This window comes from Herbaspirillum sp. NPDC101396, from assembly GCF_044767365.1.
Classification (GTDB): domain Bacteria; phylum Pseudomonadota; class Gammaproteobacteria; order Burkholderiales; family Burkholderiaceae_D; genus Herbaspirillum.
Window position 1 is genome coordinate 227,594 of sequence record NZ_JBIWNT010000006.1, and the last position, 56,117, is coordinate 283,710.

General features: G+C 62.1%; 55 protein-coding genes and 1 other RNA gene (2 of these 56 running past the window's edge). 19 read left to right on the plus strand and 37 right to left on the minus strand.

Annotated elements, in window-relative coordinates; translation table 11 throughout:
* The 3 genes in view from ACIROY_RS21060 to ACIROY_RS21070 are tightly spaced (at most 11 nt apart) and all read right to left on the minus strand, a layout consistent with a single transcriptional unit that may run on beyond the window.
* Positions 1-357: the beginning of a molybdopterin-dependent oxidoreductase gene (locus tag ACIROY_RS21060; protein WP_402277850.1), read on the minus strand. The gene continues 432 nt to the left of window position 1, outside the view; 357 of the gene's 789 nt are visible here — the first part of the coding sequence; the start codon lies at positions 355-357; its stop codon lies off the left edge, out of view.
* Positions 354-977: a cytochrome b/b6 domain-containing protein gene (locus ACIROY_RS21065; RefSeq protein WP_402343992.1), complete on the minus strand. Its 624-nt coding sequence runs from the start codon at positions 975-977 to the stop codon at positions 354-356. Before ACIROY_RS21065 ends, ACIROY_RS21060 begins: the two co-directional genes overlap by 4 nt.
* Before the next feature lie 11 nt (positions 978-988).
* Positions 989-1,618 (minus strand): DUF5666 domain-containing protein, encoded by a 630-nt coding sequence (locus ACIROY_RS21070; RefSeq protein ID WP_402343995.1) that lies wholly within the window; start codon positions 1,616-1,618, stop codon positions 989-991.
* Between the two features lie 223 nt (positions 1,619-1,841).
* Between ACIROY_RS21070 and ACIROY_RS21075 the strand changes: the two genes are divergently transcribed.
* Positions 1,842-3,461 carry an NAD(P)/FAD-dependent oxidoreductase gene (locus ACIROY_RS21075; RefSeq protein WP_402277847.1) on the plus strand — a complete coding sequence of 540 codons (1,620 nt, stop codon included), beginning with the start codon at positions 1,842-1,844 and terminating at the stop codon, positions 3,459-3,461.
* A 35-nt stretch (positions 3,462-3,496) separates the two neighbouring features.
* Here the strand turns inward: ACIROY_RS21075 and ACIROY_RS21080 are convergent, their stop codons facing one another.
* The 6 genes from ACIROY_RS21080 to ACIROY_RS21105 form a co-directional block, all read right to left on the minus strand.
* Positions 3,497-4,141, minus strand: a complete 645-nt coding sequence (locus ACIROY_RS21080; protein ID WP_402277846.1) for a DsbA family protein — start codon at positions 4,139-4,141, stop codon at positions 3,497-3,499.
* Positions 4,138-4,386, minus strand: a complete 249-nt coding sequence (locus tag ACIROY_RS21085; RefSeq protein WP_402277845.1) for a 2-hydroxymuconate tautomerase family protein — start codon at positions 4,384-4,386, stop codon at positions 4,138-4,140. The genes ACIROY_RS21080 and ACIROY_RS21085 overlap by 4 nt, the downstream gene beginning before the upstream one ends.
* Positions 4,387-4,566: 180 nt before the next feature.
* Positions 4,567-5,151 (minus strand): HutD family protein, encoded by a 585-nt coding sequence (locus tag ACIROY_RS21090; protein WP_402343998.1) that lies wholly within the window; start codon positions 5,149-5,151, stop codon positions 4,567-4,569.
* A gap of 80 nt (positions 5,152-5,231) precedes the next feature.
* Positions 5,232-6,164, minus strand: a complete 933-nt coding sequence (gene hutG / locus ACIROY_RS21095; protein WP_402344001.1) for a formimidoylglutamase — start codon at positions 6,162-6,164, stop codon at positions 5,232-5,234.
* Between the two features lie 13 nt (positions 6,165-6,177).
* A complete protein-coding gene (locus ACIROY_RS21100) occupies positions 6,178-6,951 on the minus strand; it encodes an amino acid ABC transporter ATP-binding protein (protein WP_402278044.1) in 774 nt (257 codons plus the stop codon).
* Positions 6,952-6,962: 11 nt separating this feature from the next.
* Positions 6,963-7,628 carry an amino acid ABC transporter permease gene (locus ACIROY_RS21105; RefSeq protein ID WP_402277842.1) on the minus strand — a complete coding sequence of 222 codons (666 nt, stop codon included), beginning with the start codon at positions 7,626-7,628 and terminating at the stop codon, positions 6,963-6,965.
* An 80-nt stretch (positions 7,629-7,708) separates the two neighbouring features.
* Here ACIROY_RS21105 and ACIROY_RS21110 point away from each other — a divergent pair.
* Positions 7,709-7,783, plus strand: a non-coding RNA gene (locus ACIROY_RS21110) — sX9 sRNA.
* A 19-nt stretch (positions 7,784-7,802) separates the two neighbouring features.
* On the opposite strand, the gene ACIROY_RS21115 is transcribed toward ACIROY_RS21110, so the two are convergent.
* Positions 7,803-8,567 carry a transporter substrate-binding domain-containing protein gene (locus ACIROY_RS21115; RefSeq protein ID WP_402277841.1) on the minus strand — a complete coding sequence of 255 codons (765 nt, stop codon included), beginning with the start codon at positions 8,565-8,567 and terminating at the stop codon, positions 7,803-7,805.
* A gap of 82 nt (positions 8,568-8,649) precedes the next feature.
* Positions 8,650-9,414 carry an IclR family transcriptional regulator gene (locus ACIROY_RS21120; RefSeq protein ID WP_402277840.1) on the minus strand — a complete coding sequence of 255 codons (765 nt, stop codon included), beginning with the start codon at positions 9,412-9,414 and terminating at the stop codon, positions 8,650-8,652.
* A 600-nt stretch (positions 9,415-10,014) separates the two neighbouring features.
* Here ACIROY_RS21120 and ACIROY_RS21125 point away from each other — a divergent pair.
* On the plus strand, positions 10,015-11,643 hold the full coding sequence (locus tag ACIROY_RS21125; RefSeq protein ID WP_402344004.1) for a methyl-accepting chemotaxis protein: 1,629 nt from the start codon (positions 10,015-10,017) through the stop codon (positions 11,641-11,643).
* Positions 11,644-11,758: 115 nt separating this feature from the next.
* On the opposite strand, the gene ACIROY_RS21130 is transcribed toward ACIROY_RS21125, so the two are convergent.
* The 4 genes from ACIROY_RS21130 to ACIROY_RS21145 all read right to left on the minus strand — a co-directional run bounded on the left by ACIROY_RS21130 (position 11,759) and on the right by ACIROY_RS21145 (position 14,227).
* Positions 11,759-12,550, minus strand: a complete 792-nt coding sequence (locus tag ACIROY_RS21130; RefSeq protein ID WP_402344006.1) for an SDR family NAD(P)-dependent oxidoreductase — start codon at positions 12,548-12,550, stop codon at positions 11,759-11,761.
* A 114-nt stretch (positions 12,551-12,664) separates the two neighbouring features.
* Positions 12,665-12,910, minus strand: a complete 246-nt coding sequence (locus tag ACIROY_RS21135; RefSeq protein ID WP_402344009.1) for a hypothetical protein — start codon at positions 12,908-12,910, stop codon at positions 12,665-12,667.
* 45 nt (positions 12,911-12,955) lie between these two features.
* A complete protein-coding gene (locus tag ACIROY_RS21140) occupies positions 12,956-13,450 on the minus strand; it encodes a hypothetical protein (RefSeq protein ID WP_402344012.1) in 495 nt (164 codons plus the stop codon).
* A gap of 192 nt (positions 13,451-13,642) precedes the next feature.
* Entirely contained in the window at positions 13,643-14,227 is a 585-nt protein-coding gene (locus tag ACIROY_RS21145; RefSeq protein ID WP_402344015.1) for a TetR/AcrR family transcriptional regulator, read from the minus strand.
* 163 nt (positions 14,228-14,390) lie between these two features.
* On the opposite strand from ACIROY_RS21145, the gene ACIROY_RS21150 reads away from it, so the two are divergent.
* Entirely contained in the window at positions 14,391-15,539 is a 1,149-nt protein-coding gene (locus ACIROY_RS21150) for a diguanylate cyclase domain-containing protein (protein ID WP_402344017.1), read from the plus strand.
* A gap of 127 nt (positions 15,540-15,666) precedes the next feature.
* Here ACIROY_RS21150 and phaP read toward each other — a convergent pair whose 3' ends face one another.
* From phaP to ACIROY_RS21175, 5 genes are all read right to left on the minus strand, one after another.
* A complete protein-coding gene (gene phaP / locus ACIROY_RS21155) occupies positions 15,667-16,227 on the minus strand; it encodes a TIGR01841 family phasin (protein ID WP_402277833.1) in 561 nt (186 codons plus the stop codon).
* A gap of 212 nt (positions 16,228-16,439) precedes the next feature.
* Positions 16,440-17,627 carry a patatin-like phospholipase family protein gene (locus tag ACIROY_RS21160; RefSeq protein WP_402344019.1) on the minus strand — a complete coding sequence of 396 codons (1,188 nt, stop codon included), beginning with the start codon at positions 17,625-17,627 and terminating at the stop codon, positions 16,440-16,442.
* Between the two features lie 120 nt (positions 17,628-17,747).
* Entirely contained in the window at positions 17,748-17,993 is a 246-nt protein-coding gene (locus ACIROY_RS21165) for a DUF3717 domain-containing protein (protein ID WP_402344022.1), read from the minus strand.
* A 22-nt stretch (positions 17,994-18,015) separates the two neighbouring features.
* Positions 18,016-18,156: a hypothetical protein gene (locus ACIROY_RS21170; RefSeq protein WP_402277830.1), complete on the minus strand. Its 141-nt coding sequence runs from the start codon at positions 18,154-18,156 to the stop codon at positions 18,016-18,018.
* A 12-nt stretch (positions 18,157-18,168) separates the two neighbouring features.
* Positions 18,169-19,386 (minus strand): MFS transporter, encoded by a 1,218-nt coding sequence (locus tag ACIROY_RS21175; protein ID WP_402344025.1) that lies wholly within the window; start codon positions 19,384-19,386, stop codon positions 18,169-18,171.
* A gap of 364 nt (positions 19,387-19,750) precedes the next feature.
* On the opposite strand from ACIROY_RS21175, the gene ACIROY_RS21180 reads away from it, so the two are divergent.
* The 12 genes from ACIROY_RS21180 (at position 19,751) to ACIROY_RS21235 (ending at position 35,409) form a co-directional block, all read left to right on the plus strand.
* Positions 19,751-22,027: a catecholate siderophore receptor Fiu gene (locus ACIROY_RS21180; RefSeq protein WP_402344028.1), complete on the plus strand. Its 2,277-nt coding sequence runs from the start codon at positions 19,751-19,753 to the stop codon at positions 22,025-22,027.
* Positions 22,028-22,122: 95 nt separating this feature from the next.
* Complete coding sequence (locus tag ACIROY_RS21185) at positions 22,123-22,815, plus strand: Fe2+-dependent dioxygenase (protein WP_402344031.1); 693 nt, start codon at positions 22,123-22,125, stop codon at positions 22,813-22,815.
* A 202-nt stretch (positions 22,816-23,017) separates the two neighbouring features.
* Positions 23,018-24,259, plus strand: a complete 1,242-nt coding sequence (locus ACIROY_RS21190; protein WP_402344034.1) for an SfnB family sulfur acquisition oxidoreductase — start codon at positions 23,018-23,020, stop codon at positions 24,257-24,259.
* Between the two features lie 35 nt (positions 24,260-24,294).
* On the plus strand, positions 24,295-25,536 hold the full coding sequence (locus ACIROY_RS21195; protein ID WP_402277825.1) for an SfnB family sulfur acquisition oxidoreductase: 1,242 nt from the start codon (positions 24,295-24,297) through the stop codon (positions 25,534-25,536).
* A 47-nt stretch (positions 25,537-25,583) separates the two neighbouring features.
* Positions 25,584-27,185 (plus strand): ABC transporter substrate-binding protein, encoded by a 1,602-nt coding sequence (locus tag ACIROY_RS21200; RefSeq protein WP_402277824.1) that lies wholly within the window; start codon positions 25,584-25,586, stop codon positions 27,183-27,185.
* A gap of 38 nt (positions 27,186-27,223) precedes the next feature.
* A complete protein-coding gene (locus ACIROY_RS21205) occupies positions 27,224-28,876 on the plus strand; it encodes an ABC transporter substrate-binding protein (protein WP_402344037.1) in 1,653 nt (550 codons plus the stop codon).
* Positions 28,873-29,847 carry an ABC transporter permease gene (locus ACIROY_RS21210; protein WP_402344040.1) on the plus strand — a complete coding sequence of 325 codons (975 nt, stop codon included), beginning with the start codon at positions 28,873-28,875 and terminating at the stop codon, positions 29,845-29,847. The genes ACIROY_RS21205 and ACIROY_RS21210 overlap by 4 nt, the downstream gene beginning before the upstream one ends.
* A gap of 35 nt (positions 29,848-29,882) precedes the next feature.
* Positions 29,883-30,794 (plus strand): ABC transporter permease, encoded by a 912-nt coding sequence (locus ACIROY_RS21215; protein ID WP_402344043.1) that lies wholly within the window; start codon positions 29,883-29,885, stop codon positions 30,792-30,794.
* A 10-nt stretch (positions 30,795-30,804) separates the two neighbouring features.
* Entirely contained in the window at positions 30,805-31,350 is a 546-nt protein-coding gene (locus ACIROY_RS21220; protein WP_402344046.1) for a carboxymuconolactone decarboxylase family protein, read from the plus strand.
* Positions 31,347-32,732 (plus strand): LLM class flavin-dependent oxidoreductase, encoded by a 1,386-nt coding sequence (locus ACIROY_RS21225; RefSeq protein WP_402344048.1) that lies wholly within the window; start codon positions 31,347-31,349, stop codon positions 32,730-32,732. Before ACIROY_RS21220 ends, ACIROY_RS21225 begins: the two co-directional genes overlap by 4 nt.
* Before the next feature lie 28 nt (positions 32,733-32,760).
* Positions 32,761-34,467, plus strand: coding sequence for an ABC transporter ATP-binding protein (locus ACIROY_RS21230; RefSeq protein ID WP_402344051.1), 1,707 nt, complete (start codon positions 32,761-32,763; stop codon positions 34,465-34,467).
* A gap of 108 nt (positions 34,468-34,575) precedes the next feature.
* Positions 34,576-35,409, plus strand: coding sequence for a MetQ/NlpA family ABC transporter substrate-binding protein (locus ACIROY_RS21235; protein ID WP_402344054.1), 834 nt, complete (start codon positions 34,576-34,578; stop codon positions 35,407-35,409).
* A 679-nt stretch (positions 35,410-36,088) separates the two neighbouring features.
* Here the strand turns inward: ACIROY_RS21235 and ACIROY_RS21240 are convergent.
* The 5 genes from ACIROY_RS21240 to ACIROY_RS21260 form a co-directional block, all read right to left on the minus strand.
* On the minus strand, positions 36,089-36,955 hold the full coding sequence (locus tag ACIROY_RS21240) for an ABC transporter permease (RefSeq protein WP_402277816.1): 867 nt from the start codon (positions 36,953-36,955) through the stop codon (positions 36,089-36,091).
* Positions 36,956-37,191: 236 nt separating this feature from the next.
* Positions 37,192-37,587, minus strand: coding sequence for a nuclear transport factor 2 family protein (locus ACIROY_RS21245; protein WP_402344057.1), 396 nt, complete (start codon positions 37,585-37,587; stop codon positions 37,192-37,194).
* Positions 37,588-37,711: 124 nt separating this feature from the next.
* A complete protein-coding gene (locus ACIROY_RS21250; RefSeq protein ID WP_402344060.1) occupies positions 37,712-38,590 on the minus strand; it encodes an ABC transporter ATP-binding protein in 879 nt (292 codons plus the stop codon).
* Positions 38,571-39,566, minus strand: a complete 996-nt coding sequence (locus ACIROY_RS21255) for an ABC transporter substrate-binding protein (RefSeq protein WP_402277813.1) — start codon at positions 39,564-39,566, stop codon at positions 38,571-38,573. The genes ACIROY_RS21250 and ACIROY_RS21255 overlap by 20 nt, the downstream gene beginning before the upstream one ends.
* 1 nt (position 39,567) lies before the next feature.
* On the minus strand, positions 39,568-40,590 hold the full coding sequence (locus ACIROY_RS21260; protein ID WP_402277812.1) for an ABC transporter substrate-binding protein: 1,023 nt from the start codon (positions 40,588-40,590) through the stop codon (positions 39,568-39,570).
* Positions 40,591-41,018: 428 nt separating this feature from the next.
* Here ACIROY_RS21260 and ACIROY_RS21265 point away from each other — a divergent pair, with 428 nt between their 5' ends.
* On the plus strand, positions 41,019-42,920 hold the full coding sequence (locus ACIROY_RS21265) for a potassium transporter Kup (protein ID WP_402277811.1): 1,902 nt from the start codon (positions 41,019-41,021) through the stop codon (positions 42,918-42,920).
* A gap of 22 nt (positions 42,921-42,942) precedes the next feature.
* On the opposite strand, the gene ACIROY_RS21270 is transcribed toward ACIROY_RS21265, so the two are convergent.
* The 8 genes from ACIROY_RS21270 to ACIROY_RS21305 all read right to left on the minus strand — a co-directional run bounded on the left by ACIROY_RS21270 (position 42,943) and on the right by ACIROY_RS21305 (position 50,749).
* Positions 42,943-43,779, minus strand: a complete 837-nt coding sequence (locus ACIROY_RS21270) for a DMT family transporter (RefSeq protein ID WP_402344062.1) — start codon at positions 43,777-43,779, stop codon at positions 42,943-42,945.
* 94 nt (positions 43,780-43,873) lie between these two features.
* Complete coding sequence (locus ACIROY_RS21275; protein WP_402344065.1) at positions 43,874-44,557, minus strand: tRNA (guanine(46)-N(7))-methyltransferase TrmB; 684 nt, start codon at positions 44,555-44,557, stop codon at positions 43,874-43,876.
* A 158-nt stretch (positions 44,558-44,715) separates the two neighbouring features.
* Positions 44,716-44,973 (minus strand): DUF3567 domain-containing protein, encoded by a 258-nt coding sequence (locus tag ACIROY_RS21280; protein WP_016836074.1) that lies wholly within the window; start codon positions 44,971-44,973, stop codon positions 44,716-44,718.
* A gap of 400 nt (positions 44,974-45,373) precedes the next feature.
* Positions 45,374-46,111, minus strand: coding sequence for a response regulator (locus tag ACIROY_RS21285; RefSeq protein WP_402277808.1), 738 nt, complete (start codon positions 46,109-46,111; stop codon positions 45,374-45,376).
* Between the two features lie 212 nt (positions 46,112-46,323).
* On the minus strand, positions 46,324-48,612 hold the full coding sequence (locus ACIROY_RS21290) for an ATP-binding protein (RefSeq protein ID WP_402277807.1): 2,289 nt from the start codon (positions 48,610-48,612) through the stop codon (positions 46,324-46,326).
* Positions 48,609-49,277, minus strand: a complete 669-nt coding sequence (locus tag ACIROY_RS21295) for a DUF4390 domain-containing protein (protein ID WP_402277806.1) — start codon at positions 49,275-49,277, stop codon at positions 48,609-48,611. Before ACIROY_RS21295 ends, ACIROY_RS21290 begins: the two co-directional genes overlap by 4 nt.
* Positions 49,249-50,583 carry a 16S rRNA (cytosine(967)-C(5))-methyltransferase RsmB gene (gene rsmB / locus ACIROY_RS21300; protein WP_402344067.1) on the minus strand — a complete coding sequence of 445 codons (1,335 nt, stop codon included), beginning with the start codon at positions 50,581-50,583 and terminating at the stop codon, positions 49,249-49,251. Before rsmB ends, ACIROY_RS21295 begins: the two co-directional genes overlap by 29 nt.
* 1 nt (position 50,584) lies before the next feature.
* Positions 50,585-50,749 (minus strand): hypothetical protein, encoded by a 165-nt coding sequence (locus ACIROY_RS21305; RefSeq protein WP_402344070.1) that lies wholly within the window; start codon positions 50,747-50,749, stop codon positions 50,585-50,587.
* Positions 50,750-50,879: 130 nt separating this feature from the next.
* Between ACIROY_RS21305 and ACIROY_RS21310 the strand changes: the two genes are divergently transcribed.
* Positions 50,880-52,088 carry an MFS transporter gene (locus tag ACIROY_RS21310; protein ID WP_402344073.1) on the plus strand — a complete coding sequence of 403 codons (1,209 nt, stop codon included), beginning with the start codon at positions 50,880-50,882 and terminating at the stop codon, positions 52,086-52,088.
* Between the two features lie 78 nt (positions 52,089-52,166).
* Here the strand turns inward: ACIROY_RS21310 and ACIROY_RS21315 are convergent, their stop codons facing one another.
* The 4 genes from ACIROY_RS21315 to ACIROY_RS21330 form a co-directional block, all read right to left on the minus strand.
* Complete coding sequence (locus ACIROY_RS21315; protein WP_029363895.1) at positions 52,167-52,511, minus strand: DUF1840 domain-containing protein; 345 nt, start codon at positions 52,509-52,511, stop codon at positions 52,167-52,169.
* 167 nt (positions 52,512-52,678) lie between these two features.
* Positions 52,679-53,212 carry a hypothetical protein gene (locus tag ACIROY_RS21320; protein ID WP_402344075.1) on the minus strand — a complete coding sequence of 178 codons (534 nt, stop codon included), beginning with the start codon at positions 53,210-53,212 and terminating at the stop codon, positions 52,679-52,681.
* 7 nt (positions 53,213-53,219) lie between these two features.
* Positions 53,220-54,191: a DMT family transporter gene (locus ACIROY_RS21325; protein WP_402277802.1), complete on the minus strand. Its 972-nt coding sequence runs from the start codon at positions 54,189-54,191 to the stop codon at positions 53,220-53,222.
* A gap of 50 nt (positions 54,192-54,241) precedes the next feature.
* On the minus strand, positions 54,242-54,712 hold the full coding sequence (locus ACIROY_RS21330; RefSeq protein ID WP_402277801.1) for a hypothetical protein: 471 nt from the start codon (positions 54,710-54,712) through the stop codon (positions 54,242-54,244).
* A 120-nt stretch (positions 54,713-54,832) separates the two neighbouring features.
* Here ACIROY_RS21330 and ACIROY_RS21335 point away from each other — a divergent pair, with 120 nt between their 5' ends.
* Positions 54,833-56,117, plus strand: partial view of an OPT family oligopeptide transporter gene (locus tag ACIROY_RS21335; RefSeq protein WP_402277800.1) — the 5' portion only. The gene runs 734 nt beyond the window's last position; the window shows 1,285 of its 2,019 coding nt (coding positions 1-1,285); its start codon is at positions 54,833-54,835; the stop codon falls past the right edge of the window.

The window sequence follows — 56,117 nt, forward strand, 5'->3', positions numbered from 1 at the left end:
CTCGAGGCGCCAGTCGGCGACGTCGATGTCGGGCGCGTTGACCTCGTCATAGAAAGCATTGAAAGGGAAGGGATTGGTGATCTGGCTTGCGGCATACGTCGGCGCCAGCTTGTCGCCGCGGAAGAGTGCGGCCTGCACCCGGTCGTTCCAGCGCGACATGGCCCACAAGACTTTGTCCACCTGGTCGTTGTCCTGCAGATCGCAGCCGGACAGCATCGACAGCGCGCCCACCGACAAGGAGGCCCGCAGGGACGATCGCAAAAACAAACGCCGTTCGAGTTTTACCAGCGCGGTACGGTGGTCCGCCAGGCGGATGCCGTCAGGCTTGCGCGGCGGTTTGTCATCCTGTCGGCTCATGGCAGATTCTCCGCGTGCCCGTTGACACGTCCCCGCCCGGTGATCATGGGCAGCAGGGTTTTGGGGACCAGCGCCACCAGCAGCAAATGAATCACGACGAACGCCGCGATGCCTGCCATGGCGGCAAAATGCACCTTGCGTGCGAAGTCGAAACCACCGAGCAGGTCGCACAAGGTATCCAGTTGCACCGGCTTCCAGATGGACAGTCCCGACAGCACGGCCAGCAGGCCCAGCGCGATCACGCCCCAATACAGCAACTTCTGGACGGCGTTATAGACGCCCGGCCGGTGCGGCAATTTGAAGCGCAGCGCCTGGCGTGCATCGCCGACCACGTCGCGCGCATGCAGCGGCAGCAAATGCCTGCGGAAGTGCCCGCTGGCCACGCCATAGACGACATAGAACACGCCGTTGGCGAACAGCAGCCACATCGCCGCGAAATGCCAGGCAATCGCGCCGCCCAGCCAGCCGCCCAGGGTGGCCCACAGTGGAAACTTGAAACCGAAGAGCGGCGAGGCGTTATAGATGGCCCAGCCGCTCATCAGCATGCAGCCGATGGCAAAGGCGTTGAGCCAGTGCGCGATGCGCACGGCCAGCGGGTGAAGCAGCACGGTCTTGCGCATCGGAGACCTTCTTACATTGGCGGCGCGACGCCGTTCTTGCCGGCGCTGATCGATGCGGCGGTCAGGCTGCCGTCCGGATTCTTGCGCGCGCGCACGACCACCTTGGCGCCCACCACCAGCAGGGAGCGGTCGCCGGCTTCGATGTTGACGATAGGCACGTCTTCAGGAACGATGATTTTCTTTTCGCCGCCCTTGTACTTGAGCGTGAGCGTGCGGCCGTTGCTGGCGACCACATCGCCGACGGTGCCGTTGGTCATGGTGCTGTTGGGCGCCAGGTCGAACGGACGATGGCCGTCGCCGGTGCCGGCCAGGGCCGGCGGGAACACGTGCACTTCCAGCGCCTTTTGCGAACCGTCCGGCTGCGGAATGGCGGCCGCGCCGATGTAGCTGCCGGGCTTGATGTCGTTGATGTTGGCCAGGGAAATCGCCGCGACGCGGGTGTCCTTGTCGAGCTTGACCGCCTGTTCGGCGCCGCGATTGGTCTTGACGACCAGGTTGTCGCCGCTGACCGAGATAATCGCACCGCGCACGCCGGTCGGCGCCGGCGCCGGCGTCTGTGCGAAGACGGCGGGGGCGATGAAACCAGCTGCAAGGATGGAGACTGCCGCGCCGCGAAGACGCTTCTGGAGGGAGGCATTCATAGGTGGGAGTGGGACCGGTGGGTTGAGATAAGGTCATGGTAGGCAAGCTGGCTGCCAATCTGATGACATTTGCATGACAAAAATGTCAGATTGCGGCGATCCCATGGCGCCGCGCGATGCCGGCAGGGCAAGGGTGGATGGGGCCCTTGGAGTAAAATGCCGGCTGCTGCAAAAAAAGCCTGAAGCGACGGCCATGCAGCGTTTCTCAACTGAAAGACTGCACATGCTGCGAATAAGCGAAATACAACTCCCCCTCGACCATCCCGAAGCCGACCTGCGCGCCGCCATCCTCGCGCGCCTCGGCGTGCCCGACGCGGACCTGTTGAGCGTGAGCCTGTTTCGCCGCAGCTATGATGCCCGCAAGAAATCCGCCGTCACCCTGAATTACACCGTCGACGTCGAAGTGCGCGACGAAGCGGCCGTGCTGCAAAAGCAAAGCCTCAAGGACAAGTCGCCGATCGTGCCGACGCCCGACACCAACTACCATTTCGTCGCGAAAGCACCGGCCGGACTGAGCAAGCGCCCGATCGTCATCGGCACCGGCCCGTGCGGGATTTTCGCCGGCCTGATCCTGGCCGAGATGGGCTTCAACCCGCTGATCCTGGAACGCGGCAAGACCGTGCGCGAACGCACCAAGGACACCTGGGGCCTATGGCGCCAGCGCGAACTGAAGCCGGAATCGAACGTGCAATACGGCGAAGGCGGCGCCGGCACCTTCTCTGACGGCAAGCTCTACAGCCAGGTCAAGGACCCCAAACATTACGGCCGCAAGGTGCTGACCGAGTTCGTCGCCGCCGACGCGCCGCCGGAAATCATGTACGTCAGCAAGCCGCACATCGGCACTTTCCGCCTGGTGAAGATGGTGCAGCTGATGCGCGAAAAGATCGTGTCGCTGGGCGGCGAATTCCGCTTCGAGCAAAAGGTCGACGACCTCGTCATCGAAGACGGCCAGGTGCGCGGCGTGACGCTGGCAAGCGGTGAACACATCGAAGCCGACCACGTCGTGCTGGCGATCGGCCACAGCGCGCGCGACACCTTCCAGATGCTGTACGACCGCGGCGTCTACATGGAAGCCAAGCCGTTCTCGGTCGGCTTCCGTGCCGAACATCCGCAGTCGCTGATCGACAAGTGCCGCTTCGGGCCCAGCGCCGGCCATCCGATTCTCGGTGCGGCCGACTACAAGCTCGTGCATCACGCCTCCAACGGCCGGTCGGTCTACAGCTTCTGCATGTGCCCGGGCGGCACCGTGGTGGCGGCGAGTTCGGAACCGGAGCGCGTGGTCACCAACGGCATGAGCCAATACTCACGCAATGAGCGCAACGCCAACAGCGGCATCGTGGTCGGCATTTCACCGGCCGACTATCCCGGCCATCCGCTGGCCGGCATCGAATTCCAGCGCAAATGGGAGTCGCGCGCCTATGAACTGGGCGGCCGCAACTACGACGCGCCCGGCCAGCTGGTCGGCGACTTCCTGGCGAAGAAACCATCCACCCAGCTCGGCAGCGTGACGCCGTCGTACAAGCCGGGTGTGCTGCTGGGTGAGCTCGATCAGTCGCTGCCCGACTACGCCATCGACGCCATCCGCGAAGCGCTGCCGTTCTTCGACAAGCAGATCCGCGGCTATGCGATGCACGATGCGATGCTGACCGGAGTCGAGACGCGCACCTCTTCGCCGGTGCGCATCCGTCGCAACGACGACACGCTGCAAAGCCTCAACACCAAGGGTCTGTATCCGGCCGGTGAGGGCGCCGGTTATGCGGGCGGAATCATGTCGGCGTCCATCGACGGCATCAAGGTGGCCGAAGCGGTGGCGCTGGCGATTGTGGGGAAGGTGGGCGCGTAATCTCGCAATGAGATTACGCCGGGGCCTTGCCTAAGTCAGTGCAGCGCCGATTGCAGGATTGACTGCAGACTCGCGTCGAGTTCATCGACGGAGACATAACCCGGACTGAGGTTCATCAGCTCGCCGTCCTTTTCCAGGAACAGCGTCGGGAAACTCTGCACGCCCAGCGCACGGGCCTGGCGGAAATCGCTGCGCGCAGCGGCGATGGTGCTTTCCTCCGACCACACGCGATAAAACGTCCCGGCATCGATCGCATGGCCGTCGAGCGCCAGCGCATCCGTGGCCAGCCGGCTCAGGATCGGGCCGTCGGTGGTGTCCACCGCTTCCACATAAAAGCCATGTTGCAGCGCCCGGAACACCGCCAGCAGATCAGCCTCGGGCGCAAGGATGCGGGCGGCAACCACGGCGCGGCAGATCGGCTCGGTGTCGTACACGAAGTTCTCGCGCGCCAGCAGGCCCTCGCGATTGAACGGCAAGCCGCTGGCGGCTTCCACACGCGCCCAGTGCATCAGGCGGAATTGCTTGCCGGCTTCGTCAAGCACATCGGTGGCGCCGGCGCGCAGGCCGCCGACCACGATTTCGACCGGCAGATCGGGATGGCGTTCGGTCAATGTGGTGAGCTCCTTGCCGAAGCCATAGCACCATGAGCACATGGGATCGCCTACATACACGAGCTTCATTTCTTGTCCTGATTTTCGATGGACTTTGCGGCTTTTTCGGCGGCCTGGCGCTGGCGCAAGCTGGTCACGTTTTCCATGCCGACACCCCAATTGTCGGTATCGACTTCATCGATGACGACGAAGGTGGAGGAGGGATGCTTGTTGAGCACGCGTTCGAGCAGCGCGGCGGTGCCCTGGATCAGTTCCAGTTTCTGTGCGGCGGTGATGACGCCTTCGCGGGTGACGCGGATGTTGACGTAGGGCATGGCGGAACTCCTTGGGTCGTGAGGTGATGGGAATCATCAGGTTCACGACGGACTATACCGATGCCCTCCGCATTGATAAATACGGAGCACTGCAATTGAGTTAATACACAGTGTAATGAATGCCTGAATACGCACCGCCGGGACCGGCAGCAAGAGGAGAGGGAGGCAGGTGATATAGCCTTAGCGCGGCTGCCGGTACAACTGTACCAGCATCAGTTCCGCCGCATCCGAGATCAGCAGGCGTTCTTCGTCCGCGTCGCGGAACAGCACGGCATCGCCGGCGTGCACCCTGGTCTCGTTGGCCAGGCTGCAATTGCCGTTGACGACGTAGACCAGCGCGGTGTCGCCCGCCGCCGAGAGCACCGTGGTTTTGGTGATGGTCAGCTGTTCCACCGTGTGGGTGAACGCGGCGCGGCGCGTCATGACGTTGAAGTCGACGATGCCGCCGCCGATCAGCGTACAGTGGATCGCGGTCTCGCCGTCGAAGCGGTAGACCGGATCGCGCGGCGTCAACTCGCGTTGCTCGACCCCAAGCTCGCCGGCGACGTCGAGCAGGATGCCTTTGCCTTCCAGGATCGCCAGCGAGCGATCCACGCCCGGGAACAAGGAAAACTCATTGGCCTGCTGCACCGTGGCGACGCTGATGCGCCAATCGAAGGAGTCGAGCGAGCTGTCCTGCGGAAAACGCTGGATTTCGCACGTCATGCCGCCGCCGTTTTTCCAGCGCATCAGGCGTTGTTGCGATTGCGGGATCAGGACGGACATGGATGAGGCCGGTTGGAAAGAGGGTAGGCGATAGGTGGAACAGGGGTGCTGCGGCCGCAAGGCGCGCAGCACGCTCTATTCTATGCCGGTTGCAGGATCAGGTGGGCCAGTCGTGCCGCGACCTTGGCGGTCATGCCGTCGCGGTCGTAGACCGGATTGCATTCGGCGATGTCGGCAGCGATCAGTTTGCCGCTGGCGCGGATGGAGGAGACCAGCTTTTCGACCTTCTCCAGCGCCATGCCGAAGGCGGCCGGGGCCGACACGCCGGGCGCCTTTTCACCGGGCAAGACGTCAAGGTCGATGGTCAGGTAGACGTCGGTGACGTCTTCCAGGCGCAGGCGCAATTGCGCGTCGAGTTCGGCCAGGCTGCGGGTGGCGACGTCGGTGTCGCTGACGTATTCCACGCCCAGTTGCTGCGCTCGCGTGAACAGCGCCGGCGTGTTGCCGAGCTGGCTGATGCCGAAGCACATATAGTGGAAACCGACATCGGCCCATTCGCACCATTCGGCGATCTGCTTGAACGGCGTGCCCGAGGTCGAGCGTTCGGCTTCGCGCAAATCGAAATGGGCGTCGAAGTTGATGATCAGCAGCTTGCGCTGCGGCATCGAGCGGCCGAGGTGGCGCATGATGCCGAGGAAGCTGCCGTACGCCACTTCATGGCCGCCGCCCAGCACCAGCGGGAACACGCCTTGCGCCATGACGTCGGCGATCTTGCCGGCCAGCCGTTGCTGCGCCTGTTCGAGGTCGCCGTCGTTGCAGTCGATGTTGCCGGCGTCAGCCAGTTGCGTGATGCGATGGGCCGGCAGATTCGCCAGCATGCGGCGGATCGCGTCCGGACCTTGCGCGGCGCCGACGCGGCCGTGGTTGCGGCGCACGCCTTCATCGCTGGCGAAGCCGATCAGCGCGCCGCCGCCCTTGACGTCATTGCTGAACGGCACCACCAGTTGATGCAGGCGGCGGGTGTCGCCGGCGCTGTCATGATCGATGCGGCCGTTCCAGAGAGTGTGATCCATGCTCAGATAAATCCTATGCTGCCGTTGAGTTATTGCGGGTCAACACCGCCTGCAGGAAGCCGCGGGTGCGCTCCTGCACCGGATTGACGAAAATCTGTTCGGGTTTGCCGGCCTCGACGATGCGGCCCTGGTCCATCACCACGACGACGTCGGCGACCTCGCGCGCGAAGCCCATTTCATGTGTGACCACGATCATGGTCATGCCTTCGTTGGCTAGCGCCTTCATGACTTGCAAGACCTCGCCGACCAGTTCCGGATCGAGCGCCGAAGTGGGTTCGTCGAACAGCATGACCTTCGGTTGCATCGCCAATGCGCGGGCGATGGCGACGCGCTGCTTCTGGCCGCCCGACAGGGTGGCGGGCATGGCGTCGGCCTTGGCGGCCAGGCCGACCTTGGCCAGCAGTGCGCGCGCCAGGTTGTCGGCTTCGTCCTTGGGCGTGCCGCGGATCTTGCGCGGACCGACCGTAACGTTGTCCAGCACCGACAGATGCGGGAACAGGTTGAACGACTGGAACACCATGCCGACCTGCGTGCGCAGCTCGTTCAGGGCGTGGTCGGCGATCATCTTGCCGTTCACCAGCAGGTCCTGATTGCAGATCGAGATGCTGCCTTCTTCCGCTACTTCGAGACCGTTGCAGCAGCGCAGCAGCGTGCTCTTGCCGGAGCCGCTGGGGCCGATGATGACGACCACCTGCGAGGTCGCGACCTCCAGGTCAATGCCGTGCAGGATGCGATGGCCGGAGAAGGATTTGCCGAGTTTGGAGACGTTGATCATGGGTGCAGACATAGGCGTGGACATCAGACGGCTCCCCCTGCGCGCAGGTGTTTCTCGACCCGCTGCAGGGCCATGCTGGTGAGGCTGGTCAGCACCAGGTAGACCAGCGCGACGGCGATATAGACTTCCAGCGAACGGTAGGACACGCTGATGATTTTCTGGCCTTCGTGCATCAGGTCGGCGATGGTCAGCAACGACACCAGCGCCGAGTTCTTGATCAGCGCGATGAACTCGTTGCCCAGCGGTGGAATCATGCGCACGATGGCTTGCGGCAGGATGATGGTGCGCATCGCCTTGCCCGACGACATGCCAAGCGAGCGCGCCGCTTCCATCTGGCCCTTGTCGATCGACTGGATGGCGCCGCGCACGATTTCCGACACGTAGGCGCCGGAATAGATGCCCAGGCCCAGTACGCCGCACAGGAAAGCCGGCAGCAGGATGTCGAATTGCGGCAAGCCGAAGAACAGCAGGAACAACTGCACCAGCAGCGGCGTGCCGCGGATGAAGGTGACGTAAGCAGTACAGATGCCGTAGACCAGGCGCTTGCTGCGATCCAGCCGGCCGAGGCCGACCAGCAGGCCGAGGAAGCAACCGAGCACCAGCGAGATGGCGGTAATTTCCACCGTCACGATGGCGCCATGCAGCAGGTCCGGCCAGCCCTCGAATACGGGCACAAAATCTAAACTCATCTGATCTCCTTACGTCTATAACCTGCTCGCGATCCTACTGCGAGGCCATGATCCGGTGTCGGGCGGTGCTCGGAATCCTCATGTGCTCAAGCACACTCCGGTTCCTCCGCTCCATCCGCCACCGGCTGATGGCCTCTCGCTACGGATCGCAAACAGGTTCTTGCTTTTCGTTAATTACTTGGCCGACGACGACAGCCACTTCTGCACCAGCTTGTCGTAGCTGCCGTCGAGCTTGACCTTCTTGAGCGCGGCGTTCATTTCTTCTGTCAGCTGCGGCAGGTCCTTGCGCACGGCGTAGCCGTACAGCTCAATGCTGACCTGCTTGTCGAGCACCTTCATGCCGGGACGGGTCTTGGCGTATTCGATGGCGGCCGGCTTGCCGGTGACGGCGGCGTCGGCGCGGCCGATTTCAACCAGGTTGAACATTTCCTGGTTCTTCTCGACTTCGATGCGCTCGGCTTGCGGGTAATACTCTTTCAGGTAGTTCGCGGACTTGGTGCCGACCTGCACCGAGACCTTCTTGCCGGCCAGATCCGACGGCTGCTTGATCGCGGTGTTGCTGGCCTTGGTCAAGACCACCAGGCCGCCCGGATAGTACGGATCGGTGAAGTTGACCACGCGGCGGCGTTCTTCGGTGATGTAGATGGCCGACGAGGCGACGTCGAAGCGGCGCGACACCAGGCCGGGAATCAGGCCCTTGAAATCGATGTCGGTCCATTCGACCTTCTTGCCCATGGTCTTGCCGAGCAGCTCGATCAGTTCGATGTCGAAGCCGGTGCGCTTGCCGTCCTTGAAGAACTCGAACGGCGGGAAGGTGGCATCGGTGGCGACGCGGATGACGTCAACGGTCTGCGCACAGGCCAGCGCCGGGGCAACGGTAAAACCGGCGGCGAGACTGACGGCGGCGAGCATGCGGATGAGGCGGCGGCGGTGGTTCATGGTTTCTCCCTCAGATGGACAACTTATGGACGACTTAATGGACAACTTGTAATGGACCTGCAACAGACTTCTGGTGAACGGATTAAAACAAGGCAAGACGTTCGCTGATGGTCGCCGCCGCCTGGACCGTGGCGGCAATCAGCTCGCGCTGCCGCTCTTCGGCCCGGATCGCCGGGGCCATCAGGGTAATCGCGCCGGCCGCCTGGCCGGGCTTGTAAAACACCGGGGCGCTCACGCCCCACACGCCCCAGTCGACTTCGCCTTCGCTGACCGCATAACCCTGGTTGCGGATGGCGGCGAGTTCGCCGTGCAGGCGCGCGATGTCGTCGTCCTTGCCGTGCAGCTGGCGCTCGACGATGTTCTCGGCCATGGCTTGCGGCAGATGCGCCAGTACCGCCTTGGCCGAGGCGCCGCGCGACAGCGGGTGCGAGCGGCCCTTGGAGAACGAACAACGCAGCGATTGCTCACTGTCGACCATGTCGAGGCAGGTGACCTGGTCGTTGACCGCCACCATCAGGCCGACGCTCTCGCCGCATTTCTTGGCCAGTTGCAGCATTTCGGGCTGGGCGTTGCTGACCAGGTAAGAGGTATGGTCGAAGCCCCAGGCCAGCTGCACACTGAGCGGGCCGGGCGCGTAGAAATTGTCCTGCTCCTGCACCAAGCCCCATTTTTTCAGCGGCAGCAGATGGCGGTACAGCGTGCTCTGCGGCAAGCCGGTCAGTTCCTTGAGCTTGCGCACCGCGATCGGCTTGCCGTGACGGGCAATCACCGACAACACCATCAGCGAACGTTCGCTGGTGGCGACGGCGGGCGGCTGCGTCAGATGAGATGAGGCGGGAGAGTTCATGGCCGGATGATTCCTCATTTTTCTCATATTCAGAAATTGAATTCTCACAAAGCGGGAATTTAATTGTAAATCCGGGGAAGGCGACGTGGTGTGGAAGGTTGGTTAAAAGCGAGAAATTTCTCATAACGACGAGATGTCATTCGCAGATTCGACGAGGAAACCGCCATGCCGCAGGTTTAAGAGGACGCGCCGGCACCAGTCGCTTCACGGGGGGGGCCACGAGGGATCCTGCCTCTCTCCGAGACAAGCTTGGGGGGCGGCCAACATGAGGAGGGATTCTGTTGCGGCTTGGCTGACGACTGCTTACCAGACCGTCAACATCCGTGCGTTTTAATGGAGATACACCTTTGACGCCAGCCAAAGAATGCTAATCTCGTAACTGCAAATTACGTCAACGATGTACAAAAAAATAAATGTTGCCGCATCCGGGAAATGCCGTGGGAGGGAAGGCGTTTCGTTGCCACTTCGATAAGCGCATCTGTTCATTTACAAGTATTTCGATATTGCATCACCGTGGGGAATCCTGGGCAGACCGGGCGCGGCGCCTGCGAAAAATGCAGGAATATGAATAGCTACATCACGTCACCTTTTGGGGGCAACATGAAACTCTCACAGTTAAAAATCTCCGCGCGCCTGGCAATCGGATTCACGCTGGTCTGCGTGTTGCTTATTGTCGTCACACTGCTCGGCATCATCCAGATGGCGCAACAGAAGCAGCGCATGGATGAGATCACCAAGATCAACAATGTTGAAGCCAGCGAAGCCTCGTCGATGTACCTTTCCATCACCGAACGCGCGCTGGCTTTGCGTAACATGATCCTGCTTGGCGAGAATCCACCGGAAATCGACGCCGAAATGAAGCGTGTCGATACGCAGACAAAGAAATATGCCGCGGCGGAGAAAAAACTGGAGGCGATGCTCAAGAGCGAAAGCACGACAAGCCCGGAAGAGCGACAACTGTTCGCCGCCATCAGCGAAACCGCCAAGGTCGCCAACGGCTATGTCAAACAGGTAACGGAACTGATCCTGGCGGGCAAGCGAGAGGAGGCGTACGCGGTCCTGCGCAATGAATTCCGGCCTGTCCAGCGGAAATGGTGGGATCAGCTCAATAACTTCATCGTACTGGAAAACAAGCAGAACGAGGACGCTTCGAACAATGCTGATATTGCCTACGTCAACGCACGTTTCATGATGCTGCTGTTCGGCGGACTTGCGCTGGTCGTCAGCATCATGGCGGCCTATCTGATCACGCGCAGCGTATTGAGCCAGCTCGGCGGAGAGCCTTCCTATGCGAATCAGATCGCGACCCAGATCGCGCATGGAGATCTCACCGTCAACATAGAAACGAAGCCGAGCGATCAGGACAGCCTGTTGTTTTCAATCAAGAGCATGCGCGACGCGCTGGCGCAAATCGTCGGCCAGGTACGCGCCGGGACCGATACGATTGCGACCGCGTCCAGCCAGATTGCCAAAGGCAACCTGGACTTGTCGTCGCGCACGGAGCAGCAGGCGAGTTCGCTGGAGGAAACGGCATCGTCCATGGAAGAACTGGCGTCGACGGTGAAACAGAATTCCGGCAGTGCTTTCCAGGCGCACGAACTGGCGGTGTCGGCATCGGACGTCGCGTCCAAAGCCGGCGAAGTCGTTCAGCAAGTCATCAACACGATGGGTTTGATCAACAACTCGTCGCACAAGATCGTGGACATTATTTCGGTCATTGACGGCATTGCCTTTCAGACCAACATTCTCGCGCTGAATGCCGCCGTGGAAGCGGCGCGCGCCGGCGAGCAGGGGCGTGGTTTCGCCGTTGTCGCGTCGGAAGTGCGCAACCTTGCGCAACGCAGTGCGACTGCGGCAAAGGAAATCAAGATGCTGATCACCGACTCCGTGAAGCAAGTCGATATCGGGCGCTCTCTGGTTGAACAGGCCGGTACGACGATGGGCGAGGTCGTCGGCAGCGTCAGGAAGGTCAATGGCATGGTGGCCGAAATTTCACAATCCAGCCGCCAGCAAAGCGAAGGCATTGAACAAATCAACGATGCCGTCGCACAAATGGACAATGTCACCCAGCAAAACGCTGCGCTGGTCGAGCAAGCCGCCGCAGCCGCACAATCCTTGCAAGAGCAGGCGGCAAAGTTGTCTGCTCTGGTCGGCATTTTCAAACTGGGGACGTTGCCGATGTTGAAGGGGAGTATCGATATCACGCCGGGTCGTCTGGAGCTTACCTGACGGGCCGGGAGAGCAGAAAATCCTGCCTTGCTGAAACAATGATTGGAATGAAAAAAGCCGGCGTCGGGCGCCGGCTTGATTGATGCTCCTGCGTGTTTAGCAGGCGATCCCTTTATCAGAATGCACTTTTGATCACGCCGCCATCGACACGCAGCGCCGCGCCGGTGGTGGCGGATGCCAGCGGACTGACGACGTAGGCCACCAGCGACGCCACTTCCTGCGGCGTGCCGAAGCGCTTGATCAGCGATGTCGGACGAACGTGGTCGAAGAACTCCGCCTCGACCTGTTCGAAGGTCTTGTCGCTCGCGCGCGCCATGTCTTCGACGAAGTCGCCCACGCCGCGCGATTTGGTCGGACCGGGCAGGATGCTGTTGACCGTGATGCCGGTGCCGGCGACGGATTCCGCCAGCCCGCGCGACACCGCGAGTTGCGCGGTCTTGGTCATGCCGTAGTGGATCATTTCGGTGGGGATCTGCACCGCGCTTTCACTGGAAATGAAGATGATGCGGCCCCAGTTGGTACGCTTCATTTCCGGCAGCACCAGGCGCGCCAGGCGCACGCCGCTGAGGACATTGACGTCGAAGAAGCGCAGCCAGTCTTCGTCGGGAATATCTTCAAAGGCCTTGGGCTCGAAGATGCCGAGGTTGTTGACGAGGATGTTGATGCCGGGATGACGCTGGATGACTTCATTTGCGGCTTCGGCTTTGCTCAGGTCGCCGGCATAACCCTGGACCGTGCCGCCGGTTTCCGAACGGATGCGCTCCACCGCCTCGTCGACACTGGCCTGCGTCCTGCCGTTGACAATCACGTTCGCGCCTTCTTGGGCCAGCGTCTGCGCGATCGCGTAACCGATGCCGGCGGTGCTGCCGCTGACCAGTGCCGTCTTGCCCTTCAATTGCAAGTCCATGTCGATCCTTCCAGGTTGGTTGCGAAAAATGCTGCCACGCCACTATATCAAGAAGTCTCTTCGGTATCCCGCCATTGAAAAAGCCGGCAACGGGCGCCGGCTTTGAGGATGGCTTTAGCGTTTTCGATCCGGCGCGTCGGCATTTGCGGCATCCGACAGCGCGCGGGAGAATTCGCCGTCCCCGGCCTGCGGCTCTTGTGATATCTGCTGCTGTTTCTTTGCGCGCCGTTCGGCGGCCTGAACCTCGGAGACCAGCCGCCACTGATCCAGATGACGAAAGTAGGTGGAGCCGCTGTCGACGCGTCTGATCGCGCCGACAGCGTCGACGGGTTGAACCGGTGTTACGGGATTGCGTGCCATCTGTTTCTCCTCAGGCAAAACCGACGCCGCACGGCGTCAGCTTGATTATGCTCGTATGCGTGCGGCCTTGCCTTGTCTGCGCAAATACACGATCTGGATGATCAGTCCGCCGACCAGCGTGGCGAACAGCGCGCCCTGGAAGCCAAGCAGCAGCGGCGACTTCAGGTCGGTCACGAACGGATGGCCGTCCGGCACCCGGCGCAGCGTTTCCGAGACGGTCGGCACCATGAGCAGGAACGCCGTGATGCTCAGGAAGATCGTTTCCGCATAGACCGCTGCGCTGCGCGACGTCGGCAATCTTCCCACACCGTAGCCGGCAAGGAGAAAGACCAGCGTGGCCACGGCGATGCCGTAACTGACCGCCTGATGCGCGACCAGGAAAACGCTGACGGCGCCGATCAGCATCGACACGAAATAAATGCCGCCGGCGGTGGAACGCGGCACGATGCGGCCATGGCGCGCGAACATGTACACCGCCGCCGGAATGGCCGGCAAACTGCCCAGAGTGTGCACCCAGCCGAGATGAGAAATTCCAAACATGGAGCTATCCTTTATTAAAAATGGTTGAGGAGTGCATCGACCTTGTTCCGGAAGTGCAATTCCTGCAAATGAACTACCTACTAATCGGTAGGCAAAATGGCCGAACGTTGAAACAATCAATGCGCTTCTTAAACTCTATCCGTCAAGTTTGATTCATCCAGCCTTCAGCCTTCAGCCTTCAGCCTTCAGCCATCAGGCCTGATGTGCGACGCGCGCCAACACCGGATTGACGATGGCGCCGAACATTTTTGCATCTCCGTAGGCTCGCGCCGACAACATCGCGCCGTGGACGGTGGCCATGAAGATGTCCGCCTCGGCTTCGGCCGATGCGGTCAGCGCAAGGCGGCCTTGCTCTGCGCCGCGTGCGAAGATGCCGGTCAGCCAGGCCGCCAGCGCCTTGAAATGCGCGCGCACTTCGAGCGCGATTTCCTCGGGAAGAATCGGCATCTCACTTGCCAGCAGGGCGCAGACGCAAAATGAAGACGCCGCGTCGGCGATGCAACCCTCCCAGAATCCGGCATAGGCGCGCAGCAGTTCCAACGGATCGGAGACGTGCTGCTCCAGCTTGGCGACGCCGGCCTGCATTTCCTCGCGATACCGCGCCACCAGCGTGCGAACCAGCACCGCCTTGCCGGGGAAGTGGTGATGAATGCTGGCGTTGCGGATGCCGATGACCTTGGCGATGTCGGCATAGCTGAAGCCGTTGTAGCCGCCGGCGATGATCAGGGTTTGCGCGCAGCGCAGGATGCTGTCGGCAGTGTTGGAAGAATCAGTCATGTGCATAGCCTACCTTTTAGTAGGTAGATCGTCAAGCGATGATTGGCAATCCGATGGGAGGGATACTGCCGCCCTGCAAGCCGGGTGCGGTGAGCGGCGTTAAAATAGCCGGGCCCCTTTTCACCAAGTCTCTTTGGGCAAGCTTAAGCACCCCTCGTTATCCATGGCACTCGATCCCTCCAGCATCCTCATTCTTACCACCGCCCTGTCTGCGGCGGCCGCCCTTTACCTGACCGTGGAGTGGAACAGCGTGCGCGAAAAATCGCTGCTGTTCTGGAGCGCCGGCTTTGCGGTCATCACCGTGGGTTCGGCGCTGGCGCTGCTGCGCTCCAGCGGCTTCTTGCTGATCGGCATCTGGTTTGCCAACGGCCTGCTGATCGTCGCGCATTGGTTGTTTCTTGCAGGCGTGTCCCGCTTTACCAACACCCGGCTGTCGCGCGGCTGGTGGTTGATCGGCGTGGTCTGGCTGGCGATGTTGCTGGTGCCGGCCGAGCCTTGGTGGTCGAGGGCCATGCTGTGTATTCAGTCATTGCTGGTTGCGGGCGTCACGCTGCGCGCGAGTTTCCTGCTGCGTCCGCATGGCGTGTCGCTGAGCGTGGGCGCGGTGCAGTTGCGCTATGTCCTGCTGGTGCACGGACTGTTCTATGTCGCCAAGGCCGGTTCCACCGTGGCGCTGGGTGCGTTCGTCGACCTGGCGGCCTTCCGCGGCGAAGTGATCCAGATCTCGCTGGTGGAGGGCGCCATGGCGATCATGCTGATCGCCTTGTCCATGACCGGGACCGAACGCCACCGCCGCGAAGAGCGCATCGAACAACTGGCCGCGCGCGACCCGCTTACCGCGCTGTACAACCGCCGCGCGCTCGACATGCGCGCCCCCGCCTTGCTGGAGCAGGCCACGCCGGCAAGTCCCGGCGCCTTGCTGCTGATCGATATCGACAATTTCAAGCAGGTCAACGACCTGCATGGCCACAGTGCCGGCGACCGGTTGCTGGTGGCGCTGAGCGAGATGATCCGCGACGCTTTGCCGCGCGGTTCGCTGGCGGCGCGGCTGGGTGGGGACGAGTTCGTGATTCTGCTGCGTGAGACCAGCGGCGACAGCGTCGTGGCGCTCGGCAACAGCTTGCGCGAAGCGTTCGGGCGAATGGCGCGCGAGACGTTTGCGACGCCGTCGGCGGTGACGCTGAGTGTGGGCGCAACGCTGTTCGGCCAGCCGCCGGCGGATCTGGCGACCTTGCTGGAACGCGGGGATACGGCGCTGTATGAGTCCAAGCGCGGCGGGCGCGATAGTGTGAGGGTGGCGCCTGCAGTTTAAGCGGGCGGTTCGAGCTTGCAGTTCCAGCCTGCATTTTCAGGCCCGACATGAAACCGGCCGGCCAATAAAAAACGGACCGCATGGGCGGTCCGTGAATGCTTGCTGCTGGTGCTACTGGTACTGCTGATTACTTCTTGCGGCCGGCAGTCTTTTCAGCGACTTGAGTGAACTGCTTGGCAGCGTTGCTCAGGTGACCTTCCAGTGTTTCCACGGCTTGCTTGGTGTTCTTGGTCAGTTGCTCGTAGCTGGCGTTGGCGTTGCCGATGGCCGACTTCAACAGGGCGACTGCGTTTTCCGAACCGGCTGGTGCGTTCTTGGCGATTTCTTCAACCAGGGCGGTGACCTTGCGGCTGGTTTCAGCGACTTGCGCTTCAGTAGCCTTGGTCAGTTCAGCTTGGGTAGCCGACACGATGCTGGCCAGGTGACGACCGTAAGCGGCAGCCTTTTCAGCTGTCGGTTGGGCTTGCGCTTGCGCCAGGGCCAGCAGTTCTTGCGGGTCCTTGATGGATGCGAATTGCTGGGCAGTAGCGGCGGACTCTTCCAGCGATGCCTTGGCGGCGCTCAGGTTCAGTTCAACAATCTTTTCCAGACCTTCGAAAGTCTTGGTGGTGATGGTGTTGATCAGATCCAGTTGAGCTTGGAAGTGGGTCTTGGTTGCGGCGGAAAATTGATCTTGGTACGAAAACATGGACTTCTCCTTTGGTTTCAAAAACAGTGATGGACTGGCGGCTTACGTCTCGAATTACTATTTTTGTGCGCCGCAACAATTACTATTTTACGCACTTATTTGGTGAGGTCAAGAACTTTTTGTGCGGCGCACAAAATGTCGGAGAATTGCAATTTTAACAACATAATTTGTTATTGCACAGCACCAATTGTTTCCCCCTTGCAACGGCGTCCTCAACCCGTCGCAACCTCCACCACGGGCGGCAATTCGTGCACCACCACACCGGTGTCAGATACCTTGAACGGACAGCCCTGGCTGACTTCAATGCCGCGCAGGGCGTCCTGATAGCCTTGTTCCCAGCGCCATTCAATCGAACCGCGCGAGAAATTGACGTCCTTGGACGCCATGTTCCAGTCGCGCCCGGCATATGGCAGGCGCACGATATGGATGGTGGTGTCGGCACCCAGCTCGGCTAATTGCTTGCGGTCGGACGGCTTGCGCAAATCCGCCGGCATGCGTTCATACAGCTCACGCGCCATCTTGCGCAGCTGGTGCTGCTTCAGGTAAGCGTCGATGTGGCGCTGCGAACGCGAGGCGAAGGTGACGTCCTTCTGGCGCGTCTGCACTTCTTCATAGGTGCGCGGCTCCGGGCCGTCCGCATGCCACAGATCGACCATCATGCACAGCGTATCCTGGCGCGGCTCGTCGCTGAGAACCGCTTCCAGCGGCGTGTTCGAATACAGGCCGCCGTCCCAATAGAGGTCGCCGTCCACCCGCACCGGCGGAAAGCCCGGGGGCAACGCGCCGCTGGCCATCACGTGCTCGGCGCCCAGCGTCTGCAGCGAGGAGTCGAAGCTGACCAGCGAGCCGCAGGTCACCTTGACCGCGCTGACGGTCAGGCGGACGCCATCGGACTTGTCATTCAGATAATCGAAGTCGACGTACTTGTTGAGCGTGGTGCGCAGATCCTCGGTGTTGTAGAAGCTGGCTTCCTCGGGCGGCACCGGCAAGCCGATGGCGAAAGGACTGAACTGGCGCGGCGCGAAAAAGCCTGGAACGCCGCGGACGAACGTGTCCATGGTGGTGGCCCAGGTCATCAGCTGGCGGGTGGCGTCGGGCACGGCACGCATGTCGATGGCGTCGTCGTGCGACACGCTTTCCCAGAACGCACGCAGGCGCGGGATGCGGTCTTCGCGGCGGTTGCCGGCGATGATGGCGGCGTTGATGGCGCCGATTGAGGTACCCACCACCCAATCGGGCGTCAGGTCGTGTTCATGCATGGCCTGGTAGACCCCGGCCTGGTAGGCGCCCAGCGCACCACCGCCTTGCAGCACCAGCGCAATACGCGGCTTGGGGGAGGAAGAGGAACGCGAAGAAGAACGCGGAGAAGGGAGACTATTGGCGTCGGGTTTGCGTCGCATCGGGATCCTTGCGGTGAGAGTACGGAGAGACTGCGCGCCGGAAAGATCGTTCCGCAGCGCGTCATGCAAAAATCATACGCCACAAATGCGACGGGCGCGTTGCGGATGCCGGGTGGGGGATCAGGCGCCCTGGCCGGCCCGCGCCTGGCGCCATGCGTCGAGCAGCTGGCGCGGCTCCTTGCCGATGACCTCGGCGGCGATGCTGTGCAGATGCTCGATGATCATCACCGCGTAGACGTCGGCCAGCGCATTGACTTCAGGCGACAGCGCACATTCCTCGCCGGTGGCGGGGCGCTGGATACGCCAGTAGTTGATTGCTTCTTCCAGTTCCGTCAGGGAAATAGTGGGTTCGCTCATGCCGGTCATTGTACGCCCGCCGCCATCGGGCTCAAAAACACAGCACGATCCGGTTGGCGACGTCGAAGATGAAATCAGGCCGCAGGTACGCGAGGAAGGTCGCGCCCAGCACCACGCCCAGCGATGCCAGGATGGCGATTCGCTTGAGGCGCGGACGGAGGAAGGCGTTCATGGCGCGAGAACCTTAAGATGCCGCCAGCGGCGCGCGCCGGATGGCCTTTTCACTGATCGGCAAATTCATCACCGTGGCGAACAGGCCGAGCCCGATGGTGATCATCCAGACCGTGTTGTAGCTGCCTTCGCGCGTGAACAGATAACCACCCAGCCAGACGCCCAGGAAGCTGCCGACCTGATGCGACAGGAACACGAAGCCCGATAGCATCGACAGATGCTTGAGCCCGAAAATGCCGGCGATGATGCCGTTGGTCAGCGGCACCGTCGACAGCCACAGCAAGCCCATTGCCGCCGAGAAGATATACACCGACCACGACGACAGCGGCGCCAGCAGGAACAGGCTGATGGCGATGGTGCGCGAGAAATAGATGGTCGAGAGCAGATAGCGCTTGGGCAGGAAGCCGCCCAGCTTGCCGGCGTAATACGAACCGAAGATATTGAACAGGCCGATCAGCGCCAGCGCCGCTACCGCAATATTGGGATCCATCAGACCCTTGTCCTTGAGATAGGACGGCAGATGCGCACCGATGAACACCACCTGGAAGCCGCACACGAAATAGCCGGCGATCAGGAACTGGAACGGCCGGTACGCGAATGCCTCGCGCGTGGCCTCCCAGATGCTTTGCTCATGCTTGCCGCTGTGCACCAGCTTCGGCTCGCGCAGGCGGAACGCCATCGGCACCATCACTGCCACCACCAGCGCGGACAACCAGTAGAACGCCTGTTGCCAGCCGGTCACGGAAATCAATTGTTGCTCGACCGGCATCATCACGAACTGGCCGAAGGAACCCGCCGCCGACGAAATCCCGAACGCCAGCGAGCGCTTCTCCGGCGGCGCGCTGCGGCCGACGATGCCGCTGATCGCGCCGAAGGCGGTGCAGGACAAGGCCGCGCCGATCAACACGCCGGAGCCGACCGCGAACAGCATTGGCTGGTCAACCAGCGCCATCCACAGCAAGCCGCCCATATACAGCAGCGCACCGATGATGATCACCCGCGCAGTGCCGTAGCGATCCGCCGCCATGCCGGCGAAGGGACCGAACACGCCCCACATCAGATTCTGCAGGGCGATCGCCAGCGAGAAGGTCTCACGCGTCCAGCCGTGCGCCTGCGAAATCGGTTGCAACCAGAAGCCGAGGCCGTGACGCACACCCATGGCCAGCGTCAGCACCAGGCCGCTGGCAAGCAAGACGGTTTTGAAATCGGGCGCGCGCTCGGAATGGAACATGATGTCGTCTCTCGGCTATCTGTTATTAAAATAATTTCGACAGTTTAGCGCAAGGATTCGGCCGTCGCCGGACGCCCCGATTTTTAGCAAACGATAAATATCCCGAGACTCGTCGCGGTCCATGCCGATGACTTTCGAGCGGCCGCTTGGCATCCGTCAAGGAAAGCAGAATATCTGCACAATCCGGCCCGAAAGCATTGCCTCACACCATGCCGCAAAACTATATTCGCAGCGCCGATCACCGCATCGCGATGTTCCCGTCCGCAGCAGCCCGCCCCTCTATCCAGACAGCCAGTCAGTTTCGCGCAGCGCGCCATCGTTCCGGCGTGGTCGGTCCTGATCGTCACTCACCACTGGGATTTCCATGTCTATCTACATCAAGAGCAAGAAATACGGCGCCGCCGGCCGTCTGGTCACTTTACGTTCGTCATTGGCGGTGTCGACGCTGGCGCTGGCCGCACCATTCAACGTCGCCGCAGAAAGCCTGCCCGAGGTCAATGTCAACGAGCGCAACGAGTCTTACAAGGCCGAGCGCGTCAGCTCACCCAAGTTCACGCAGCCGCTGGTCGATACTACGCAGACCATCACCGTCATCAAGAAGGAACTGCTGCAATCGCAACTGGCGACCACGCTCACCGAAGCACTGCAAAACAGCGCGGGCGTGGGCACCTTCAGCACCGGTGAAAACGGCAGCACCGCCACGGGCGACTCGATCTTCATGCGCGGCTTCAGCACCGCCAATAGCATCTTCGTCGACAACATCCGCGACCTCGGCGGCGTGTCGCGCGACCTGTTCAACATCGAGCAGGTCGAAGTGGTCAAAGGCCCGGCTGGCGCCGACAACGGTCGCGGTGCACCGACCGGTTACATCAACATGGTGACCAAGCAACCGATGCCGGAGAACGCCTATTCCGGAACCGCGACCTACGGCACCGGCGACCAGAAGCGCATCACCGCCGATCTCAACCGGCATATCGACGGTCTCAACGGCGCCGCCTTCCGGCTCAATCTGCTCAAGCAGGACAGCGGCGTCCCCGGCCGCGACCGCGTGCAGAACAATCGCTGGGGCGTTGCGCCGTCGTTTGCCTTCGGGCTTGGCACACCGACGCGGGTCGTGTTCAGCTATCTGCATCTGGACCGCGACAACGTGCCCGACACGGGTTTGCCGACCATCGGCACGCCGGGCTTCTTCAACGCCACGACCGCCGGCAAGAATGCACCGCCGGTGGCGCGCAGCAATTACTACGGCCTGGCCTCGGACTACGACAAGAGCACCAGCGACATGTTCACCGCCCGTATCGAACATGACGTTAACCCTGGTCTTAGCATCCGTAACACCACGCGCTACGGCAAAACGAAACAGAACTCGCTGATGGCGGCGCCGTACATCGTCGACGGCAGTAACGTCAATCCAGCCAACTGGACGGTGTCGCGCATCCTGCAAATCGTCGATAGGGAAAACGAAATCCTGACCAACCAGACCAACGCGGTGATCAAATTCGAGACCGGCAACGTTAAGCACGCAGTCACGACCGGCATCGAGTTCATTCGTGAAAAGCAGACCAGCATCGGCTACGGTGGCACAGGTCTGAATGCAGTCGCGGCCTCCAATGTCTATGCGCCCAATCCCAACGCGCCGGCCAGCGGCAATCCGGTATTGAACGGTACGCGCGTCGATGGCAGCACCAACACCATCGGTGTCTATCTGTTCGACACGCTGGAGCTCAATCCGGCCTTCCAGATCAACGCAGGTATTCGTCTGGATCGCTACAGCACCGACTACAGCAGCATCGCGTTGTCCACCCTCGCCAGCAATCCCGGCTTGCCGGTCGGGACATTGGTGCCGACCACACTGAGCAAATCCGACACCTTGCTCAACTGGAAAATCGGCGCCCTGTACAAGCCGGCGCCCAATGGCAGCATCTACATCGCCTACGCGACCTCGCAGCAGCCGCCCGGCGGCGCTGCATTTGCACTGAGCAGCAGCGGCGCCAGCGCCGACAACCCCAACTTCGCGCCGCAAAAAACCAGCACCACGGAAATCGGCAGCAAATGGGAAGTGTTCGACAAGAAGCTGTTGCTCGCGACGGCGTTGTTCCGCACCGAAGTCAGCAATGAAGTCAAACAGGATCCGGTCACCACCACGCTCTATACGCAAACCGGCAAGAAGCGCGTCGACGGCATCGAGCTTTCGGCCTCGGGAGAAATCACGCGCGCCTGGTCGGTCAACGCCAGCGCTGCGCTGATGAACGCCAAGATCATCAGCGGCACCACCAACCCGGCTGCGACTTCGAATCAGAACAATGCCGCCATGAGCTTCTCGCCGAAAAAGACCCTGACGCTGTGGACTACCTACCTGCTGCCGTCCGGCTTTACCGTCGGCGGCGGCGTGCGTTATGTCGACACGATGGCGCGCACCGCCAGTACTACCATCAGCGGCGCCACGAACACGCCGTATGCACAGAGCTACTGGGTGGCCGACGCCATGGCCGCGTATCAGTTCAGCAAGAACGCCACGGTGCAGCTGAACTTGTACAACCTGGCCAACCAGCGTTATGCGGCTTCCATCAACAACAGCGGTGCGCGGTACATCCCCGGGACGGAGCGCTCCGCAAAGCTCAGCCTGAATCTGGCGTATTGAGTCGCCTATCCGTTTCGGGAGCAACAGCCCCGCCGGTGACGGCGGGGTTTGTCATTAAACCGCCTCTTCTTCAATCACGATAAAAGGAGCACAGCGTGCTGCTGCACATCCCGCAAGTTCTCAGCGCCGATCAAGTGGCGTTGATCCGCAAGCAACTCGACGCCGCCGACTGGAGCGACGGACGCGCCACGGTCGGTTCGCAGGGCGCGCGCGTCAAGCGCAACCGGCAGTTGCCCGAACAATCCGCCGTCGGCGGGGAACTGACCCGCATCGTCATGGCGGCGCTGGCCGCTCATCCGACTTTCTTCGCCGCCGCCTTGCCGGCGCGCACCATGCCGCCGCTGTTCAATCGCTATGAAGGCGGCGAGCAGTACGGCGTGCACATCGACGGCGCCGTCCGCAACGTGGCGGGCACGGCGCCCGGCATTGACTATCAATTACGCACCGACGTCTCGTCGACGCTGTTCCTGAGCGAGCCTGAGGACTACGACGGCGGCGAACTGGTGGTGCATGACACCTACGGCGCGCACGAAGTAAAACTGCCGGCCGGCGACCTGATCCTGTATCCCTCAAGCAGCCGCCACGAAGTTACTGCCGTCACGCGCGGCTGCCGCATGAGTGCTTTCTTCTGGACCCAGAGCATGATCCGCGACGACCAGCGGCGCGGCATGCTGTACGAACTGGATCAGGCCATCCACACGTTGCGGCAAAGGCATGGCGATAGCGATGAAACCGTGGTGCTGGCGGGCCACTATCACAACCTGTTGCGCCTCTGGGCCGAAACGTGAGCGTTCGGAGATTGACCAGACGGTCGGTCAAATCAGCATGATGATGCGCGTGTTCATGCAATTTACGAACTAAGAAATGCGAAATGCTTCGTTCTGCAAAAACACGGATTTTGATTTAATGGCCCATCATTAATCTTGTCTGCGCTCGCCGCGCTCTGTGCAATTTTCTGCGGCGCGGTCAATCTCGCGGAGCCATTCCATCATGTCAGCGGTCATCGACCAGTCGATCGCGGGCGCAGCCGTCTCTACTTCCCGTGCGCCGGCGCACCGCATACTCAGTGAAACAGAAGCCATCGAGACCGCGCACAAGCTGGCGCAGGAATTTGCCGTCGAGGCGGCTGAACGCGACCAGCAACGGCGTCTGCCGCATGCGGAGATCGAGCGCTTCTCTTCCAGCGGACTGTGGGCCATCACCGTGCCCAAGGCCTACGGCGGCATCGGCGCGTCGTGGGTGACACTGGCCGAAGTGGTCAGGATCATCTCCGCCGCCGACCCGTCCATCGGGCAGATTCCGCAAAACCATTTCGGCATCCTCAACGTGCTGGCGCAAACCGCCACGGAAAGCCAGAAGCACTACTTCTACAGCGAAGTCCTGAACGGCGCACGCTTCGGCAACGCCGGGCCGGAGCGCACCAGCAAGAACGTGCTCGACATCCGCACCCGCATCACCAAGGATCCCGGCAGCGTCGACTATCTGCTCAACGGCACGCGCTTCTATTCCACCGGCGCGCTGTACGCCGACTGGGTGCCGACACGTGCGCTCGACGATGACGGCAAGAGCGTGTTCGTGTTCGCCGGACGCCATGCGCCGGGCCTGAGCGTGGTCGACGACTGGTCCGGCTTCGGCCAGCGCACCACCGCCAGCGGCACTGTGATTTTCGACAACGTGCGCCTGTCTGCGGGGCACGTCGTGCCTCTGCATCAATTGGCTGAACAAGCCAACAACATCGGACCGGTGGCGCAGCTGATCCAGGCCGCCATCGACGCCGGCATCGCGCAAGCGGCGGTGGACGATGCGGTCGCCTTCATCCGCCAACGTTCACGCCCCTGGGCTGACAGCGGCGTCGAGCGCGCCGGCGACGATCCCTTGACGATCAACCAGATCGGCGACCTCAAGATCCGCCTGCACGCCGCCGAGGCCTTGCTCGAACGCGCCGCACGCACGCTCGACAACTCGCCGCTGCCGATCAGCTACGAGCAGATGGCGCAAGCCTCGGTCGCCGTGGCGGAAGCCAAAGTGCTGACGACGGAAATCGCGTTGCACGCCAGCGAAAAATTGTTCGAGCTGGCCGGCACGCAATCGACCTTGTCCGCACACGATCTCGACCGTCACTGGCGCAATGCGCGCGTGCACACGCTACACGATCCGGTGCGCTGGAAGTACCACGCCGTCGGTAATTACTACCTCAACGACGCGCCGCCGCCGCGTCATAACTGGTCCTGATTCCGTTTTCAGAACATCTCTCCGAAAGCATTCCCATGAGCCAATCCGCTATCGCTGCCGCAGCAGCAATCTCCACGGAACACGCCACCGAGCCACGCATCGTCGCGCGCATCCGCGATGACGCCGAAGCATTGGCCGTCGCCCGCAAGCTGGCCGTCGAACTGGCGCGTGAAGCCTCGCAGCGCGACCGCGAACGCCGGCTGCCATGGGCGGAGCTGGACCGCTACGTGCGCTCCGGCCTGTGGGGCATCTCGGTGCCGAAGGAATACGGCGGCGCCGGCGTCTCCTACGTCACGCTGGCCCAGGTCACGGCCATCATTGCCGAAGCCGACGGCTCGCTCGGCCAGATTCCGCAAAACCATTTCTACGCGGTCGAAATCATCCGCGTCAACGGCAGCGATGCACAGAAGCGCTTCTACTTCGAGCGTGTATTGCAGGGCGACCGCTTCGGCAACGCACTGGCCGAGATCGGCACCAAGAATTCCGCCGAGCGCAAGACGCGCCTGACCAAAGACGGCGCCGACTACCGCATCAACGGCCGCAAGTTCTACGCTACCGGCGCGCTGTACGCCGACTGGGTGCCGACTTCGGCCATCGACGACGACGGCGTGCAGCAACTGGCGCTGGTGCCGCGCAATGCGCAGGGACTGAGCATCGTCGACGACTGGTCCGGCTTCGGCCAGCGCACCACCGGCAGCGGTTCGGCGATCTTCGACAACGTCCGTGTGGACGGCGGTGCGGTGCTGGGATTCCAGGCTTCGTTCGATCGTCCGACCACAGTCGGTCCGCTGGCGCAATTGCTGCACGCGGCCATCGATCTCGGCATCGCGCGCGCTGCCTATGCCGACCTGATCAGCTTCGTCTCGACGCGTTCGCGCCCATGGATCGACAGCGGGGTCGAACGCGCCAGTGATGACCCCTTGACCATCCGTGAAGTCGGCGATCTCACCGTGCAATTGCACGCGGCAGAAGCGCTGGTGGACCGCGCCGGCGCCAGGGTCGACATCGCCGCCGCCGATTCCAATGCCGACACCGTAGCGGCTGCATCGATCGCCGTGGCCGAATCGCGCGTGCTCACCAACAATGTCTCGCTGGCCGCCGGCAGCAAGCTGTTCGAACTGGCCGGCACGCAGTCGACGCTGGCCGAAAACAATCTTGATCGTCACTGGCGCAACGCGCGTACCCATACGCTGCACGATCCGGTGCGCTGGAAATATCACGCCATCGGCAACTACTACCTCAACGACAAGAAGCCGCCGCGTCACGGCGCGCTCTGAACGTTCTGATTTTGAATTCTTCGTCTACACAACAAGAAAAGACCTCCATGCGTAATCGCTTCATCGTTTCCCTGATCCCGGGTTTGCTGGCTGCGGCATTGCCGTTCCTGGTGGCGGCACAGACACCGAAGTCCGGCGGCACCCTGGTCGCCATCGTCCAGCCCGAACCGGTCACGCTGACCGGCGCGGTCAACACCGCCCAGCCGACCTCGCTGATCGCCACCAACGTCTACGACGGCCTGCTGTCCTACGACAACGACCTCAAGCCGCACGGCCAGCTGGCCGAAAGCTGGGAAGTGTCGAAGGACGGCCTCGCCATCACCTTCCACCTGCGCAAAGGCGTCAAGTGGCACGACGGCAAACCGTTCACTTCGGCCGACGTCAAGTGGTCGGTGGAGAACGTCTGGAAGACCATCCACCCGCGCAACAAGGCCATCCTGGTCAATCTGACTCAGGTCGATGCGCCGGACGCCAACACCGCCATTTTCCGTTTCACCAAGCCTTCATTGGCGCTGTTGTCGACGCTCAATTCGTGGGGCGCGCCGGTGTTGCCGAAGCATCTGTATGAAGGCACCGACGTGCTGAACAATCCGAACAACAACAAGCCGGTCGGCACCGGTCCGTTCGTGTTCAAGGAATGGAGCCGCGGCAACTACATCACGCTCGAGCGCAATCCGAATTACTGGGAGAAGGGCAAGCCCTACCTCGACAAGATCATCTTCAAGGTCGTGCCTGACGCCGGCGCGCGCGCCGCCACGCTGGAAAACGGCGACGCACAATACGCCGTCTTCAGCCCGGTGCCGCCGAAAGAAGCCCAACGCCTGGCCGACTCCGGCAAGGTCAAGGTCGAAACCAACGGCTACCAATGGTCGTCGCCGGTGCTCTATCTCGACTACAACCTCGGCAACAAATACCTGAAGGACGTGCGCGTGCGTCGCGCCATTGCCCACGCGGCCAATCTGGAAGGCTTGAACAAGGTGGTCTGGTACGGCTACGGCAAGCCGTCGGTGAGCATCGTGCCGACCACGCTGTCGCAGTTCTTCGACAACACCGTGCCGCGTTATCCGTACGACACCAAGAAGGCCGAGGCGCTGCTCGATGAAGCCGGCTTCCCGCGCGGCGCCGACGGCGTGCGCTTCACCATCAGCAACGACTACCTGCCGTACGGCGACGACTATCGCCGCACCGCCGAGTACCTGAAGCAATCACTCAAACGCGTCGGCATCGAAGTCAACATCCGTAGCCAGGACACGGCCGCCTTCACCAAGCGCGTCTACGGCGACCGCGATTTCGACACCGCGATTACGTGGAACGCGTCCTTCCCCGATCCGCAGATCGGCCTCACGCGCATGTACTGGTCGGGCTGGGTCGGCAAGAACATCCCGTGGACCAATAGCTCCGGCTACAGCAATCCGGAGGTCGATCGCGTGATCGAACAGGCGCAGGGTGCCGCCACGCAAGCCGAACGCATTGCGCTGTTCAAGAAATTCCAGCAGATCACGCAGACCGAATTGCCGACCCTGCCGCTGATCGAGCTGCACTTCTTCACCGTGCATTCGCCGCGTCTCAAGGGCATCACGCAGGACGGCGACCAGTCGCAGGGTTCGCTGAAGAACGCCTGGCTGGAATCGGCCAAGGCTGCGCAATAACAATAAAACAACGACAAAACAACGAGGGAAAACAGAACATGAACAAGACTGTATTCAAACTGCTGGCGGCCACGGCCATCACGTTGGCCTTCAATGCGAGCGCGTTTGCCCAGACGCGCGGCGGCACGCTGACCGCGATCATTCAGCCTGAGCCTGTGATCCTGACCTCGGCATTGAACACCGCAGCGCCGACCGGCTTCTTCAGCGCCAACGTGTTCGACGGCCTGGTGGAATACGACAACGACTTCAAGCTGCGGCCCGCGCTGGCGGAGAGCTGGGACGTCTCCAAGGACAGCAAGACGCTGACCTTCCATCTGCGCAAGGGCGTCAAGTGGCATGACGGCAAGCCGTTCACGTCGGCCGACGTCAAGTGGACGCTGGAGAATGTCTGGAAAAAATTCCACCCGCGCAACCAGATCATCTACGGCACCGTCACCAGCGTCGACACGCCGGACGACTACACCGTCATCATCCGCTTCAGCGAACCGTCGCTGGCCGTGCTGAGCTCGCTCAACAGCAACGGCGCGCAAGTGCTGCCCAAGCATTTGTACGAAGGCACCGACATCCTTAACAATCCGTACAACAACAAGCCGGTCGGCACCGGCCCGTTCGTGTTCAAGGAATGGAGCCGCGGCAACTACATCACGCTGGAACGCAATCCCAACTATTGGGACAAGACCAAGGGCGTGAGCAAGCCTTACCTCGACAAGATCATCTTCAAGGTCGTGCCTGATGCCGGCGCGCGCGCCGCTGCGCTGGAAAAGGGCGAAGCGCAATATGCGCCGTTCTCGCCGGTGCCGCTGAAGGACGCCGAGCGTCTCGCCAAACTGCCCGGCCTCAAGCTGGAAACACGCGGCTACGACTGGATCTCGCCGTGGCTGTTCCTCGACGTCAACGTCGATCGTCCTTACTTCAAGGATGCGCGCGTGCGCCAGGCGCTGGCTTACGCGATCGACCTGAACGCCTTCAATAAGGTGGTCTGGTACGGCTTCGGCAAACCGGCGGTCAGCCCGGTGGTATCGACGCTCAAGCAGTTCCACACCGACGACGTGCCTAAGTATGGCTACGATCCGAAGAAGGCCGAAGCGCTGCTCGATGAAGCCGGCTTCAAGCGCGGCGCCGACGGCACCCGCCTGCGCATCAACCTCGACTACCTGCCTTACGGCGACGACTACAAGCGCAGCGGCGAATACATCAAGCAAGCGCTCAAACGCATCGGCATCGACGTCAACGTCCGTGCGCAAGACACGCCGACCTACACCAAGCGCGTCTACGGCGACCGTGACTATGACTTGTCGGTGGTGTGGTTCGCCGGCTTTGCCGATCCGCTGGTGGGCGTGACGCGCGCCTATTGGAGCGATTCGGTCGGCAAGAACATCCCGTGGAGCAATGGCTCCGGTTACCGCAGCGCCGAAGCCGACAAACTGATCGAACAAGCCCAATCCTCGGCCAGCCAGAGCGAACGCGTCGCGCTGTTCAAGAAACTGCAGCAACGCGTGCAGACCGATCTGCCATCGATCCCGCTGCTTGAGCTGCACTTCTTCACCATCCAGGCCGCCAACCTGAAGGACACCGTTGCCGGCGTCGACCAGATCTACAGCTCGCTCAAGAACGCCTGGTTCGACAGCGCGCCCAAGGTCGCCAACGCGGCGCAAGCTGCAGCATCGGCCACACCACAGGCCGCCAAATGAAGATCAGCAACATCGTCGTGCGCCGCCTGCTGCAACTGGTCAGCGTGGCGCTCGGCGTAACCATCATCAATTTCTTCCTGCTGCAACTGGCGCCGGGCGACGCCGCTCAGGTGCTGGCAGGGGAGGCCGGTGCGGCGACGCCGGAATACATGGCGGCGCTGCGGGCGCAGTTCGGCCTCGACCAGCCACTGCCGGTGCAGTTCTGGAAGTACCTACTCAACCTCGCGCATTTCAATCTCGGCTACTCGTTCCGCCATGGCATGCCGGTGGCGCAACTGATCGCCGAACGCGTGCCGGCGACTTTGCTGCTGATGGGCGCGAGCATTCTGTTCGCGGTCGTGGCCGGCGCCACGCTGGGAGCGATCGCCGCCTATCGTGCGGGACGCATTGCCGACGTCGTGATTTCGACGCTGGCGCTGGTGTTCTTCGCCACGCCGCTGTTCTGGATCGGCCTGATGCTGGTGGTGGTGTTCTCGGTCTGGCTCGACTGGCTGCCGGTCGGCGGCATGTTCACGATCGAGGCCGGCTACACCGGCTGGAAATACATCGTCGACGTCGCCCGTCACCTGGTATTGCCGGCGGTGACGCTGGGCCTGTTCTACATGGCGGTGTACACGCGCCTGATGCGCGCCACCATGGTCGAAGTGCGGCGTCAGGATTTCGTGCGCACCGCCGTCGCCAAGGGCGCGCGACCGCCGCGCGTGCTGTTCGCGCACGTGCTGAGGAACGCCTTGCTGCCGCTGGTCACGATGCTGGGCGTGCAGGTCAGCTCCATCATCGGCGGCGCGGTGTTGGTGGAAACCGTGTTTTCCTGGCCCGGTCTGGGACGGCTGGCGTTCGAGGCTCTGTTCCAGCGCGACTTCAATCTGCTGCTCGGCATTTTGCTGTGCAGCTCCATCGTCGTGATCGTGGTGAACTGGGTGGTCGACTTTGTCTATACCCGTCTCGATCCGCGCATCCGTTTTGCCTGAATGGTTTTGCCTAATAAGCTGAAAGTGAATCTGCAATGAGCGAACTTGTTTCCACGCTGGCGATTACTCCGGCCACTACCGCCGACGCACCTGCCAGCCTGATCGCCGCACCGACCACGCGCGGCTGGTTCGCGCGCCTGCTGCGTTCGCCGTCGGCGCTGGTCGGCGGCGTGCTGTTGTTGCTGGTGGTGCTGATGGCGCTGTCGTCGCCCTTGCTGTTTCCGGGCGATCCGCTGGACATGGTGGCCGAGCCTTTCCTGCATCCCGGCGTCGACGCTGCGCATTTGCTCGGCAGCGACATGCTCGGTCGCGATCTGTTGAGCGGCATCTTCCATGGCGCGCGCGTGTCGCTGCTGATCGCGGTCGTGTCGACCCTGCTTGCGCTGGTGCTGGGCATCAGCGGCGGTTTGCTGGCAGGTTACTACGGCGGCCTGGCCGATGCGGTGCTGATGCGCGTGACGGAATTCTTCCAGACCATTCCGTCCTTCCTGTTCGCACTGGCGATCGTGGCGGTGGTGCAGCCGACCCTGGTGACGATTGCGCTGGCCATCGGCGTGACCGCCTGGCCGAGCCTGGCGCGGCTGGTGCGCGCCGAAGTGCTCAAGCTGCGCCACAGCGAAATGGTGCAGGCCAGCGCCGCCCTCGGCGCCACCGATCTGCGCATCATGCTGCGTGACATCTTGCCCAACACGCTGACGCCGATCCTGGTGTCGACTTCGCTGATGGTGGCCACCGCCATCCTTACCGAATCCAGCCTGGCCTTTCTCGGCCTGGGCGATCCCAATGCGGTGAGCTGGGGCAACATGGTCGGCTCCGGCCGTGAAGTGATCCGCACCGACTGGTACATCACGACGATTCCGGGCATCGCGATCGTGATCACGGTGCTGGCATTGAATTTATTAGGCGACGGATTGGCCGACGTGCTCGATCCGCGCGACAGAAAATAGGAGAAACACCATGGCACGCGTATCCACTCTGCTTTCCAATCAACTGCCCGAGGGGCCGGCCCGCACGATCTTCGAGAAGGTCGAAAACGAATACGGCGCCTTCGGCAACATGCTCGGCGTGCTGGCGCATCGTCCGGCCTCGATCGAGCACATCTATGGCCTGCTGTTGCAGTTTGCCGCCGAAGGCAATATCTCCAAGCTGCATCTGGAGATCGTGCTGGTCACCGCCTCCAAGGCCAACGAATGCAGCTACTGCGTCTCGCACCATGCACCCAAGCTGGTAGCGCAGCACGTGTCGGCGGAGACGGTCGAGCACATCCTCGACGCCGACGTGCCTGGCCTCGGCGCGGTTGAATTGCTGGTGCGCGACTATGCGCTGGCGGTCACGCGCCAACGCGTCGGCGACAGCCTGGTGACGCGCCTGCGTGAGCATTTCTCGGAATCGCAGATCGTCGAACTGACCTTGCGCGCCGCACTGTGCGCCTTCTTCGCGCGCTTCAACGAAGCGCTCGACGTTCAGCTCGAACCCGAATACGTGACCGCGGATGCAGCATGAGTAAAAAGGAAATTCGCCTCAACGCATTCAACATGAATTGCGTGAACCACATCAACCACGGCTTGTGGACGCATCCGCGCGACCGCTCGCAGGATTACACCGACATCGCTTACTGGACCGACCTGGCCAAGCTGCTGGAGCGCGGCAAGTTCGACGGCTTGTTCCTGGCCGACATCGTCGGCGTCTATGACGTCTACCAGAACTCGGTCGACATCACGCTGCGCGAGTCGATCCAGTTGCCGGTCAACGATCCGTTGCTGCTGATTTCGGCGATGGGTTTCGTCACCGAGCATCTTGGCTTCGGCATCACCGCCAATCTGACTTACGAAGCGCCGTTCCTGTTTGCCCGGCGCATGTCCACGCTGGACCATCTGACCAAGGGCCGCGTCGGCTGGAACATCGTCACCGGCTACCTCGACAGCGCCGCGCGCGCGATGGGCCTGTCGGAGCAGCTGGAACACGACCAGCGCTACGACCGTGCCGACGAATTCATGGAGGTAGTCTACAAGTTGTGGGAAGGCAGCTGGGAAGACGACGCCGTCATCCGCGACCGCCAGAAGCGCATCTACGCGCAGCCGGACAAGGTGCACAAGATCCACCACAGCGGCGACTACTACAAGGTCGAGGGCTACCACCTCAGCGAACCGTCGCGCCAGCGCACGCCGGTGCTGTACCAGGCCGGTTCGTCCGGTCGCGGCCAGGCCTTCGGCGCGCGCCATGCGGAATGCGTGTTCGTGTCCGGCCAGAGCAAGGAGGCCGTGCGCAAGCTGGTCACCGGCATCCGCGAAGGCGCGGTGCGTGAAGGTCGCCGGGCGGATGACGTCAAGATCTTCATGGGCCTGACCGTGGTGGTTGCGCCGACCGAAAAGGAAGCGCGCGAAAAGTACACCGAATACGCACGCTACGCCAGTCCCGAAGCCGGACTCGCGCATTTCTCCAGCGGCACCGGCATTGATTTCTCGCAGTACGAACTGGACGAGCCGATCCGCCAGGTCAAGACCAACTCCATCGAATCGCTGGTCAAGACCGTGACCAATCCCGAGCTCAACTGGACCAAGCGCAAGCTGCTGGAACAACTGGAACTGGGCGGCCGCTACGCCACCATCGTCGGCTCGCCGCAGCAGGTGGCGGATGAACTGGAAGCGTGGATACGCGAGACCGACATCGACGGTTTCAATCTCACGCGCACGGTCACGCCGGAGAGCTTCGAAGCCTTCGTCGACCTGGTGATTCCGGAGCTGCAGACGCGAGGTTCCTACAAGCATGAGTATGCGCCGGGCACTTTGCGCGAGAAGTTGTTTACCGGCAGCGGCGCACGCCTGCCGCAGCAGCACGCAGGTGCGAGCTATCGTACGAATAAACGCACCGACGTGCCTGCATGAGCACAAGCATCACCACAGAAAGAACCCCATGAGCCAGCTCCTCGACATCCGCAACCTCAACGTGTCCTTCCCCGGCCACGACGCCGTGAAGGATCTCAGCTTCGGCATCGCCGCCGGCGAGACGCTGGCGCTGGTGGGCGAATCCGGTTGCGGCAAGTCGACCACGGCGTTGTCGCTGCTGCGCCTGCTGCCGGCGAGCGCGCAGGTGTCGGGCAACATCGTGTTCGAAGGACGCGACTTGCAGGCGCTGCCGGAGGAAGAGATCTGCGCGCTGCGCGGCAATGCGATTTCGATGATCTTCCAGGAGCCGATGACCTCGCTCAATCCGGTGCTGACCATCGGCCAGCAAGTGGTCGAGGCGATCCGCCTGCATCAACCGCTGTCGCCGCAGGCCGCGAAAGCGCGCGCGATCGAGTTGCTGGAGCTGGTGCGCATCCCGGAGCCGCAGCGTCGCTTCAATGACTATCCGCATAATCTCTCCGGCGGTCAGCGCCAGCGCGTGATGATCGCGATGGCGGTGTCCTGCCACCCGCGCTTGCTGGTGGCAGATGAACCGACCACCGCACTGGACGTCACCATCCAGGCGCAGATCCTTGAGTTGCTGGGCCAGCTGCGCCGCGACCTGTCGATGGCGGTGCTGCTGATCACGCACGACCTGGCCGTGGTTGAGCAATGGGCCGACCGTGTCGCCGTCATGTACGGCGGCCGCAAAGTGGAGGAGGCGAACAGCGCCATCCTGTTTGAACGTCCGCAGCATCCTTACACGCGCGGCCTGCTCGGCGCGTCCTTGCAGATGGAGCAGGACTACCACTACCGCGACGGCCGCCTGCCCGAAATCCGCACCGAGATCGAAGACGGCGAACGCATCTTCACATTGACCGAGCGAGCGCATGCGCAGCCGCTGCCGCCGCTGGATCCGGATGCAAAAGCCTTGCTGTCGCTGCAGGATGTCCATACTCATTACCGTTCACGCAACGGCGTGGTGCACGCGGTCAAGGGCGTGTCGTTCGATATCGCCGCCGGTGAATCGGTGGGCCTGGTCGGTGAATCCGGCTGCGGCAAATCGACGCTGTCGAAGACCATCGTGCGCCTGGTCGATTCCAGCGCCGGCAAGATCCTGCTCGACGGCGACGATATCGCCCAGCTCGACGGCGCACGCCTGCGTCCGTATCGCCGCCGCGTACAGATGATTTTCCAGGACCCGTACGCCTCGCTCAATCCGCGCCACACGGTGGCCGAAATCCTTGATGCTGCGCTGGTGATCCATGACGTCAGGGACAAGAGCGAGCGTCGTCGCCGCATCGAGCAGATCGTCGACCTGGTCGGCCTGCCGCAGCGCGCCTTGCGCAGCTATCCGCATCAGTTCTCCGGCGGCCAGCGCCAGCGCATCGGCATCGCGCGTGCACTGGTGCTGAAGCCGGCGCTGGTGATCTGCGACGAGCCGGTATCGGCGCTCGACGTCTCGGTGCAGGCGCAGATCCTGAACCTGCTGGTCGACCTCAAGCGTGAATTCGGCCTATCGTATCTGTTCATCTCGCACGACTTGTCGGTGGTGCGCTACATCGCCGACAAGGTGCTGGTGATGAACGGCGGGCGCATCGTCGAGTCGGGCGATCACAACAGCATCTGGCAGTCGCCGCAGCATGACTACACGCGGTCATTGATTGCCGCCGTGCCTTCTGCCGCCGCGCGCAGGCAGGTGCAGGAAGCGCCACGCGAGTTGCTGATCGCCTGATTGATCGTCTGACTTTTTGCGCGATTGGAAAGCGCATATTCAAGCGCCAAAAGATTCGTTTTGTTCGTGGTGGGCGGCAGATAAATTAGCGCTATTTGAGGATGATTCATGGCGCGATTTTTCACCCGTGTGCTGACGGCTGGTTTTGACGGTTTATTGTTGGCGAGCGTTGCAACAATTTTTTCCGCGACTGCCGCGGCGCAGGACAAGACCTTGAAGGTCGGCGTCACCAGCGGTCCGCACGCGCAGATTTTTGAAGTGGTCAAGCGCGTCTTCGAGCGTAGCAATCCCGGCTACAAGATCCAGATCGTCGAGTTCAACGACTACATCCAGCCGGACGCCGCGCTCGATGCCGGCGAGCTGGACGCCAACAGTTTCCAGCATCGTCCCTTCCTCAACGCACAGATCAAGACGCGCGGCTACAAGCTGTTCGGCACCGGGCGCACCTTCATCGGGCCGATGGCGATCTACTCCAAGAAATATCGCAGTCTGAATGACATTCCGGCCGGTGCCAAGATCGGGATTCCGAATGATCCGGCTAACGAGAGTCGGGTCTTGTTGCTGTTGCAGAAGCATGGGGTGATCAAGCTGCGTGCGGGGATCGATCCCTTGACCGGCGTCAATGCGACGCCGATCGATATTGTCGAGAATCCTAAGAAGTGGAAATTCATCGAGATCGATGCGGCACAGTTGCCGCGCACTTTAGACGATCTGGATGCGTCGGCGGTGAATGCCGACTATGCGGCGAAGGCTGGTTTGCATCCGGTGCGCGACAGTCTGGTCGTGGAGAATGGGGATAGTCCTTATGCTTGCCTGATTGCGGTGCGGGAGAAGGATAAGGATCAGGTTTGGCTGCCCAAGCTGGTGAAGGCTTATCAGTCGGATGAGGTGAAGAAGTTTATTGATTCGGAGTTCAAGGGTGGAATTTTGGCGGCCTGGTGATGGCGTCGGTTGTTCCTTCGGGCTGGTCGTTTAATAAGTTGTGTGTGTCTTCGGACGACCAAGCCGGGGGCGGCCCGGCAGCCGCTCACTTTTCTTGCTTCGCCAAGAAAAGTAAGCAAAAGAAGGCGACCGCAAGTTCGCAGCCCCTTCGGGGTCCCCGGCGTCGTCAGGCACAAATCGGGAGGGGAAACAAACTCGCTGCGCTCAGACAAGTTTCCCCTCTTTATCCGATTTGCACCTGCCGCCACCGGCTGCTCGCAAGCGGGAATTCGAGACTGGCTCGCTGCGCCTCGCCAGGGTAGGGAGGTGGAGTGATGGTCTACGTTCTTCGCTACCTTCACAGACGTGACAATTGCGATGCCGAAGGCGAGCGACCCTTGGCGATGCGCAGCGAGCCAGTCTGGCCGGTCCGCTTATGAGTCGCCGTTGGTGACGCGCACAAATCGGAAAAAGAAGGGAAACTTGTCTGAGCGAAGCGAGTTTGTTTCCCTTCCCGATTTGTGCGTGGCATCAACGGGTACCCCGCGCAGCGGGGCGGCGAATCGCGGTCGCCTTCTTTGGCTTACTTTTCTTGGCGAGACAAGAAAAGTGAGTAGCTGCCGGGCTACCCCCGGCGAAGGGTTGATCGAAGAAAGAAAAGACGAGATGAGTTAATACGGTAGTCGGAACAACACAAGACTCACCGCTGCATGCCCCATCGCTTAACAGTCAACCTCTCAATAGTATTAAACCCAAAATTCTCCACCACCAACCCAATCAGAATCACCATCGCCAACCCCGCAAACACCTTATCGGTATACAGTTCATTGCGATTCTGAAAGATATACCAGCCGAGTCCACCCTTGCCGCTCGAAGCCCCAAACACCAGCTCCGCAGCAATCAAGGTACGCCACGCAAACGCCCAGCCGATGCGCAATCCGGCAAGGATCGAAGGCAAGGCCGCCGGCACCAGCATGAACAGTACGAACCGCAAGCCGCGCAAACCATAATTGCGCCCCGCCATCCGCAAGGTATCCGACACGCCCAGAAATCCCGCATAGGTATTAAGAGCCAGGGCCCACAACACCGAATGCACCAGCACGAAAATCAGACTGTTCTCGCCGAGTCCGAACCACAGCAAGGCCAGCGGCAACATCGCAATCGCCGGCAAGGGATTGAACATCGACGTCAGCGTGCTCAGCAGATCGCGGCCGAGTTGGGTCGATACCGCCAGCGTGGTCAGCGCGAACGCCAGCGCAATGCCGATCAGGTAGCCCTTGACCAGCACCTTGAGCGAAATCCAGACCTTGCCGATCAGTTCGCCCGTGACGACACCGTCAACAAAAGCGTGCGCAGTCTGCACGAAGCTCGGCAAGAGCAGATCGTTGTCCTGGATGCGCGCGATGATTTCCCAGATCAGCGCCAGCACCAGCAGGATCACTGCCTTGCGCACCCAGCTTTGTTGCCAGATGCGTTGCGGCAATGACAAGGTGCGTTCGAGCGGAACGTCGTCGAGCGGCGTCAGGGCGATTTCGTATTCGTCGCGGATGGGAGGGGAGAGGTGCATGGCGGATTCAACCCTGTCGATTGTCGACTCTTGTTAAAAATTGTCCAACATAACGGAAGTCGAATATGCCGGAAACGAATCATTTCGCACAAACAAATGCGAATTTCGTATATGGCTGCAAGGATGAAAGCGACGGGGAGATAGGCGGGCGTCAATCACCGCCGGCGCCATGCGTGCGCATGGCCGGACCGGCGGGAAGAATGCGGTACAGCAGGACAGGGACGTTGGGCGGAAGCTCAGCTCGGGCGACCGTGGAAAGCCTTGTTGGCGATCTTCCAGCCGTCGGTTGTTTTCAGCAGCACGAAATAATCGGTGAAGGTGACCGGGCCGTGCACCAGCGTGATCTTGGCGCAGGCCGAAAGACCGCCCACGTCGATCCACTCCACGATACGGCGGCGGCTTGCCTCGTCGGCGGCCGGCGTGCCCTTGAAGCGCTCGCAGTAGACTTCCAGCGGCCATGACGTGAATACGCCTTCGCGCATCGATTCGATGTGTGCCGTCGGCAGGAAGGCTTGCCGCATGTGCGCGGCGTCGTCGCGCGCATGGCCGAGGAAATATTGTTCGATGGGGACCAGCACTTCGGCTTGTTCGGCGCTGAAGGTTGGCGGGGACGATGTTGTGGCTGTGGTCATGGGCGGACTCCTGATTGAAGTCGCCCATGATGCGTGAACGGCGTCGTCGTGTACAGCGCCGTCAGTGATAAGCGGTATATGCGAACCCGCATAGCACTACAAAACCCCCCTGCCTGCCACCCGTCTAGTACGAAAACCGCACGTCCTTGAAATTGACCTGCGCCGGTTCTTCCTGGCCTTCATTGAACAACAGGCGATGGATGCGCCGCGCGGTTTCCTGGAAGCCGACGCCGCCCAGGCTTTGCAGGTCGTACTGGTGGCTGTTGATTTCGGCGCGCACGCGGCCCGGATGCGGCGACAGCAGCAGGATGCGGTTGCCGACGACGAGCGCTTCTTCGATCGAGTGGGTGACGAACAACAGCGTGAAGCGGACTTCTTCCCACAGGATCAGCAGTTCTTCCTGCATCTTGCGGCGCGTCAGCGCGTCGAGCGCAGCGAAGGGTTCGTCCATCAGCAGGATCTTGGGCTGCATGGCCAGGGCGCGGGCGATCGCGACACGCGCCTTCATGCCGCCCGACAGCGTGTGCGGATAGGCGTCGGCGAATTTGCCGAGGCCGACCTTGTCGAGGTAGTGCAGCGCGCGTTCGGCCGCTTCGCGCTTGCCCAGCGTGCGCGAGGCCAGCAGCGGGAACATGACGTTCTGCTTCACCGTCTTCCACGGCGGCAGCTGGTCGAATTCCTGGAACACCACGATGCGGTCCGGACCCGGCTGATGGATTGCCGCGCCGTCCAGGCGGATCTCGCCGGCGGCCGGTTTGAGGAAGCCGGCGACGGCTTTCAGCAGGCTCGACTTGCCGCAGCCTGACGGTCCCAGCAGCACGAATCGATCGGCCGGATAGACGTCGAAACTGACGTCGTGCGTGGCCTGCACCACGGCGGTGGCGCTGCGGTATTGCAGGCCGACACGGTCAACCTGCAGCAGCGGCGTGTGTTCGCCGACGGCGCGCAGGATCGGCGTGTCTGGATTGTGCGGAATGTGCAGGTCAACTGCCGGGCTGGGCATAGGCTTCTTCAAAAAAGTAATCTTTCCACGACGCCGCGCGGTTCTTCAGTACGCCGATGTCGTGCAGCTTGTCGGCATAGACGTAGCTGCGTTGCGGCGAGACGGTGAAGTCGATTTCCGGATCTTCGACGATCTTGCGCACGAACTCGGGCGCCAGCTTGGACTTCTGCACGCGGATGAAGGTGTCGGCCGCCTTGGCCTTGTTGGCGCGGATGAATTGCGCCGCTTCCACCAGGGCGTTGTAGAAGGCTTTATAGGTCTTCGGATTGTCGTCGTGGAATTTCTGCGTGGTGTAGAGCACGTTGAAGGTCGCCGGTCCGCCGAGGATGTCGTAGGAGCTGATGATCTTGTGGACGTTCTTGTTTTCCAAAGCCTGGTACTGGAACGGTGGGCTGGAGAAGTGCGTGTTGATCTCCGAGCCGCCGGAGATCAGCGCGACCGTGGCGTCTGGATGCGACAGGCTCACCGAGATATTGTCGAAGCGTTTGTAGTCGGCCTTGCCGAACACGCGTGCGGTTTCGATCTGCAGGGTGCGCGACTGGTAGCCGACGCCGGCGGCCGGCACCGCGATGCGGTCCTTGTCGCTGAGATCCTGCAGCGTTTTCACCTTGGGATTATTGGACAGCAGATAGTTGGGCATGGAGCCGAGCGAGGCGATCGCCTTGACATTCTGGCGTCCGCGCGTGCGGTCCCACAGCGTCAGCATCGGCGGCACGCCGGCCGAGACCACGTCGAGCGCGCCGGCCAGCAACGCCTCGTTCATGGCGGTGGCGCCGGAGATGCTGTTCCATTCGACCTTGATGTCGACGCCTTGCTGCTTGCCGTATTTCTCGATGAGTTTCTGATCCTGTACGACGTCGAGGATCAGGTAGCCGATGCCGAATTGCTGGGCGATGCGGATCTGGCCTTCGGCGTGGGCGCCGACGTTAACACTGAATGCAACAACCGCTGCCGCGATGAGGGAAGTGGCGCGCATCTCAGCTGCCTCCGTTGATGTGGGCGTCGTCGAAGAAGTAATCTTTCACCGAGGCAGGCTTGTTCTTGATGGCGCCGACGCGGTGCATGAATTCGGCCAGCGGGTAGGTATTCTGCGGCGCGATCTTGAACTGCACTTCGGGATTCTTGATGATCTTCAGCAGCAGGTTGCGGTCGATCTTGGCGTTGCTGACGCGGATGTAGGTGTCGGCGGCCTTGTCGGGATTGGCGGCGATGAACTTGGCGGCTTCATCGAGCGCGTCCAAGAAGGCCTTGTAGGTCTTGGGATTGTCCTTGCGGAATTTCTCGGTGGCGTACAGCACCGTAGCCGACGACGGACCGCCCAGCACCTGGTAGGAGTTCAGCACGATGTGCGCCTTGGGATTGCCGGCCAGTTCCTGGTCCTGGAACGGCGGATTACCGAAGTGTGCGCTGATCTCGGTGCCGCCGTTGATGATCGCGGCGGCGGCGTCAGGATGCGGCACGGCCACGCTGATCTTGTCGAGTTTGTTGTATTGGGCGTCGCCCCATTGCTTGGCCGAGGCCAGTTGCAGCACGCGCGATTGCACCGAGACGCCGACGGCTGGCAGCGCGATACGGTCCTTGTCGGTGAAGTCGGCGATGGTCTTGACGTTGGGGTTGTTGCTCACGAGGTAGTAGGGCAGGTTGCCCAGCGAAGCCACGCCGCGCACGTTCTGGCGACCGTGGGTGCGGTCCCAGATGGTCAGCAGCGGGCCGACGCCGGCGCCGGCGATGTCGATCGCGCCGGACAGCAGCGCGTCGTTGACGGCCGAGCCGCCCGACAGCTTAACCCAGTCGACCTTGATGTCGACGCCCTGGGCCTTGCCGTGCTTTTCGATCAGCTTCTGGTCCTGGGCGATATTCAGCAATAAATAGACGACGCCGAATTGTTCGGCAATACGTAGCTGCAGCTGGCCTTCGGCGCGTGCGGGGGCGGTGGCGGCGAGGCCGGCGGTCAGCAGGCCGAGGCTCAGCGCGGCGGAGAGAAGTCGTTTGGCAAACATGGATGCTCCGGTAAAAGCGGGGACCTCGTTCTGATGGAAGAGGGCTTAAGAACAAACATGGGTGGAAATGGCTGTTCTTTATGAGCTAGGAGTATATAAAGACGTTCGCAGAATGAAAAACGCGTTTATCGCATATCTTTATGCGGTTTTCGCTGCATTTTGGGAGCCATAGCCGCGACTTGCGTTTTTCGGCGAAATTTGCGGCGCGCCTCCGGGCCGCGATGCTCGCCGGCGCGCCGATGTCAAGGCCGCAGCACCGGGTAGATGCCTTTGCGCAACGCAGCATCCCGGCAGGGGGATAGTGCGATAAAGTACGCGCTATCCGGTTTCACCGGCGTAACGCGCATTCAAAGCTGCAGGTCAGCACGACGAAAAAACGACGACAAGCTCGCTGCAGACATGAGCATCAAATCAAATACGGGAAAACAATGAGTTCAACTCAGGTCAGACCAAATTATTCCTTCCGGTCGCAAAAACTCCACATCATCACCCTGGCAGCCCTCGGCGTCGTGTTCGGCGACATCGGCACCAGTCCGCTGTACGCGCTGAAAGAGTGCTTCAGCCCCGAACATGGCATCGCGTTTTCGCCCGACGCCGTGTTGGGCATCATCTCCATGCTGTTCTGGTCGATCACGATCGTGGTCTCACTCAAGTATGTGCTGTTCGTCATGCGCGCCGACAACAACGGCGAAGGCGGTGTGCTGGCGCTCATGGCGCTGTCGCTGCGCACGGCCGTGAACGGCTCGCCGCGCGCCAAGCTGCTGATGATGCTGGGCGTGTTCGGCGCCTGCATGTTCTACGGCGACGTGGTGATCACGCCGGCCATTTCGGTGCTGTCGGCGGTGGAAGGCATGGACATCGCGGTGCCGGGTACCTCCCACTACGTGATCCCGCTGACGCTGGTGATCCTGACCGGCCTGTTCCTGATCCAGCGCCACGGCACCAACCTGGTGGGCAAGCTGTTCGGGCCGATCATGTTTCTGTGGTTCATTTCGCTGGGCGCACTGGGCCTGTATCACATCCTCAAGGCACCGGACATCCTGGTGGCGATCAATCCGTATTACGCCGTGCATTTCATGATCGAGCATTCGCTGCAGGCCTTCATCGTGCTCGGCTCGGTGGTGCTGGTGCTGACCGGCGCCGAAGCGCTGTACGCCGACATGGGCCACTTCGGCATCCGGCCGATCCGCTTCGCGTGGTTGTACACCGTGATGCCTTGCCTGGTGATCAACTACTTTGGCCAGGGCGCCAACCTGCTGGCCAATCCGGAGGCAATCAAGAATCCGTTCTACCTGATGGTGCCGGACATGCTGCTGGTGCCGATGGTGGTACTGGCTACGTTCGCCACGGTGATTGCGTCGCAGGCAGTGATCTCGGGTGCGTTCTCGCTGACCAGCCAGGCCATCCTGCTGGGCTTCGTACCGCGCATGCGCATCCTGCATACCTCGGAAGACGAGCGCGGCCAGATCTATATTCCGCTGATCAACTGGATGCTGCTGGTGCTGGTGGTGGCAGTGGTGCTGGCGTTCAAGAAATCGGACAACCTGGCGGCGGCTTATGGCGTTGCCGTGACGACCACGATGGTGATTACCACGATGCTGGCGGGGGTGGTCATGCGCGCCGAATGGAAATGGCATCCGGTGCTGGTGACGCTGGTAATCGGCGCTTTCATCACGGTCGACCTGGCGTTCTTCACGGCTAACCTGCTGAAGATCGCCGACGGCGGCTGGTTCCCGCTGCTGCTCGGCGGCGCGGCGTTCTTCCTGCTGATGACCTGGTACTCGGGCCGCATGCTGCTGCGCATGCGCATCAAGGATGACGGCATTCCGCTGGAGCCTTTCGTCGAAGGCTTGCTGGCGCATCCGCCGCACCGCGTCGGCGGCACCGCAGTCTTCATGACCGGCAACATCAACACCGTGCCGGTGGCGCTGCTGCATAACCTCAAGCACAATCGCATCCTGCACGAGCGCGTGTTCTTCCTGAAGATCAGCATCTGGGACGTGCCTTACGTCTCCAACGAAGAACGCCTGACGCTCAAGGACCTGGGCGGCAACGTCTACCTGTTGCGCGCGGCTTTCGGCTTCAAGGAAGCGCCGGAAGTGAACAAGGTGCTGGACCTGACGTCTTCGCAATTCGGCATCGAGTTTGAACTGATGGACACGTCCTTCTTCCTGGCGCGCGATACGGTGGTGCCGAGCAAGTTGCTGGGCATGTCGCTGTGGCGCGAACAGCTGTTTGCGTGGATGTACCAGAACGGCGCCAAGCCGTCGGACTTCTTCCACATCCCGGCCAACCGCGTGGTGGAGCTGGGCACCAAAGTCGAGATCTAGTCGTCCTTGAAAACCGCTTGGGCTATCTGTGCCAACCCAGCACGATAGCGCCGAGCGTGATGACGATGCAGGCCAGGATGCGCCGCATCGTCAGTTTCTCTCCCAGGAACAGCGTGCCGATCAGGGCCGCGAACAGCACTGAGGTTTCGCGCAAGGCGGATACCGTTCCCATGGGCGCCAGCGTCACGGCCCAGATCACAATCCCGTAAGCCACCAAAGACATCACGCCGCCCGCCAGGCTGAGCCAGTTCTGTTTGCGCTCGGCGGACATCGGCAGGCGCCGGTGCATCCACATGAAGATCAGCGCCAGCGGGAAACTGTCGAGCACGAACAGCCAGCCTGAATACGCCAAGGCGTTGCCGGCCGCGCGCGCGCCGATGCCGTCGGTGACGGTGTAGGCGGCGATGAAGGCGCCGGTGGTGAAAGCTGCGATCGGGCCGGACAGATTATGGCGGTCCTTGATATTGGCCAGACTGACGATGCCGATCGACACCAGCACCACGCCGAGCCAGGTGTAGATGCTCATCTGTTCGCCGACGAAGATTGCCGCGCCGATCGACACCAGCATCGGCGACGAGCCGCGCGCAATCGGATAGGACTGGCTGAAATCGCCGATGCGGTAGGCGCGGATCAGGAACAGGTTGTAGCCGGTGTGCAGGATCGCCGACAGGATGATGTAGGGCCACGCGCCCGCGTGCGGCAGCGGCGTGAACAGCACCAGCGGAATCGCGCCGATGCCGGCGCCGATGGTCATGATGGTCAGCGAGGCGAGGCGGTCGCCGCTGCTTTTCAGCAAGGCATTCCAGGATGCGTGCAACAGGGCGGCGCAGAGCACCAGGGCGACGACGGCGAGGCTCATGCGGGCAATCCGATGGGGTGGGTCATGAAGAAGGATGCCGGAATCGGGGCGGGAAAAAAGGCCCTATGATACTGCGCCGAGCGCAAACCCGCCCTCAGCGGGAATGACTTTGCTGCGCAGGAAGTTCGGTGCGGCAGCGCCACAAGGCATGTCCCGAGGCGAGGTACTTGCGCTCGAACGGCGTGATCGGCGCGTCGGTGGTATAGGCTTCGCAGGCAGTCGTGTGCCCACTTACCTGCGTCAAGGCGGCAGCGAATTCTTCCACGTAAATCCGCCAGTTGCTGCGGCATTCGATGACGCCGCCCAGTGCAACGATGCTCGGGAACACCGCGTGGCCATGCCAGCGCCGCGCCAGGTGGCCGATCTTGGGCCAGGGATTGGGGTACAGCAGGTAGTGGCGCGCCGGGAAGATTTTTGCTTCCAGCAGCAGCCGCCAGTAGTCGACCAGGTCGGCGCGGATGAAGCACAGGTTGTCCGGCTGTGGCCCGTCCCATTGCGTATTGCGCCCGAGGCGATCTTCCGACTGGTCGATGCCGATGACGAAGTGATCGGGGTATTGCACCGCCAGGTTCAGCGTCGACAGGCCGACACCGCAGCCGGTGTCGAGGATCAGGGGGACGCCGCCGGCAGCATGCCAGGCGTCAATGCTCTCCTCGAATGCGCGTCGGTTGTAGTCGGTCACCGGCTTGCGGAACGGCGCGGCGGCATGGCGCGTCAGCAGCGCCGACAAGTGCTCGTGGACGCCGGTCTGGCTGCTGGTGATGGGCAAGGAATTCATTGAGGCGGATTTCAGGCGAAAGGATGCCGCGGCACGCGCCGCAAGCCTGAAATTATAAAGGGAGAAGCTATAGGAGGAAGCAAGGCCCCGACCGCGCCGCGTGCGGACCCGGGCAAACCGCAACGCTGCCGTCGCCGGCAGGTCGCAGCGTGGTTGGTTCAGTGCAGCGTCATCGGGTGACGCATCATCAAGTCGTACTTGCTGAGGAAGGTGTCGATGTCTTCCATCGACGGTTCCGTCGCGATCAGGTCCTGTACGTCCTTGCGGAACAGTTCGGCGGCGGGGCCGTCGATGTAGATCTCGCGCTGGCCGGATTTGTCCATGATTTCATAGCCGCCGAAACGCAGGGCTTCGTGGTCGCGGTCGGCACCGAATTCAACGACGCTGTATTGCTCACTGTTGTAGATCAGGTTCATAGTGGCTCCTTGTGCAAATGCTTAAGCTTTGGAAAGGAAGTGGCGTCATATCGGGGTATTTCAAGAGTCGCCCCAAGGCGGCCCTGGACGGTTTCGCTGTTGCGTTTCCCCTGCATATGGTTACGGCGCAATCAGCGATAACTTTTGCCCGAATGACAAAATGACATGAAGAACGGGCGAGCTTGCAGGGCGAAAGCGACCGGCCCTACAGGAATGGATGGAATGGACGCGAGAAGGTTCCTCAGAGGCAAGGGCAAGCCTGCCGGCAATCAGGCCGGGCGCGGAGACGGCAGTAAAACTACGGTAAGGGAAGGCAAGCGGGGAAACAGAGCCGGCAGGAAAGTATCGGCGAAACTGTAAGTGGACGTCCGACGGCATTGCGCCGTCGGTCGCAGACTGCTTACACGTGTTTCTTGGACAGTTTGCCCGGCTCGACGCCGAGTTGCTTGAGCTTGCGGTACAGGTGCGTGCGTTCCAGGCCGGTGCGCTCGGCCACGCGCGTCATGCTGCCGTTTTCGCGCACCAGGTGGTATTCGAAATAGGCGCGCTCGAAGGCGTCGCGCGCTTCGCGCAGCGGCAGGTCGAAGGAGATATTGGAGGCATTGTCGACGATCGGCGCGTAGGCCGGCGCGGCAGTCAGGCCGTGGCCATGATGCAGCGTGTCGGCTGCGCTGGGCGGCGCATAGGACGACAGCGGGCTGGCGTGATGATCGATGCTGTCGGCGCTGGCGGCGACGGTGGGTCGGATGTACGACACCGGACGCGCTGGTTCGCGGCTGTGCGACAAGCCTTGCTGGACTGCCTTGAGCAGTTTTTGCAGGGCAATCGGCTTTTCGAGGAAATTGAGGGCGCCGATGCGGGTGGCTTCGACCGCCGTGTCGATGGTGGCGTGGCCGGACATCATGATCACGGGCATGGTCAGCAAACCGTCACGCTGCCATTCCTTCAACAGCGTAACGCCGTCGGTGTCGGGCATCCAGATATCCAGCAGCACCAGATCGGGAACGCTGCCCGCTCTCAATTCGCGCGCTTGTTGCGCGTTCTCGGCGGTTGCTACGACATGTCCTTCATCGCCCAAAATTTCCGAGAGCAACTCGCGGATACCCATTTCGTCATCGACGACCAGGATGTTAGCCATGTGCCTGCTTTCCTCACTAGATATTTTTTGAGATTTTCCGTGCAACCGCTGAACTCTTTACAGCACTGCTGCAAAAATCAATCTGGCTGGGTGTATGACTGGACAGTACATGAAGTACGGCACGCAGACACACAATAACGCCGGGCTAATTCCGCAACCTTACTTGGTAAAGACCCATGTATCAACGGCAGCAATGAGAAAAATCTTAATCCTTATGCATCGGACGCTAACTTTAACAGCAAAATCAGTATTTTTGCGCCTCTTGTATCGCTACGATTTTGGATATCGATACGGCCTCCATGTTCGTCGACGATTTTCTTGACCATTGCCAAGCCCAAACCCGTACCTTTAGGTTTGGATGTTACATAAGGTTCGAACGCGCTGGCCAAGATTTTCTGGCTAAAGCCCGGGCCATTGTCGGTAATCGACAGCCGAACCGCGCTGCGCGCGGCGCCGTCGGAGCCCTGGTACTTGACCAGCTCGGTGACCACGTCAATGTGCGGCGCAATGTCGCCGTTCTCGGCGACCGCGTCCTGGGCGTTCTGCAGCAGGTTGTGGATGACCTGGCGCAGCTGGGTGGCGTCGCCCATCACCTTTGGCAGGTCCGGCGCCAGGCGTGCATGGATGGTGTCGCGGCCGTCGCCGGCGAGGTAGAGGTGCAGGATTTCCTCGGTCAACGCATTGAGGTCGAGCGCGGACGGCTTGGCCGGCGGCGTCTTGGCGTATTCGCGGAAGTCGTCGACCATGCGCTTCATGGCGCTGACCTGGTTGACGATGGTGGTGGTGCTCTTGTCGAGGATGGCGGCATCCGCCGGCAGCAGCTTGTCGGCCAGGCGCATCTGCAGGCGCTCGGCCGACAGCTGGATCGGCGTGAGCGGATTCTTGATTTCATGCGCCAGGCGCCGCGCCACCTCGCCCCAGGCGATCGAGCGTTGCGCCGAGATGACCTTGCTGATGTCGTCGAACACCACGACGTAGCCGACGCCGCTTTGCACCGGCAGGTGCGAACCGCGCGCCAGCAGGATGGTCTTGCTGCCGTCCTTGCTGCTTTCGGTGTTGTCGCCGGCGTTGCCGGCGCCATTGCTGTTGCTGCCGCGGTGCGGCAGCTCGATCTGCTGTTGCCAGTGCAGGCCGTCTTCGGCGCTGTCGGCGAGGTGGGCGCGCTGCTCCGAGAAGGCCTTGATGATGGCTTCGGCAAACAGCGCCTGGCCGTCGATGGTGTGCAGCGGCGTGCCGGTGCTGCCGCTGAAATCGTAACCGAGGATGCGGCGCACCGAGTCGTTGACGCTGACGATGCTGAACTCGCTGTCGAGCACCATCACGCCGGCGGACATGTTGGCCAGCACGGACTCCAGGTAGGCCTTGGCGTTTTCCAGCTCGGCGCGGTTCTTTTCGACCGAGGTGCGTGCTTCCAGCAATTGCCGCGTCATGGTGTTGAACGACTGCGTCAGGGTGCCGAGTTCGTCGGAAGTGCTGACGATGGGGCGCGGCGAGAGGTTGCCTTCGGCCACCGCCTTGGTGCCTTCGGCCAGCAGCAGCAACGGCTTGGCCAGGTCGCTGGCGATCAGGAAGGCGCTGGCGATGGCGCCGAAGATGGCCAGCAGCAGCGTCAGCGTGAGCGTGACGATATAGATCTTGCGCAGCCCCGAGCGCGCCACCGAGCGCTGCTGGTATTCGCTGTAAGCCAATCGCAAGGTTTCGGCGTTGGTCGCGAGGTAGTCCGGCACCGGCTGCAGGATCTGCAGGAAGCGGTTGTCATTTTGCAGGCCCATGGCCTTGGACGAGGCCGGCACCGCAATGACCACGTGCAGGCGCAGGTTACCGTCGGCGTCGGACTCGCCGTTGAGCGGACGCGAGTCGTCGCTTTCCACCACCGAGAAGCCGCGCGAGAGGCGCGCCTGGCGCATCATCGCCGAGGTCGGCAGGATGGGCGTGAGCACGCCGATACGGCCGCCCACGGCAGCCAGCACCTGGCCGTTGGCGTTGACCACGGTGATTTCCATGCTCTGGTCGCGTTGGCGCGACAGGTAGGTGACCTGTTCCGACTCCGACATGTCGGACAGTTCCTGCGCCATCGAACGCCCGCGCGCAGCAAGCTCGGTCAGGGAAGAGTCGAGCGCATTGCGGCCGAGGTTGAGGCCGGACTCCAGCGCGGCTTCCATGCGGACGTCGAACCAGGATTCGATCGAGCGCGACACGAACTGCACCGACACCAGATAGATGACCGCCCCCGGCAAAATCCCGATCAGCGCAAACAGCATCACCAGCCGCGCCAGCAACTTGGAGCCGAACTTGCCTCGCCGGTAGCGCTTGTAGAGCCGCGTCAACAGCAGGATCACCAGCAGCAGCAGGGCCACCGCGGCGAGCGCGTTGAGGCCCAGCAGCCACGGGTAGTGTTGGTCGAACAGGGCGGAGTTTTCAGAGGCGGAGGCCAGCAGGAACAGCAGGATGCTGATGACGCCGCCGCCCACCACCAGCAAATAGCGCAAGGTACGGGTCATTCGACTTTGAAGGTGAATTCTCGCCAGTCGGAGGAAAGCCGCCAGTCGCTATTGTTGAGCGCGTTGATCTGGAACGGTTTGGGCAATTGCGCGACATCCAGGCGCATGCGCAGGCCGACATTGTAGATATCGCCGGACTTGAGCGTGTTCTTGTCGGCGATGTTCCAGCGCGGCGGCCGGCGGATCAGCGACATGGCGTCTTCCAGCGAGGCAAAACTCTGTTGCAGCTGGCCGCTGGTGGATGCATGGTATTGCCGCGTCAGCACGTTATACGAAATGCGCACCGTGCGCGACACCGAGATGGAGACCTCGTCGAACCAGTACCAACGTCGCCGCGTGAGCTGGACGTCGGTGGTGAAATACAGCGGCACCCCCCGCACCAGGGCGTCTTCCAGGCTGCGGTTAAGTTCGAAGGCGTACGATGCCGACAAGCGGTAGCCGTCGTCGGTGGCTTCCAGCCTGGCTTGGGTGATGTCGATTTCCGCAGCCTGGACACCGGCCTGGCAGAACAGCAATACCAGCGCCAGCAGCACGCGCTGCAGCCATCGGGACGGATGTAAGGATGCGGCCGGGGCCGCCGGTGGAAGTTGGCGGAATGACGGCAGATGCGTGGAAATAAGAGCCGATTGCGTCAATTCAAGGTCCAGTTTTTTGAAACAGCGCATAGAACAGGCCGTCATGGTCGGTTTCTGCACTGGCGGTCGGCAGCAATTGACCTGGAGCTGGCAGTCGGACGGCGCGCGGGCCGGCATCATCTTCGCTACCCTGGTGGCGTCGGGCGAACGCAGCCGCTTGTTCTTCCGATTCCTGCGGCCACAACGAGCATGTCACCAGCAACAATTTACCACCCGGCTTTAGCATCTGCCAAAGATTGTCGAGTATTTGGGCGGAAAGTGTTGTGAGTTGCGCCGTGTCGGTTTTGCGGCGCAGCCAGCGAATATCGGGGTGGCGGCGCACGATTCCCGAGGCCGTACAAGGAACATCGGCGAGGATGCGGTCGAATTGCTTGCCATCCCACCAATCATCGCCGTTGCGGGCATCGCCGGCCTGCAAGTGGGCCTTGAGTTGCAGACGTTGCAGGTTTTCCTCTATGCGGCGCAGGCGTTTGGGATCATGGTCCAGCGCCACCAGATCGAGTTCGGCGCATTCCAGCAGATGGCCGGTTTTGCCGCCCGGCGCCGCGCAGGCGTCCAGCACGCGCATGCCGTCGTGCACGTCCAGCAGCGGCGCCGCCATTTGCGCAGCGGCGTCCTGCACTGACGCCAGGCCGTCGGCAAAGCCGGGGATCTGGCTTACCGGCAGCGGCTTGTCGAGCCGCACGGCGTCAGCACCGACCTGGCGTGCACCGATGCCGTTGAGGGCCAGCAGATGCAGGTAATCGGGGACGTTCGACTTGCGGCGGTTCACGCGCAGTGTCAGTGGCGGCGCGACGTTGCCGGCGCGCAGGATGTCTTGCCACTGAGCCGGATAGGCGCCCTTGAGGCGGTCGACCCACCAGGTCGGATAATTCCAGGCGCCGGGCGGCGTCTTTTCCACCTGCGGCAGCAGCGCCGCGCGCTCGCGCAGGAAGCGTCGCAGGATCGCATTGACCACGCCCTTGGCATGGCTCATTTCGGCGTCGGCGGCAGCGGCTTCGACGGCCTGATTGACCACGGTGAAGGCGTCGTAGGCCGGATTCTCTTCGTCCAGCAGCAGGCTCAGTGCACAGGTCAGCAGGCCGTACAGTATTTCCGGTTGCGGCGGCTTGTCGGCGAGCAAGGCCAGCACGCCGTCGGCCATGCCGAGCCGGCGCATCGACAGGTAGGACAGGTCCTGAATCGCGCCGCGCGCCTGCGGCGTCATGTCGGACCGGGCGAACTGGCGCGCCAGGGCTTGCGGCAGCGCGGTGCCTGCGCGCACGTCGACGATGGCGCGCGCAGCGCCGTGCAGGCCATGGGCCAGGGAATCGATTTTCAGGGAAAGGTGGTTCACATTATTGCTTGCTAAGGGCCGGTTTGACGCCGAGGCCGATGAAGGCGCCGCCGATCACGCGTTCCAGCCATGTTTTGAGACGCGAACTTGACGATGCCCGGGCGCCCATGCGGAGCGTCAGTGTACCAGCCGCGAAGGCGGTGGCGCTATTCCAGAACGTCGACATGACGAGAAAGTCCGGCCAGGCAGCAAAAAGTCCGCGACAGCAGTCAGACTGGCGCGAAAAGCCGGCCTCGGCAGGATCCGGTCAATTCGGCTACAGTGTGCTCCTCGTTTTCGACCAAAGGCACCGTCTCATGGGCACCGCAGCAGCTTTGCAAAGCAAGCAACAGGATATCGCCGGCTGGATGATCACGCTGCTGGCGGCCGCCTGCGGCATCATCGTCGCCAATCTCTATTACGCCCAGCCGCTGATCGGCCCGATCGCCGTCGCCACCGGCATCTCGCCGGGCGCCGCCGGCCTTATCGTGACCCTGGCGCAGATTGGCTACGGCCTGGGGCTGTTGTTCATCGTGCCGGCCGGCGACCTGATCGAGAACCGCAAGATGGTGCTGGTGCTGCTGGCGATCACCTGCGTCGCGCTGGTCGGCGCCGCTTATGCGCAGAGCGCCGCGCAATTCTTCCTGGCCGCGTTCGTGATCGGCGTCAGTTCGGTCGGCGCCCAGGTGCTGGTGCCGTACGCCGCCCACATGTCGCTGCCGGAGACACGCGGTCGCGCGGTCGGCAACGTCATGAGCGGTTTGCTGATGGGGATTTTGCTGGCGCGGCCGTTGTCGAGCCTGGTGGCGGACCTGTTCGGCTGGCACGCGATCTTCGGCATGTCGGCCGTGGTCATCGCCTTGCTGGCCCTGGTGCTGGCGCGCTACCTGCCGGCGCGCCGTCCGCCGGCCGGCATGCATTATTTCGCCTTGCTGGCGTCGATGTGGCATCTGGTGCGGACCACGCCCATCCTGCGCCGGCGCTCGGCTTACCACGCCATGATGTTCGCGGCGTTCAGCCTGTATTGGACCACTTCGCCGCTGTTCCTGGCCGGTCCGACCTTCAACATGTCGCAAAAGGGCATTGCGCTGTTTGCCTTCGCCGGCGTGATCGGCGTGATTGCGGCACCGATTGCCGGGCGCGTGGCCGACCGCGGCTGGAGCCGTCCGGCCACCTGCGTGGCCATGCTGGCGGTGGCGGCTTCGTTCCTGATGACGCATTTCTGGAACGGCGGACGTGAATCGTCGCTGGCAGTATTGCTGGCATCGGCGATCCTGCTCGACTTCGGCGTCTCGGCCAACCTGGTGCTGAGCCAGCGCGCCATCTACGCGCTCGGCGGCGAAATCCGCAGCCGCCTCAACGGGTTGTTCATGGCGACTTTCTTCGGCGGCGGCGCGCTCGGTTCGGCGCTGGGCGGATGGATTTATGCGCAGGGCGGCTGGAGCGCCACTACCTGGCTGGGTTTTGCGTTCCCCGCGCTGGCCTTGCTGTACTACTGCACTGAACTGGGCGCTCGCCGGAAGTAATTCTCTTCAGCCCGCTGAAACGACTGCAGGAGCCATCGGCTCCTGCAGTGTGGTCCTACGGCAATGGGTCTGTCTGACTCAGACGCCCCACAGCACGTCGTAATTTCCCTTCTTCGCTTCACGCAGCATGTCCAGCAGCGGATAGGCGCGCGCCGAAAACGTCACCGGCTCGATCTTTTCATGGCCGTTGTCGTCGCCGTTGGCGTTGTGATGCGCGTGCACATCGCGCTCCAGGGCCTCGGCAGCTTCATGCGACTTGCTGTTGTCGATCTGCTTCTCGATCAGCGCGACCGCGTCGGCGCTTTCGGCTGCAGTGATCACGCCGCGCTTGATGTCCTTGTGCAGCAGGTCGAGGATGGGCTTGGCATGGGATTCATACATGACAACATCTGCAGCCGCTTTTGATTTGAACGTAACCAGCATATTTCCTCAGGGTATTGGTGTTGATGAGAGCGTATCCGCCTGTTTCCTTCCGGATAACGCATTGTTGCTTAACTTTGGTGCTTGACTATTGCCTAATGGTTTACTGCAGACCGACAGAATACCTCGGACGCGCCGCCCTTGTCATCTGCGCCGCCGCCTCAGGCGTGTCAGCTTGGAGCAAACGAGGTGAAAAAGGTTTCAGCGTGTTCGGCTTCGATGGACTTCTCCGGGCCGACGATCAGCACCTGGTAGATGCGCTTGTCGCGCGCCAGCAGCCGGGCCATGAGCCGCATCGGCTGGCCGCGCGCCACGCCGGCGGCAACCACGTCGAGCGTGCGGTCGCCGGCGGGTTTGCCGGGAATCGTCGCCGCTGTCGGCGTGCCGTCGATATTGTTGAGCAGCGCAGTGCGCATCGCTTCCAGCGCCTTCGGCGCCTGTGCCGCGTCGGCCAGCTCGGCGGCGCCGACCGCGAAGGTGACGCCGTCAATCTCGGCTGCAGTCATGGTCATGGATACCGGCAGGCCGTCCAGGTCGATCTGGCGCGTGAACGAGGCCGGCTTGGCCGGCAACAGAACGGTGAACTGGATCTTTTCGCCGTGCGCTTCGCGCCAGTTGTATTTTGGCGAGCAGGCCGTCAATACGCAGACAAAGACAGCGAGCAGGGCGAGGGAAAAGGCGGAGGATACCTGGCGCATGGTCATGGAAGAATCAGGATGAATGGGAAACCGCAGGCCGGCGCGAAAACGTCCGCACGCCGTAGACCACGCCGATGCACAGCAGCACCGCACCGGCCAACACGCGCAGGTCCGGGGCAGTGCCACGCAGCAGGAAAGCATACAGCAAGGCGGCCAGTGTTTCGAACACGATCAGCTGCGCCACCAGCGCGGTCGGCAGCAGCTGGCTTGCCTTGTTCCACAGCAGCGTACCCAGCCACGACGCCGACAGTCCGATCACCAGCATCATGGCGACGAAGAAGCCCGGGCGGGGGCCCAGCGGGAACGCGTATTCGCTGCCTGCGGCGGCACCGTAAATCCCGAACAGCGCAAAGCCCATCAGCGCCATCGGCAGCGTGGCGAGTCCTTGCGCGGTAGCCCAGGTGACCGAGTTGATGTGGGTGTGGGTGCGCAAGTAGCGTGAATTGACGATCGGATACCAGGTCCAGGCGGCGACGGCGCAGACAGCGATGATGCAGCCCAGCGCATAGTCGGTCGTGGAGCGCGCGTTGCCGATGGTGTTGCGCAGGTGTTCCAGTTCGCTGCTGTTGACCAGCGTCAGGCCCAGGCCCAGGATCACCAGCGACGGCGCCAGCCGGCCCCATGCAACCGATTCCGAGACGTGGCCGGGGCGCCAGTTGGCGCACACCGAAATCACGATCGGCAAGGTGCCGATCAGCATCGTCGGCAACGGCGCATCGGCCAGCTGGATCGCGGTGGCCAGCATGGCGTAGTACAACAGGTTGCCCACCAGGGCGAGCTTGAAAGCGACGGTCCAGTCCTGCCGGCTGAGCAGTCCGATGCGGCGGCGGTCGAACCAGGCCGGCACCAGCGCGATCAGGCCGAAGGCGACATAGCGTCCCAGCGACAAGACGACGCCGGGATAGTCGCCGAGCAGCAGCGGCGTGACGAACACCAGGCCCCACATCAGGCCGGCGCACAGCGCGCAAAGTATTCCAATGAACATGGGTCGGGATCAGGTAAAAGCCCGCAGGCGTAACCCGCAAGTGTCGTCTTTTATTGGCATTCGCGCTGGAATTGTTCTTCCGCTTTGGCGCGCCGGCCGTATTCGATATCGCCGGAAGGACGGCCTCCCAAACTGTTGGAAGACTGTACCTGCAGGCCGGGCATCGGTGACGGCGGCGGCATCGGCGCCGCTCGCCTGCCGTCGCGTCGCGGGCCTTCCGGATAGACGTCGCGCGGCGCTTCGGGCGGGGCATGCCGGGCGCGGTCGATATCGGCACGCAGCTGGCGGCAGCGCGGGCTCAAGGGCGGGGGCGACCCCTTGTCAGCAGGATTTTTACCGCTGTTGCCGAGGTCGAGGTTGAGGCCTTTTTGCACGCCGGGCGGCAAGGGATTCATGGCCTTGTCGATGTCGCGTTCACTGGCGATGCTGTCGGCGGCGTTTGAACTTGCGGCACCGAATGCGGCGCCGCTGGTCAAAGCCAGCAACAGGGAGGCAACGGCAAGGCGGGCGAACTGATTCATGGCGGCGGAATTTTTACGAAGAACCTCATGATAGCAAACGGCGCCGCAGCGGCAGACGGGGAGAAATGACGACAGATCATTCCAACCGACCAACCGCAACTCAAGAAGGAGACATTCCCCATGCCTTATCCCAATCATCCCGCTTCTGCGCAACACAACATGGCGGAATTGACGGTGCGCGGCGTCATTCTCGGCGCGCTCATCACCATCGTGTTTACGGCGTCCAATGTCTATCTCGGGTTGAAGGTCGGTCTGACCTTCTCGTCGGCCATCCCGGCGGCGGTGATTTCAATGGCGGTGCTGCGTCTGTTCGGCTCCGCCAGCATCCTCGAAAACAACATGGTGCAGACCCAGGCCTCGGCGGCCGGCACGCTGTCGGCGGTGATCTTCATCTTGCCCGGGCTGGTGATGATCGGCCACTGGCAGGGTTTCCCCTACTGGCAGACGTTCGGCATCTGTGCAGCCGGCGGCATGCTCGGCGTACTGTTTACGATTCCATTGCGGCGGGTGATGGTGGTGCAGAGTGAACTGCCCTATCCGGAAGGACTGGCGGCTGCTGAGATTCTGCGCGTCGGCAACGCCGACACCGCCGGCGGTGGTGACGATGTGCGCAAGGGGCTCAACGACATTTGGGCCGGCAGCATCGTTTCAGCCGGGGTGGCGCTGGTTACCGGCGGCTTTCGCCTGTTGTCGGAGAGCTTGAATATCTGGGCCGGCGTCGGCAACGCTATATTCCGGCTGCCGTTGGGTTTTTCTCTGGCCCTGCTCGGCGCCGGTTACCTGATCGGCATCGTCGCCGGCGTGGCGGTATTGATCGGCGTGATCATCAGCTGGGCGTTCGCCGTACCGATTCTTAGCATGCTCACGCCCGCGCCGCAGGGCGCCGCCATCGCTACCTACGCCACGGGCTTGTGGAGCAGCCAGGTGCGCTTCATGGGCGCCGGCACCATCGGCGTGGCGGCGGTGTGGACCTTGATCACCTTGTTCCGGCCGATGGTGGCCGGTGTGCGCGAATCGCTGCGCAGCCGCAGCACGCTTGACGACGGCAGCGAGCGGCCGCTGACCGACCGCGATTTGCCGGTGCGCGCGATCGCCCTGATCGGCGTCGGCGTGATGGCGTTGCTGACGCTGATTTTTGCGATGTTCCTGATCGATGCGCCCCTGTCGTTGCCGCTGTTGTGCGGACTGGTGGCCATGAGCCTGGTGTTTTCGTGCGTATTCGGCTTTCTGGTGGCGGCGGCCTGCGGTTACATGGCCGGGCTGGTGGGCTCGTCGAGCAGTCCGATTTCCGGCGTCGGCATCATCGCGATGATTCTGGTGTCGCTGCTGCTGCTGGCCTCGGGCAGCGTCGATCACCTGCTCAATGCGCCCGGTGCCGGCAAGCTGCCGATTGCGCTGGCGATCT

Coding starts and splice junctions, on each gene's coding strand:
- ACIROY_RS21245 (WP_402344057.1), bottom strand. CDS start 37,587: ATGACCACAGCCACAACATCGTCCCCGCCAACCTTCAGCGCCGAACAA.
- ACIROY_RS21125 (WP_402344004.1), top strand. CDS start 10,015: ATGAAACTCTCACAGTTAAAAATCTCCGCGCGCCTGGCAATCGGATTC.
- ACIROY_RS21140 (WP_402344012.1), bottom strand. CDS start 13,450: ATGTTTGGAATTTCTCATCTCGGCTGGGTGCACACTCTGGGCAGTTTG.
- ACIROY_RS21260 (WP_402277812.1), bottom strand. CDS start 40,590: ATGTTTGCCAAACGACTTCTCTCCGCCGCGCTGAGCCTCGGCCTGCTG.
- ACIROY_RS21275 (WP_402344065.1), bottom strand. CDS start 44,557: ATGAATTCCTTGCCCATCACCAGCAGCCAGACCGGCGTCCACGAGCAC.
- ACIROY_RS21205 (WP_402344037.1), top strand. CDS start 27,224: ATGAACAAGACTGTATTCAAACTGCTGGCGGCCACGGCCATCACGTTG.
- ACIROY_RS21080 (WP_402277846.1), bottom strand. CDS start 4,141: ATGAAGCTCGTGTATGTAGGCGATCCCATGTGCTCATGGTGCTATGGC.
- ACIROY_RS21150 (WP_402344017.1), top strand. CDS start 14,391: ATGGCACTCGATCCCTCCAGCATCCTCATTCTTACCACCGCCCTGTCT.
- ACIROY_RS21230 (WP_402344051.1), top strand. CDS start 32,761: ATGAGCCAGCTCCTCGACATCCGCAACCTCAACGTGTCCTTCCCCGGC.
- ACIROY_RS21180 (WP_402344028.1), top strand. CDS start 19,751: ATGTCTATCTACATCAAGAGCAAGAAATACGGCGCCGCCGGCCGTCTG.
- ACIROY_RS21130 (WP_402344006.1), bottom strand. CDS start 12,550: ATGGACTTGCAATTGAAGGGCAAGACGGCACTGGTCAGCGGCAGCACC.
- ACIROY_RS21250 (WP_402344060.1), bottom strand. CDS start 38,590: ATGCCCAGCCCGGCAGTTGACCTGCACATTCCGCACAATCCAGACACG.
- ACIROY_RS21105 (WP_402277842.1), bottom strand. CDS start 7,628: ATGAGTTTAGATTTTGTGCCCGTATTCGAGGGCTGGCCGGACCTGCTG.
- ACIROY_RS21325 (WP_402277802.1), bottom strand. CDS start 54,191: ATGTTCATTGGAATACTTTGCGCGCTGTGCGCCGGCCTGATGTGGGGC.
- ACIROY_RS21190 (WP_402344034.1), top strand. CDS start 23,018: ATGTCAGCGGTCATCGACCAGTCGATCGCGGGCGCAGCCGTCTCTACT.
- ACIROY_RS21170 (WP_402277830.1), bottom strand. CDS start 18,156: ATGAACGCCTTCCTCCGTCCGCGCCTCAAGCGAATCGCCATCCTGGCA.
- ACIROY_RS21120 (WP_402277840.1), bottom strand. CDS start 9,414: ATGAACTCTCCCGCCTCATCTCATCTGACGCAGCCGCCCGCCGTCGCC.
- ACIROY_RS21145 (WP_402344015.1), bottom strand. CDS start 14,227: ATGACTGATTCTTCCAACACTGCCGACAGCATCCTGCGCTGCGCGCAA.
- ACIROY_RS21320 (WP_402344075.1), bottom strand. CDS start 53,212: ATGACCATGCGCCAGGTATCCTCCGCCTTTTCCCTCGCCCTGCTCGCT.
- ACIROY_RS21090 (WP_402343998.1), bottom strand. CDS start 5,151: ATGTCCGTCCTGATCCCGCAATCGCAACAACGCCTGATGCGCTGGAAA.
- ACIROY_RS21160 (WP_402344019.1), bottom strand. CDS start 17,627: ATGCGACGCAAACCCGACGCCAATAGTCTCCCTTCTCCGCGTTCTTCT.
- ACIROY_RS21265 (WP_402277811.1), top strand. CDS start 41,019: ATGAGTTCAACTCAGGTCAGACCAAATTATTCCTTCCGGTCGCAAAAA.
- ACIROY_RS21280 (WP_016836074.1), bottom strand. CDS start 44,973: ATGAACCTGATCTACAACAGTGAGCAATACAGCGTCGTTGAATTCGGT.
- ACIROY_RS21315 (WP_029363895.1), bottom strand. CDS start 52,511: ATGCTGGTTACGTTCAAATCAAAAGCGGCTGCAGATGTTGTCATGTAT.
- ACIROY_RS21175 (WP_402344025.1), bottom strand. CDS start 19,386: ATGTTCCATTCCGAGCGCGCGCCCGATTTCAAAACCGTCTTGCTTGCC.
- ACIROY_RS21070 (WP_402343995.1), bottom strand. CDS start 1,618: ATGAATGCCTCCCTCCAGAAGCGTCTTCGCGGCGCGGCAGTCTCCATC.
- ACIROY_RS21220 (WP_402344046.1), top strand. CDS start 30,805: ATGGCACGCGTATCCACTCTGCTTTCCAATCAACTGCCCGAGGGGCCG.
- hutG (WP_402344001.1), bottom strand. CDS start 6,164: ATGGATCACACTCTCTGGAACGGCCGCATCGATCATGACAGCGCCGGC.
- ACIROY_RS21200 (WP_402277824.1), top strand. CDS start 25,584: ATGCGTAATCGCTTCATCGTTTCCCTGATCCCGGGTTTGCTGGCTGCG.
- ACIROY_RS21065 (WP_402343992.1), bottom strand. CDS start 977: ATGCGCAAGACCGTGCTGCTTCACCCGCTGGCCGTGCGCATCGCGCAC.
- ACIROY_RS21085 (WP_402277845.1), bottom strand. CDS start 4,386: ATGCCCTACGTCAACATCCGCGTCACCCGCGAAGGCGTCATCACCGCC.
- ACIROY_RS21255 (WP_402277813.1), bottom strand. CDS start 39,566: ATGCGCGCCACTTCCCTCATCGCGGCAGCGGTTGTTGCATTCAGTGTT.
- ACIROY_RS21290 (WP_402277807.1), bottom strand. CDS start 48,612: ATGACCCGTACCTTGCGCTATTTGCTGGTGGTGGGCGGCGGCGTCATC.
- ACIROY_RS21100 (WP_402278044.1), bottom strand. CDS start 6,951: ATGTCTGCACCCATGATCAACGTCTCCAAACTCGGCAAATCCTTCTCC.
- phaP (WP_402277833.1), bottom strand. CDS start 16,227: ATGTTTTCGTACCAAGATCAATTTTCCGCCGCAACCAAGACCCACTTC.
- ACIROY_RS21310 (WP_402344073.1), top strand. CDS start 50,880: ATGGGCACCGCAGCAGCTTTGCAAAGCAAGCAACAGGATATCGCCGGC.
- ACIROY_RS21215 (WP_402344043.1), top strand. CDS start 29,883: ATGAGCGAACTTGTTTCCACGCTGGCGATTACTCCGGCCACTACCGCC.
- ACIROY_RS21270 (WP_402344062.1), bottom strand. CDS start 43,779: ATGAGCCTCGCCGTCGTCGCCCTGGTGCTCTGCGCCGCCCTGTTGCAC.
- ACIROY_RS21295 (WP_402277806.1), bottom strand. CDS start 49,277: ATGCGCTGTTTCAAAAAACTGGACCTTGAATTGACGCAATCGGCTCTT.
- ACIROY_RS21165 (WP_402344022.1), bottom strand. CDS start 17,993: ATGACCGGCATGAGCGAACCCACTATTTCCCTGACGGAACTGGAAGAA.
- ACIROY_RS21235 (WP_402344054.1), top strand. CDS start 34,576: ATGGCGCGATTTTTCACCCGTGTGCTGACGGCTGGTTTTGACGGTTTA.
- ACIROY_RS21285 (WP_402277808.1), bottom strand. CDS start 46,111: ATGGCTAACATCCTGGTCGTCGATGACGAAATGGGTATCCGCGAGTTG.
- ACIROY_RS21075 (WP_402277847.1), top strand. CDS start 1,842: ATGCTGCGAATAAGCGAAATACAACTCCCCCTCGACCATCCCGAAGCC.
- ACIROY_RS21305 (WP_402344070.1), bottom strand. CDS start 50,749: ATGTCGACGTTCTGGAATAGCGCCACCGCCTTCGCGGCTGGTACACTG.
- ACIROY_RS21195 (WP_402277825.1), top strand. CDS start 24,295: ATGAGCCAATCCGCTATCGCTGCCGCAGCAGCAATCTCCACGGAACAC.
- ACIROY_RS21240 (WP_402277816.1), bottom strand. CDS start 36,955: ATGCACCTCTCCCCTCCCATCCGCGACGAATACGAAATCGCCCTGACG.
- ACIROY_RS21115 (WP_402277841.1), bottom strand. CDS start 8,567: ATGAACCACCGCCGCCGCCTCATCCGCATGCTCGCCGCCGTCAGTCTC.
- ACIROY_RS21135 (WP_402344009.1), bottom strand. CDS start 12,910: ATGGCACGCAATCCCGTAACACCGGTTCAACCCGTCGACGCTGTCGGC.
- ACIROY_RS21210 (WP_402344040.1), top strand. CDS start 28,873: ATGAAGATCAGCAACATCGTCGTGCGCCGCCTGCTGCAACTGGTCAGC.
- ACIROY_RS21330 (WP_402277801.1), bottom strand. CDS start 54,712: ATGAATCAGTTCGCCCGCCTTGCCGTTGCCTCCCTGTTGCTGGCTTTG.
- ACIROY_RS21225 (WP_402344048.1), top strand. CDS start 31,347: ATGAGTAAAAAGGAAATTCGCCTCAACGCATTCAACATGAATTGCGTG.